The sequence below is a fragment of the Micromonospora sp. NPDC007271 genome (assembly GCF_040634005.1).
GTDB lineage: Bacteria > Actinomycetota > Actinomycetes > Mycobacteriales > Micromonosporaceae > Micromonospora.
This window is the reverse complement of the sequence record NZ_JBEYER010000052.1, coordinates 1-54,135: the sequence shown is the minus strand read 5'-3', so window position 1 is coordinate 54,135 and position 54,135 is coordinate 1. Positions and strand designations below refer to the sequence as shown.

Annotated in this window: 51 protein-coding genes, 1 tRNA gene, 1 pseudogene and 1 riboswitch; of the genes and pseudogenes, 24 read left to right on the top strand and 29 right to left on the bottom strand. The window is 72.5% G+C overall.

What is annotated here, in order from left to right:
- Positions 1-1,766, top strand: a 1,766-nt coding sequence (gene pknB, locus ABZ570_RS19755) for a Stk1 family PASTA domain-containing Ser/Thr kinase (protein WP_358065274.1), incomplete at its 5' end; no start/stop codon positions are given.
- Positions 1,767-1,858: 92 nt separating this feature from the next.
- On the opposite strand, the gene ABZ570_RS19750 is transcribed toward pknB, so the two are convergent.
- Genes ABZ570_RS19750 through ABZ570_RS19735 form a run of 4 tightly spaced genes read right to left on the bottom strand, consistent with a single transcriptional unit; the run spans position 1,859 to position 5,169 of the window.
- The gene (locus ABZ570_RS19750) at positions 1,859-2,509 is read right to left on the bottom strand and encodes an aminodeoxychorismate/anthranilate synthase component II (protein ID WP_358065271.1); all 651 of its coding nucleotides are present in this window, start codon (positions 2,507-2,509) and stop codon (positions 1,859-1,861) included.
- Positions 2,510-2,513: 4 nt separating this feature from the next.
- A complete protein-coding gene (locus tag ABZ570_RS19745) occupies positions 2,514-2,798 on the bottom strand; it encodes a hypothetical protein (protein ID WP_358065268.1) in 285 nt (94 codons plus the stop codon).
- A gap of 2 nt (positions 2,799-2,800) precedes the next feature.
- Entirely contained in the window at positions 2,801-4,363 is a 1,563-nt protein-coding gene (locus tag ABZ570_RS19740; protein WP_358065266.1) for a class E sortase, read from the bottom strand.
- Positions 4,360-5,169, bottom strand: coding sequence for a DUF881 domain-containing protein (locus tag ABZ570_RS19735; protein ID WP_358065263.1), 810 nt, complete (start codon positions 5,167-5,169; stop codon positions 4,360-4,362). The genes ABZ570_RS19740 and ABZ570_RS19735 overlap by 4 nt, the downstream gene beginning before the upstream one ends.
- 230 nt (positions 5,170-5,399) lie before the next feature.
- Between ABZ570_RS19735 and ABZ570_RS19730 the strand changes: the two genes are divergently transcribed.
- The 5 genes from ABZ570_RS19730 to ABZ570_RS19710 all read left to right on the top strand — a co-directional run bounded on the left by ABZ570_RS19730 (position 5,400) and on the right by ABZ570_RS19710 (position 11,894).
- Positions 5,400-5,663: a cell division protein CrgA gene (locus tag ABZ570_RS19730; protein ID WP_358065260.1), complete on the top strand. Its 264-nt coding sequence runs from the start codon at positions 5,400-5,402 to the stop codon at positions 5,661-5,663.
- A gap of 362 nt (positions 5,664-6,025) precedes the next feature.
- A complete protein-coding gene (locus ABZ570_RS19725) occupies positions 6,026-8,227 on the top strand; it encodes a (Fe-S)-binding protein (protein ID WP_358065257.1) in 2,202 nt (733 codons plus the stop codon).
- 184 nt (positions 8,228-8,411) lie between these two features.
- Positions 8,412-9,716 (top strand): hemolysin family protein, encoded by a 1,305-nt coding sequence (locus ABZ570_RS19720; protein ID WP_358065283.1) that lies wholly within the window; start codon positions 8,412-8,414, stop codon positions 9,714-9,716.
- On the top strand, positions 9,709-10,713 hold the full coding sequence (locus tag ABZ570_RS19715) for a hemolysin family protein (protein WP_358065253.1): 1,005 nt from the start codon (positions 9,709-9,711) through the stop codon (positions 10,711-10,713). The genes ABZ570_RS19720 and ABZ570_RS19715 overlap by 8 nt, the downstream gene beginning before the upstream one ends.
- A gap of 170 nt (positions 10,714-10,883) precedes the next feature.
- Positions 10,884-11,894 (top strand): C40 family peptidase, encoded by a 1,011-nt coding sequence (locus tag ABZ570_RS19710; RefSeq protein WP_358065250.1) that lies wholly within the window; start codon positions 10,884-10,886, stop codon positions 11,892-11,894.
- Positions 11,895-11,956: 62 nt separating this feature from the next.
- Here the strand turns inward: ABZ570_RS19710 and ABZ570_RS19705 are convergent, their stop codons facing one another.
- Positions 11,957-14,005 (bottom strand): N-acetylmuramoyl-L-alanine amidase, encoded by a 2,049-nt coding sequence (locus tag ABZ570_RS19705; RefSeq protein ID WP_358065247.1) that lies wholly within the window; start codon positions 14,003-14,005, stop codon positions 11,957-11,959.
- Between the two features lie 206 nt (positions 14,006-14,211).
- Positions 14,212-14,347: riboswitch (cyclic di-AMP (ydaO/yuaA leader) on the top strand.
- A 114-nt stretch (positions 14,348-14,461) separates the two neighbouring features.
- On the opposite strand from ABZ570_RS19705, the gene ABZ570_RS19700 reads away from it, so the two are divergent.
- Positions 14,462-15,394, top strand: coding sequence for an NlpC/P60 family protein (locus ABZ570_RS19700; protein WP_358065244.1), 933 nt, complete (start codon positions 14,462-14,464; stop codon positions 15,392-15,394).
- A gap of 71 nt (positions 15,395-15,465) precedes the next feature.
- Here ABZ570_RS19700 and dcd read toward each other — a convergent pair whose 3' ends face one another.
- On the bottom strand, positions 15,466-16,044 hold the full coding sequence (gene dcd, locus ABZ570_RS19695) for a dCTP deaminase (RefSeq protein ID WP_358065241.1): 579 nt from the start codon (positions 16,042-16,044) through the stop codon (positions 15,466-15,468).
- A 78-nt stretch (positions 16,045-16,122) separates the two neighbouring features.
- Between dcd and ABZ570_RS19690 the strand changes: the two genes are divergently transcribed.
- Complete coding sequence (locus ABZ570_RS19690) at positions 16,123-16,668, top strand: pyridoxamine 5'-phosphate oxidase family protein (RefSeq protein WP_358065238.1); 546 nt, start codon at positions 16,123-16,125, stop codon at positions 16,666-16,668.
- 66 nt (positions 16,669-16,734) lie between these two features.
- Here the strand turns inward: ABZ570_RS19690 and ABZ570_RS19685 are convergent, their stop codons facing one another.
- A complete protein-coding gene (locus tag ABZ570_RS19685) occupies positions 16,735-17,718 on the bottom strand; it encodes a zinc metalloprotease (protein WP_358065235.1) in 984 nt (327 codons plus the stop codon).
- A 244-nt stretch (positions 17,719-17,962) separates the two neighbouring features.
- Here ABZ570_RS19685 and ABZ570_RS19680 point away from each other — a divergent pair.
- Positions 17,963-18,036: transfer RNA gene (locus ABZ570_RS19680), tRNA-Gly, on the top strand.
- A 176-nt stretch (positions 18,037-18,212) separates the two neighbouring features.
- On the opposite strand, the gene ABZ570_RS19675 is transcribed toward ABZ570_RS19680, so the two are convergent.
- The 5 genes from ABZ570_RS19675 to ABZ570_RS19655 form a co-directional block, all read right to left on the bottom strand.
- Positions 18,213-18,638: a hypothetical protein gene (locus ABZ570_RS19675; RefSeq protein ID WP_358065232.1), complete on the bottom strand. Its 426-nt coding sequence runs from the start codon at positions 18,636-18,638 to the stop codon at positions 18,213-18,215.
- A gap of 128 nt (positions 18,639-18,766) precedes the next feature.
- On the bottom strand, positions 18,767-19,099 hold the full coding sequence (locus ABZ570_RS19670; RefSeq protein ID WP_358065229.1) for a hypothetical protein: 333 nt from the start codon (positions 19,097-19,099) through the stop codon (positions 18,767-18,769).
- Between the two features lie 68 nt (positions 19,100-19,167).
- A complete protein-coding gene (locus ABZ570_RS19665) occupies positions 19,168-19,659 on the bottom strand; it encodes a GNAT family N-acetyltransferase (protein WP_358065226.1) in 492 nt (163 codons plus the stop codon).
- Positions 19,660-19,688: 29 nt separating this feature from the next.
- Positions 19,689-20,072: a VOC family protein gene (locus ABZ570_RS19660; RefSeq protein ID WP_358065223.1), complete on the bottom strand. Its 384-nt coding sequence runs from the start codon at positions 20,070-20,072 to the stop codon at positions 19,689-19,691.
- On the bottom strand, positions 20,069-20,425 hold the full coding sequence (locus ABZ570_RS19655) for a DUF1801 domain-containing protein (protein WP_358065221.1): 357 nt from the start codon (positions 20,423-20,425) through the stop codon (positions 20,069-20,071). Before ABZ570_RS19655 ends, ABZ570_RS19660 begins: the two co-directional genes overlap by 4 nt.
- Before the next feature lie 168 nt (positions 20,426-20,593).
- Between ABZ570_RS19655 and ABZ570_RS19650 the strand changes: the two genes are divergently transcribed.
- Entirely contained in the window at positions 20,594-20,839 is a 246-nt protein-coding gene (locus tag ABZ570_RS19650) for a hypothetical protein (protein WP_358065218.1), read from the top strand.
- Between the two features lie 33 nt (positions 20,840-20,872).
- A complete protein-coding gene (locus tag ABZ570_RS19645) occupies positions 20,873-21,433 on the top strand; it encodes an NUDIX domain-containing protein (protein WP_358065215.1) in 561 nt (186 codons plus the stop codon).
- On the opposite strand, the gene ABZ570_RS19640 is transcribed toward ABZ570_RS19645, so the two are convergent.
- Entirely contained in the window at positions 21,420-21,740 is a 321-nt protein-coding gene (locus tag ABZ570_RS19640) for a hypothetical protein (protein WP_358065212.1), read from the bottom strand. The genes ABZ570_RS19645 and ABZ570_RS19640 overlap by 14 nt on opposite strands.
- Positions 21,741-21,833: 93 nt before the next feature.
- On the opposite strand from ABZ570_RS19640, the gene ABZ570_RS19635 reads away from it, so the two are divergent.
- Both ABZ570_RS19635 and ABZ570_RS19630 read left to right on the top strand, forming a co-directional pair.
- Positions 21,834-22,889 carry a MerR family transcriptional regulator gene (locus ABZ570_RS19635; protein ID WP_358065209.1) on the top strand — a complete coding sequence of 352 codons (1,056 nt, stop codon included), beginning with the start codon at positions 21,834-21,836 and terminating at the stop codon, positions 22,887-22,889.
- A 56-nt stretch (positions 22,890-22,945) separates the two neighbouring features.
- Positions 22,946-23,824 (top strand): LLM class flavin-dependent oxidoreductase, encoded by an 879-nt coding sequence (locus ABZ570_RS19630; protein ID WP_358065206.1) that lies wholly within the window; start codon positions 22,946-22,948, stop codon positions 23,822-23,824.
- Positions 23,825-23,896: 72 nt separating this feature from the next.
- On the opposite strand, the gene ABZ570_RS19625 is transcribed toward ABZ570_RS19630, so the two are convergent.
- Positions 23,897-24,331 carry an ASCH domain-containing protein gene (locus ABZ570_RS19625; RefSeq protein WP_358065203.1) on the bottom strand — a complete coding sequence of 145 codons (435 nt, stop codon included), beginning with the start codon at positions 24,329-24,331 and terminating at the stop codon, positions 23,897-23,899.
- 110 nt (positions 24,332-24,441) lie between these two features.
- On the opposite strand from ABZ570_RS19625, the gene ABZ570_RS19620 reads away from it, so the two are divergent.
- Entirely contained in the window at positions 24,442-24,957 is a 516-nt protein-coding gene (locus ABZ570_RS19620) for an alpha/beta hydrolase (protein ID WP_358065200.1), read from the top strand.
- On the opposite strand, the gene ABZ570_RS19615 is transcribed toward ABZ570_RS19620, so the two are convergent.
- Positions 24,950-25,969, bottom strand: coding sequence for a questin oxidase family protein (locus tag ABZ570_RS19615; protein WP_358065197.1), 1,020 nt, complete (start codon positions 25,967-25,969; stop codon positions 24,950-24,952). The two genes, ABZ570_RS19620 and ABZ570_RS19615, sit on opposite strands and share 8 nt — an antisense overlap.
- Positions 25,970-26,018: 49 nt before the next feature.
- Entirely contained in the window at positions 26,019-26,570 is a 552-nt protein-coding gene (locus ABZ570_RS19610) for a phosphoribosyltransferase (RefSeq protein ID WP_358065194.1), read from the bottom strand.
- Positions 26,571-26,768: 198 nt separating this feature from the next.
- Here ABZ570_RS19610 and ABZ570_RS19605 point away from each other — a divergent pair, with 198 nt between their 5' ends.
- From ABZ570_RS19605 to ABZ570_RS19590, 4 genes are all read left to right on the top strand, one after another.
- Positions 26,769-27,419, top strand: a complete 651-nt coding sequence (locus ABZ570_RS19605; protein WP_358065191.1) for a septal ring lytic transglycosylase RlpA family protein — start codon at positions 26,769-26,771, stop codon at positions 27,417-27,419.
- A 100-nt stretch (positions 27,420-27,519) separates the two neighbouring features.
- Positions 27,520-28,647 (top strand): PP2C family protein-serine/threonine phosphatase, encoded by a 1,128-nt coding sequence (locus tag ABZ570_RS19600; RefSeq protein WP_358065188.1) that lies wholly within the window; start codon positions 27,520-27,522, stop codon positions 28,645-28,647.
- 139 nt (positions 28,648-28,786) lie between these two features.
- A complete protein-coding gene (locus tag ABZ570_RS19595; protein WP_358065185.1) occupies positions 28,787-30,643 on the top strand; it encodes an acyl-CoA dehydrogenase in 1,857 nt (618 codons plus the stop codon).
- A 172-nt stretch (positions 30,644-30,815) separates the two neighbouring features.
- Positions 30,816-31,085, top strand: coding sequence for a DUF6458 family protein (locus ABZ570_RS19590; RefSeq protein ID WP_089004627.1), 270 nt, complete (start codon positions 30,816-30,818; stop codon positions 31,083-31,085).
- Positions 31,086-31,142: 57 nt separating this feature from the next.
- On the opposite strand, the gene ABZ570_RS19585 is transcribed toward ABZ570_RS19590, so the two are convergent.
- A complete protein-coding gene (locus tag ABZ570_RS19585) occupies positions 31,143-31,679 on the bottom strand; it encodes a histidine phosphatase family protein (protein WP_358065181.1) in 537 nt (178 codons plus the stop codon).
- A 116-nt stretch (positions 31,680-31,795) separates the two neighbouring features.
- Here ABZ570_RS19585 and ABZ570_RS19580 point away from each other — a divergent pair, with 116 nt between their 5' ends.
- Entirely contained in the window at positions 31,796-32,083 is a 288-nt protein-coding gene (locus ABZ570_RS19580) for a DUF6458 family protein (protein ID WP_358065178.1), read from the top strand.
- Here the strand turns inward: ABZ570_RS19580 and sigJ are convergent.
- Entirely contained in the window at positions 32,071-33,003 is a 933-nt protein-coding gene (gene sigJ, locus ABZ570_RS19575; RefSeq protein WP_358065175.1) for an RNA polymerase sigma factor SigJ, read from the bottom strand. The two genes, ABZ570_RS19580 and sigJ, sit on opposite strands and share 13 nt — an antisense overlap.
- 206 nt (positions 33,004-33,209) lie before the next feature.
- Between sigJ and ABZ570_RS19570 the strand changes: the two genes are divergently transcribed.
- The gene (locus ABZ570_RS19570; protein ID WP_358065172.1) at positions 33,210-34,013 is read left to right on the top strand and encodes an NAD(P)H-binding protein; all 804 of its coding nucleotides are present in this window, start codon (positions 33,210-33,212) and stop codon (positions 34,011-34,013) included.
- 48 nt (positions 34,014-34,061) lie between these two features.
- On the opposite strand, the gene ABZ570_RS19565 is transcribed toward ABZ570_RS19570, so the two are convergent.
- Positions 34,062-34,739: a hemolysin III family protein gene (locus ABZ570_RS19565; protein WP_358065169.1), complete on the bottom strand. Its 678-nt coding sequence runs from the start codon at positions 34,737-34,739 to the stop codon at positions 34,062-34,064.
- Positions 34,740-34,887: 148 nt separating this feature from the next.
- Here ABZ570_RS19565 and ABZ570_RS19560 point away from each other — a divergent pair.
- Both ABZ570_RS19560 and ABZ570_RS19555 read left to right on the top strand, forming a co-directional pair.
- Positions 34,888-34,992: pseudogene (locus ABZ570_RS19560) on the top strand (allophanate hydrolase subunit 2 family protein); the annotation flags it as partial.
- Entirely contained in the window at positions 34,976-35,725 is a 750-nt protein-coding gene (locus ABZ570_RS19555) for a 5-oxoprolinase subunit PxpA (protein WP_358065166.1), read from the top strand. The pseudogene ABZ570_RS19560 and the gene ABZ570_RS19555, both read left to right, overlap by 17 nt.
- 24 nt (positions 35,726-35,749) lie before the next feature.
- On the opposite strand, the gene ABZ570_RS19550 is transcribed toward ABZ570_RS19555, so the two are convergent.
- The 10 genes from ABZ570_RS19550 to ABZ570_RS19505 form a co-directional block, all read right to left on the bottom strand.
- Entirely contained in the window at positions 35,750-37,624 is a 1,875-nt protein-coding gene (locus ABZ570_RS19550; RefSeq protein WP_358065163.1) for an NHL domain-containing thioredoxin family protein, read from the bottom strand.
- 119 nt (positions 37,625-37,743) lie between these two features.
- Positions 37,744-40,377, bottom strand: coding sequence for a hypothetical protein (locus ABZ570_RS19545; RefSeq protein WP_358065160.1), 2,634 nt, complete (start codon positions 40,375-40,377; stop codon positions 37,744-37,746).
- 346 nt (positions 40,378-40,723) lie between these two features.
- On the bottom strand, positions 40,724-40,861 hold the full coding sequence (locus ABZ570_RS19540; protein WP_262283549.1) for a hypothetical protein: 138 nt from the start codon (positions 40,859-40,861) through the stop codon (positions 40,724-40,726).
- A gap of 223 nt (positions 40,862-41,084) precedes the next feature.
- Positions 41,085-42,566, bottom strand: a complete 1,482-nt coding sequence (locus ABZ570_RS19535; protein ID WP_358065280.1) for a dihydrolipoamide acetyltransferase family protein — start codon at positions 42,564-42,566, stop codon at positions 41,085-41,087.
- Between the two features lie 5 nt (positions 42,567-42,571).
- Entirely contained in the window at positions 42,572-43,561 is a 990-nt protein-coding gene (locus ABZ570_RS19530) for an alpha-ketoacid dehydrogenase subunit beta (protein ID WP_358065157.1), read from the bottom strand.
- Positions 43,561-44,739 (bottom strand): pyruvate dehydrogenase (acetyl-transferring) E1 component subunit alpha, encoded by a 1,179-nt coding sequence (gene pdhA, locus ABZ570_RS19525; protein WP_358065154.1) that lies wholly within the window; start codon positions 44,737-44,739, stop codon positions 43,561-43,563. The genes ABZ570_RS19530 and pdhA overlap by 1 nt, the downstream gene beginning before the upstream one ends.
- A 616-nt stretch (positions 44,740-45,355) precedes the next feature.
- Positions 45,356-45,832 carry a hypothetical protein gene (locus ABZ570_RS19520; RefSeq protein ID WP_358065151.1) on the bottom strand — a complete coding sequence of 159 codons (477 nt, stop codon included), beginning with the start codon at positions 45,830-45,832 and terminating at the stop codon, positions 45,356-45,358.
- A 415-nt stretch (positions 45,833-46,247) separates the two neighbouring features.
- On the bottom strand, positions 46,248-47,468 hold the full coding sequence (locus ABZ570_RS19515; protein WP_358065148.1) for a hypothetical protein: 1,221 nt from the start codon (positions 47,466-47,468) through the stop codon (positions 46,248-46,250).
- A gap of 54 nt (positions 47,469-47,522) precedes the next feature.
- Positions 47,523-49,181, bottom strand: coding sequence for a GTPase (locus ABZ570_RS19510; RefSeq protein WP_358065277.1), 1,659 nt, complete (start codon positions 49,179-49,181; stop codon positions 47,523-47,525).
- A 142-nt stretch (positions 49,182-49,323) separates the two neighbouring features.
- A complete protein-coding gene (locus ABZ570_RS19505; RefSeq protein ID WP_358065145.1) occupies positions 49,324-51,204 on the bottom strand; it encodes an ABC transporter in 1,881 nt (626 codons plus the stop codon).
- 210 nt (positions 51,205-51,414) lie between these two features.
- Here ABZ570_RS19505 and dnaK point away from each other — a divergent pair, with 210 nt between their 5' ends.
- Together dnaK and grpE are read left to right on the top strand one after the other, a co-directional pair.
- Entirely contained in the window at positions 51,415-53,268 is a 1,854-nt protein-coding gene (gene dnaK / locus ABZ570_RS19500; RefSeq protein ID WP_358065142.1) for a molecular chaperone DnaK, read from the top strand.
- 47 nt (positions 53,269-53,315) lie between these two features.
- Positions 53,316-54,068, top strand: coding sequence for a nucleotide exchange factor GrpE (grpE, locus tag ABZ570_RS19495; protein WP_358065139.1), 753 nt, complete (start codon positions 53,316-53,318; stop codon positions 54,066-54,068).
- Positions 54,069-54,135: the final 67 nt, after the last annotated feature.

Sequence of the window (54,135 nt, the reverse complement as noted above, 5' to 3'; positions counted from 1 at the left end):
GCGAGCTGCTCGGCTACGGCGGCATGGCGGAGGTGCACCGCGGTCGCGATCTCCGGCTCGGTCGGGATGTCGCGATCAAGATGCTCCGGGCGGATCTGGCCCGGGACGCCACCTTCCAGATGCGGTTCCGCCGGGAGGCCCAGAACGCCGCCTCGCTGAACCACCCGGCCATCGTCGCCGTGTACGACACCGGCGAGGAGACCGCGCCGACCGGCGAGACGCTGCCGTTCATCGTGATGGAGTTCGTGAACGGGCGGACCCTCAAGGAGGTGCTGGGCGCCGAGGGCCGGCTCCAGCCGCGCCGGGCGCTGGAGATCTGCGCCGACATGTGCGCGGCGCTGGAGTTCAGCCACCGGCACGGCATCATCCACCGGGACATCAAGCCCGGCAACGTGATGCTCACCCAGACCGGCCAGGTCAAGGTGATGGACTTCGGCATCGCCCGGGCACTGGCCAGCGGGGCCACCACGATGACCCAGACCAGCGCGGTCATCGGCACCGCCCAGTACCTCTCCCCGGAGCAGGCGCGTGGCGAGGCGGTCGACGCCCGCTCCGACGTCTACGCGGCCGGCTGCGTGCTGTTCGAACTGCTCTGCGGGCACCCACCGTTCGTCGGGGACAGCCCGGTCAGCGTCGCGTACCAGCACGTGCGGGAGGCCCCGCCGACGCCGAGCAGCATCAACCCGGACGTCAACCCGGCCGTCGACGCCATCGTCCTGAAGGCGCTGTCGAAGAACCCGCTGAACCGCTACCAGAGCGCCGGCGAGATGCGGGCGGACCTGCTCCGGGCCGCCGCCGGTCGCCCGGTGCTGGCCACCCCGGTCATGCCGGTCGAGGAGACCATGCCGATGGCGCCGGCCGCCGCGGCGGCCGGCTACCAGACCCAGGTCATGGGGCCGCAGACCCGGCAGCAGATCCCGGCCCGGGTCGGTGACCCGCGCAAGCGCAAGAGTTCCTCCTGGGTGATCGCCACCTTCGCCGGGCTCGGCGTCCTCGCGGTGATCGCCCTGGTCACCGCGCTGCTGCTGAACGAGCACGCCGCGGAGAAGGTCAACGTCCCGCCGGTGCAGGGCAAGAGCCAGGCGGACGCCACCTCCATGATCCAGCAGGCCGGGCTCATCCCGATCATCGGCGAGTCGGTGCAGAACTCCACCTGCACGCCGAACACGGTGGTCAATCAGGATCCGCAGGCCAACGCGCCCCTGGCGAAGGGCCAGAACGTCACCATCCAGGTCTGCGGCGGCCCGAAGATGGTCAAGATTCCGCCCGTGGAAGGCAGCCGGTACGGCAACGTCAAGGCTCAGTTGGAGGGCCTGGGATTCACGGTCGACCCGGACTTCGTCGACAACACCGCGACCAAGGACACCGTCCTCGACACCGATCCCAAGCAGGGCACCCCGGTCCCGGAGGGCACCAAAATCAAGGTGAAGGTCTCCCGCGGCAACCTCAATGAGGTTCCGAATGTCGTCGACTTCCCCAAGGACCAGGCCATCAGGGTGCTGAAGCAGGCCGGGTACAACAACGTGGAGGTCAAAGACGGCGACGAGGTGCCGGCGGACCAGGCCGGCAAGGTGAGCTCCCAGACCCCGAAGGCCGGGACCAAGGCGCCCAAGGACAAGAAGATCACCATCTTCGTCGACTACGCCGCTGCACCCGACCCGACCGAGAGCCCGGACCCGAGCGGGACGCCCACCCCCACGACATCGGGGACCGCCGGTGGATTCCCCTTCCCGACCATGTCGCCGCCGCGCCAGTTCATCCGGTAAAGCGCGATCGCCACATACGCGACATCGCGGTGTCCGGGTGACCGGGACACCGCGATGTCGCGTAACTGGGGTGCCGGCCCGGGTGTCCCGGGTCAGGCGGCGGCGAAGGCGGCCCGGCGGCGGGCGTCCACCTCGGCGGCCAGCTCCGGCGCCCGCTCCAGCGCCTCCGGGTAGCCGCAGGCGGCCAGCCAGTTGGCCAGCATGAGGTGCCCGCCCTCGGTCAGCACCGACTCCGGGTGGAACTGGACGCCCTCGATCAGCAGGGTCCGGTGCCGCATGGCCATGACCACGCCCGAGCCCGTCCAGCCGGTCACCTCCAGCTCCTCGGGCAGGGTCTCGGGCAGCACGGCGAGCGAGTGGTAACGGGTGGCGGTGAACGGGTCGGGCAGGCCGGCGAGCACGCCGACCCCGTGGTGGCTCACCTCGGAGGTCTTGCCGTGCAGCAGCTCCGGCGCCCGGGTCACCGTCGCGCCGAACGCCTCACCGATCGCCTGGTGGCCGAGGCAGACCCCGAAGAGGGGAAGCTTGCCGGCGTACTCCCGGATCACGTCGAGACAGATGCCGGCCCGATCCGGGCTGCCCGGCCCGGGGGACAGGAGCACGCCGTCCGCGCCCAACCGGCCCACCTCGGCGACGCCGATCTCGTCGTTGCGCCGGACCTCGCAGTCCACGCCGAGCTGGCCGAGATACTGCACGAGGTTGAAGACGAACGAGTCGTAGTTGTCGATCACTAGGACGCGCATCGGGTCACCTGCTCGGGGTGGTGGGCGAGGGGTTGTTGGTCTCCGTGTCGTACGGGATCTCCTCCTCGCTGGGCGCCACGCTGGGCACGGTGAGCTGCCCACCGGGGTCGCCACCACCCGGCACCCCCGAGTCGTCGGTGACCTGGCTGTCGAAGAAGGGGAGGAGGGGCTCCGCCCACGGGAAGACCACGAACCAGAGCAGGGCCACCGTCGCCGCGGTGAGCAGCAGCGAACCGATGAGCTTCCCGACCAGCCCGAACGGCAGCTTGCGCCAGATCCACGCGTACATCGTCAGCCCTCCAGCTCGGCCGGGCGGCCCGCCGACTTCGCCTGGACGCGGTCGAGCCGGGCGTGGATGATCAGCCGCTGGTAGTTGTCGAACTTGGGGTTGCAGGTGGTCAGGGTGAGCACCCGCTCGGTCGGCTTGGCGCCCGGCTTGCCGGGCACCGGCGCCACCACCTCGACCTGGGACGGCTTGACGATGCGCTGCTGGTAGACCTTGTAGATGAACCACTCGGTCTGGGACTCGACCACGATGGCGTCACCGGAGCGCAGCTCGTCGAGCCGCCAGAAGGTGGCGCGGATGCGGTGCCCGGCGACCGAGAAGTTGCCCAGCTCGCCCGGCATGGCGCTCTTCGGGTAGTGGCCCGGGGCGTACCGGATGTCGGCCGGGGCGACCCCCTCGACCACGACCCAGTGCTTGTCGAACTTCGGGATGTAGAGCCCGGCCACCGGCTTGCCCTCCGCCGGTGGCTTCGGCTTCTTGCTGGGGCCAGCGGTCGGTCCGACCGTCGGGTCGCCTGCCCACTCCTGGGCGAGCTGGCTATTGAGGTCGTTCTGGTGGGCGTCGACGATCACCGTCTTGCCCCAGATCTCGTACCCGGCGAAGAGCAGCACCACCAGGCCGAAGGTGATCAGCACCTCGCCGGTGCCCCGCACGACCGAGCGCAGCCGCGAGGCGGTGCTGGGTCGGGTCAGCTCCGAATAGACGCTCTTGTAGCCCTCGCCGGTCTGCTCGGGCCGGAGCTGCACCACGCGTTCGCCGCGTCGGGGGCGTGGCGGCTCGGCCGGGGCGTCGGACGCGTCGCCGCCGCCGTCGCCGGTGTGGCGGACCGGGGGCACGGCACCCATCAGCGCGGTCGAGTCCAGGGCCGGCCGGCCGCCGACGGCCGGGATCACGGCGGTCACCGACGGGTCGCCGGCCGGCTCCGGCCGGGCCGGGCCACCGTCGTCCGGGCCGGTCGCCCGGGGCGCTCCGGCAGCCGGGCCAGCCCCTCGGGGTCCGCCGGCCGCCGGCGCACCGGCTCGCCGAGCGTCGGGAGTACGACCGTCGGCCGGGTGGGCACCACGGCCCTCGGTGGGGTGCCCGGCGGCGCGGCGCTCAGGACGGCCGCCCATGGTGGGGTGCCCAGCGGCGCGGCGCTCCGGCCGGTCGCCCACGGAGGGGATGAAGGCGGTCGGCGCGTCGCCCGGGGCGGCGGGCCGTACGCCGGGGGTCGGACCCTCGGGCGGGCGGACGGTGCGCCCCCCGGCACGTGCGCCCGGCGCCTCCTCCGGCCACCGGTGCTGCTGCCCGGCTGGGGCGGCGGCGGGCCGCTGCGGACCCGAGGGCGCCGGCGGCCGGGTCGGGGTGCCGGGCCAGGGCGGCGGTGGGGCCTGGGACGAAGCCGCCGGACCGGTGGCGGGTGGCCGGGCGTCGGACGAGCGCGGCGGTGCCTGGTCCGGCCAGGGCAGGTCGAGCCCCGGGCGGGGCGCGGCCTGCGGGGTGCGGTTGATCGGCCGGATGAAGGCCGTGGACTCCTCGGCGTGGTCGTGGTGGCGACCGTCCCGCTCGAGGGGATCGTCCCGGCTCACCGACGCACCTTCGCGGCCTGCAGAGCCGTCGAGTCTTCGAACGCCGGCACCCTGACCGTCGAGACGGTCTCCTTGTACCCGAGCTGGTAGTGGTCGACCGCTTCCTTGAACACCCGAACTCCCTGAGAGGCGGCGAGCGCCTGCTGAAGGGCGGCGGGGTCGCCGATTGCCACGATCTTGAAAGGAGGGGAGTACACCCGGCCATGCAGCAGCAGGGTGTTTCCGACGCAGCGTACCGCGCTGGTGCTCAGCACGCGGACGTTCATGATTGACATCGCCTCGGCACCACCCGCCCAGAGCGCGTTCACGACCGCCTGGACGTCGCCCTGGTGGACGACCAGGTCGTCGTTGCTGGCACCTTTGGGCAGGGGCTGGTCGGCCCGTCGGGGCGGCGCGTCGTTCAATTCGATGGTGACTCCGATGCCGGTGAGCGCGGTGAAGCCGGCGGCCTCCCGGCTGGCGGCGGCCCGGTCCCGCTGCGCCTTGATCGGGCCGTCGGTGTCGGCCAGGGCGGCGGTCTGCTCCTCCACCTCGGCGCGCAGCCGGGCGGCCCGCTCCTCGCTCGCGGCGACCTGCTCGCGCCGGTCCTCGATCAACTGGGTGAGCTGGGGCCGGCGGTCCTCCCGCAGCGAGGTGCCCCCGGCGGTGGTCGCGGTCGTGGTGAAGAGCAGCCCCGCCGCGGCGGCGATCAGGGGTACGCCGACGGACCAGCCGGGGCGGCGCTGCCGTGGCCGCCGGGGCAGCAGGACGCCGACCGCCCGCCGGAGGACCTTCCGCCAGGAGGCGGCACCGGACGTGTACTCCACCGGGCGTTCCCTTCCCGTTGTCTCGTACCGGTCCGCGAGGGTGCGAACCGGTGTGCTCGACCCGAAAAGTCCCCCCTTTTCGGTCACTCCGCGCATCGGCCCGACCCCATTTGTGGTTTGGGCGGCCAGTCCGGACTACGCTAGCTGTCGAACATTATTGGCCATGGACCGTCGCCCCCGCGCCCGGTTGTCAGGCCGGACGAGGTCGTACCCCCCCTCTGGAGAGCGTCGTGCCCAAGTCTCAGGTCCGCAAGAAGAAGGTGTACACCCCGCCGACGGACGTGCGTCCGACGGCCACGGCGGCGACGCGCAAGCCCAGCCCGGTCTGGCTGCCGATCACGGCCGTCGCGCTGATCGTCGCCGGCATCAGCTGGCTGGTTCTGTACTACCTCTCCGAGCAGGCGTACCCGGTCATGTCGTGGGGTTACTGGAACCTCGCGGTGGGCTTCGGTGCGATGGTCGCCTCCCTGATTCTGCTCTCCCGCTGGCGCTGACCCGGTCGACGTCCGGCCCGGTTCCCTCGGGGAGCGGGCCGCCGGCCTGTCTCGCCCCGGTCGGTCGCCGCTGACCGGTTTCACCAGGGCCTCCGCATGGACGTACGTCACGCCGGGGCGCCCCTGCCCGGCGCGCGGTGCCAGATCCCCCTAAGGTGTCGTCAGGGCGGCGTGGCCTGCTGCGAGATGACTCACGTTACTGCTGGGTAACCTTGCGCGTAGGCTGCACTGCATGACCGAGCGGAGCGAGGTCATCGGCCGGTCGGGTCGGGGTGGCGGTAGCGGCGGAACGCCGGCCGCTTTCTCGACCGGTCCCGGTCGCCGAGCCGCTCGACCAGGCAGCAGACCGGGAGGCCAACTCGATGGGCAGCGTCCAGATCGTCACCACGATCCTCGCGGCCGCCATCACCGCGGTGGCGGTGGGGCTTGCGGTACGCGCGGTCATGAAGATGGTGGCCGTCATCCGGCTCGGGCAACCCGCCCCGGAGCGGTTCACCGGCAAGGGCGCCCGTACCAGGCAGATGCTGGTGGAGACCGCCGGTCACACCCGCATGCTCAAGTGGGGCGTGGTGGGCGCCGCGCACTGGTTCGTGATGGTCGCGTTCATCGTGCTGTCGCTGCTGGTGCTCGAGGCGTACTTCGAGGTGGTCACGCCGGGTGGCGGGCTGCCGGTCATCGGGCACTGGACGGTCTTCGGCCTGGCCACCGAGATCATCGGCGTCTTCGGCCTGCTCGGCATCCTGGTGCTGATGGCGATCCGGCTCGGTAACCGGCCCACCCGGCCCGGCGGTCGCTCCCGGTTCACCGGCTCCACCATGTGGCAGGGCTACTTCGTCGAGTGGGTCGTGCTGCTGGTCCTGATCTTCGGCTTCCTGATCCGCGGCTTCAAGGTCGCCACCGACCACTTCGAGTACCCGGTCTGGGCCGCTCCGGTCAGCCACGCGCTGGGCAACGCGCTCCCGGCCTGGGAGGCCGGGGTCAGTGTCGCCGCCCTTATCAAGATCATCATCTCGATGACCTGGCTCATCGTGATCTCGCTGAACGTCACCATGGGCGTCGCCTGGCACCGCTTCCTGGCCTTTCCCAACATCTTCTTCAAGCGCGAGCCGGAGAAGCCGGCCGGCTCCGGCCTGGGCGCCCTGCGCCCGATGATGAGCGAGGGCAAGCCGCTCGACTTCGAGGAGGCCGACCCGGAGAAGGACCAGTTCGGCGTCGCCCAGGTCGAGCAGTTCACCTGGAAGGGCCTGCTGGACTTCAGCACCTGTACCGAGTGCGGTCGCTGCCAGTCGCAGTGCCCGGCCTGGAACACCGGCAAGCCGCTGTCGCCGAAGCTGCTGGTGCTGAGCCTGCGCGACCACGCGTACGCCAAGGCGCCCTACCTGCTGGCCGGTGGCGGCAAGGACCTGACCGGCGAGGAGAAGGCCACCGAGGAGCAACTCGCGGGCGTCGACGTGCTGGCCCTGGCCGAGGCCGACCGGCCGCTGATCGGCACCGCCGCCGAGGGCGGGGTCATCGACCCGGACGTGCTCTGGTCCTGCACCACCTGCGGCGCCTGCGTCGAGCAGTGCCCGGTGGACATCGAACACGTCGACCACATCGTCGACATGCGTCGTTACCAGGTGCTGATCGAGTCGAGCTTCCCGTCCGAGGCCGGCGTCATGCTGCGCAACCTGGAGAACAAGGGCAACCCGTGGGGCGCCCCGCAGAACACCCGCGAGGACTGGACCAAGGGCCTCGGCTTCGAGGTGCCCCGGGTCGGCGAGGTCGAGGACTTCGAGTACCTGTTCTGGGTCGGCTGCGCCGGCGCGTTCGAGGACCGGGCCAAGAAGACCACCCGGGCGGTCGCCACGCTGCTCAACGAGGCGGGCGTCAGGTTCGCCATCCTCGGCGAAGGTGAGACCTGTACCGGTGACCCGGCCCGCCGGATCGGCAACGAGTTCGTCTTCCAGATGCTCGCCCAGCAGAACGTCGAGACGCTGAACGAGGCGTTCGAGGGCCGGGAGAAGAGCAAGCGCAAGATCGTCGCCACCTGCCCGCACTGCTTCAACACCCTTGGCAACGAGTACGGGCAGCTCGGCGGCGAGTTCGAGGTGGTGCACCACACCCAGCTCCTGGCCCACCTGGTCGCCACCGGCAAGCTCACCCCGGTGCAGCCGGTCGACGGCGGTCTGACCTACCACGACCCCTGCTACCTGGGCCGGCACAACCGGATCTTCACCCCGCCGCGCGAGGTCCTCGGCAGCGCGCTGGGTGGCGCCGAGATCACCGAGATGCCGCGTAACAGCGAGCGCTCCTTCTGCTGCGGCGCCGGCGGTGCCCGGATGTGGATGGAGGAGAAGATCGGCAAGCGGATCAACGTGGACCGGGTCGAGGAGGCCATGTCCACCGGGGCGAAGACCATCGCGGTCGGCTGCCCGTTCTGCTCGACGATGCTCAACGACGGGGTCAACGGCAAGGGCGCCGGCGAGCAGGTCGAGGTCGTCGACGTGGCCAGCGTGCTGCTCCGCTCGGTCAAGCCGGAGGCCCCGGCCGGGGACAAGGAGGCCGAGCCGGTCGCCGGCTGAGGCGTACGCCGAAACGGCTGAACCACGACGGCGGTGGCACCTGTGCGGGTGCCACCGCCGTCGCGGTCGGGCAGCGGGGTTCCGCGACCGGCCCGTCGGTGGCGAGCTCGTGCCCCGGGCGTACGCGTGGAAGAATCGCGCGCGAGGTGAGGCGAGCATCGATGGGCTGTTGATCACCACGCTGTTGCCCCTGGTCGGCTTCGTCCTGCTGACCGCCGGCAACGCGTTCTTCGTCGCGGCCGAGTTCGCCCTGGTGACGGTCGACCGCGCCGAGATCGACCGGCGGGCCGGCGAGGGAGATGCCCGGGCCGCCACCGTACGCCGGGCGCTGCGCGAACTCTCCTTCCAGCTCTCCGGCGCCCAGCTCGGCATCACCATCACCGCGCTGCTCACCGGCTACCTCGCCGAGCCGGCCCTGGCCCGGCTCTTCGCCCCGCTGCTGGGCCCGATCGGCGCCGACCGGTTCGGCGGGCTGCTCGCGCTGGCCCTGGCCACGCTGATCTCGATGCTCTTCGGCGAGCTGGTGCCGAAGAACCTGGCGCTGGCCCGACCGATGCCGGCCGCGCTCGGCACCGCCGGCCCGATGCGGCGCTTCTCCCGGGCGTTCGGCTGGCTGATCCGGCTGCTGAACGGCTCGGCCAACCGGCTGGTCCGCCGGCTCGGCGTGGAGCCGCAGGAGGAGCTGGCCAGCGCCCGGTCGCCCGAGGAACTGGGGCTGCTCGCCGCCATCTCGGCCCGCGCCGGCGCGCTGCCACCCGACACCGCGATGCTGCTGCGCCGCACCATCCGCTTCGGCGACAAGCGGGCCGCCGAGGCGATGACGCCCCGGGTGGACGTGATCGCGCTGCGGTCCACCGCCACGGTCGCCGAGCTGCTGGACCTGTCCCGGGAGACCGGCCGCACCCGGTTCCCCGTCTACGAGGAGACGCTGGACCTGGTCACCGGGGTCGCCGGGGTGCCGGACGCGCTCGGCGTGCCGCTGGCGCAGCGGACGCGGACGACGGTCGGCGCGGTGGCCCGCGAGCCGGTGTACGTGCCGGAGAGCCTCGACCTCGACGGCGTGCTCGCGGCCCTGAAGGCGGCCGGCGCGGACCTGGCCGTCGTGGTGGACGAGTACGGCGGCACCGACGGCGTGGTGACCGTCGAGGACCTGGTCGAGGAGCTGGTCGGCGAGATCGCCGACGAGTTCGACCCGGACGCGGTGGACGGCCTCGGCCCGGTCGAGCTGACCGTGCCCGGCGGCGAGCGCACTGTGCTGGTGGACGGCGTGCTGCGCGCGGACGAACTGGTCGAGCAGACCGGCTTTCGGCTGCCCGAGGGACCGTACGAAACGCTCGCCGGCTTCCTGATGGCCCGGCTCGGGCACATCCCCGCCCCCGGCGAGACGGTCGAGGAGGCCGGGTACGAGTTCACCGTCGTGGAGGTCGAGCGGCACCGGATCGAGCAGGTCCGGGTGGTCCGCCCCGAGGAGCCCGACGACGATGGCTGATCTGCTGGTCGCGATGCTGCTGTTGTTCGGCAACGCCTTCTTCGTGGGCAGCGAGTTCGCGCTCATCGCCTCCCGTCGTACGGTGATCGAACCGCTCGCCGCGGGCTCGAAGCGGGCCCGGTGGGCCCTCGCCGCGATGAACCAGATCCCGCTGATGATCGCCGGGGCGCAGCTCGGGATCACCGTCTGCTCGCTCGGCCTCGGTGCGATCGCCGAGCCGGCGCTGGCCCACCTGCTGGAGGCGCCGTTCGAGGCGCTCGGCCTGCCGGCCTCCGCGGTGCACCCGGTGGCGTTCGTGATCGCCCTGGGCGTGGTGATCTTCCTGCACACCGTGGTCGGCGAGATGGTGCCGAAGAACATCACCCTGGCCGGGCCGGAGCCGTCGGCGCTCTGGCTCGGCCCGGCGATGCTGGCGTTCTGTCTGGCCACCAAGCCGCTGCTGCTCGCCATGAAGTGGTCGGCCCGGCAGGTGCTGCGGCTGTGGCGGGTCGAGGCGACGGACACGGTGAAGACCGTGTTCACGGCCGAGGAACTGGCCGGCCTGGTCTCGCAGGCGCGTACCGAAGGGCTGCTGGACGCGGAGGAGCACGCCCGGATCACCGGCGCGCTGGCCCTGCACAGCCGCACCGCGGCGGACGCCCTGCAACCCTGGTCGACGGTCACCACCGTGGCTGAGGACGTCTCGCCGGCCTCATTGGAGGTGCTGGCGACCCGAACCGGCCGGTCGCGCTTTCCGGTGGTGCAGCGGTCCACCCGGCGGGTCCTCGGCTTCGTGCACGTCAAGGACGTGCTCGGGTACGCGGGCGCGAGTCGCCGGACACCGGTACCACCGGAGGTCTACCGGCCGCTGGCGGTCGTGCCGCCCGACCGTACGCTGGCCGACCTGCTCCTCGCGATGCGCCGCGAGCGGCGGCACATGGTCCTGGTGAGCGACGGCCGCCGGCCCCTGGGGGTGGTGACCCTCGACGACGTATTGACGGCAATAGTTGGTTTGTGAATGAATACCCTTGGTGTGCGGCCGGTCGCGCAAACGTGATTGAGTGGAACCTCGCCTTGATTCCACCCGCCTGCCTTCCCTAATGTGGGGCACCGACCGCTGTGGGTCGTCTGCCTCGACCATCCCTCTCGCGAGGCGCCCAGCGGCCGGTTGCAAAGGAGTCCGTGCCGGTGGCAACCATGCCTCCTGATCGTCACGCCCCGAGCCACCCCCCGCTCCGACCGATCGGAGCGCGCCGGGTCGTACGCCGTCTCCTCACCCTGGTCGCGGCCGTCGCGGTCGGCGCCGGGCTGCTGGCGGCTCCGGCCCATGCGGCGCCGTCGGTGGACGAGATCGATCGACAGATCGACAAGCAGTGGGAACAGCTCGAACCCACCATCGAGAACTACAACAAGGTCCGCGCCCAGCTCAAGGTCAACAAGAAGAAGTCGGCGGATCTCGAGAAGAAGATGGTGCCGCTGGAGCTGGAGTCGGCCCTGGCGATGAGCCGCGTCGGCGACATCGCCGCCCGCTACTACATGACGGGCCCCTCCCAGGAGATCGGCGCCCTGCTGGTGAACACCAAGCCGGGCACCCTCGGTGAGCAGCTCGTCATCCTCGACCGGCTGGCCGAGCAGCAGCGCAAGCAGGTCGCTGGCGTGCTCGCCATCCGCGACAAGTACAACGCGCAGAAGCAGAAGCTGGACAAGTTGATCGAGACTCAGGCCAAGCAGGCGGACGAGCTGGCGGCGAAGAAGAAGCACATCGACGCCGAGATCAAGCGACTGACCGCGTTGCTGCCGGTGTCCTCGGTGCGGCCGGCGAACTGCCCGAAGATCGACGGGGTGCTGAGCAAGGCGGCCCGGACCGCGATCACGACGGCGTGCGCCCAGGTCGGCGACCCGTACGTGTGGGGTGCCACCGGCCCGAACTCGTTCGACTGCTCCGGCCTCACCCAGTACGCCTACAAGGCGGCGGGCATCTACCTCACCCACTTCACCGGCGCGCAGTGGAGGGAGGGCAAGGCGGTGTCCCGCAGCGAGGCGCGCCCCGGCGACCTGGTCTTCTTCTACGGCGACCTGCACCACGTCGGCCTCTATCTCGGCAACGGGCTGATGGTGCACGCACCCCGGACCGGCAAACCGGTGCAGGTGAGCTCGATCAGCTACCAGCCGGTCGCGGGCTTCCGCCGGCCCTACTGAGCCTTCCGAACAGCACGAAGGCCCCCGGTCCACGCGGACCGGGGGCCTTCGTTCATGGCCGGTTACTGGGGCGCGCCGACCGCCGCCGGCTGGATCTGCACGTCGTCGAGGTTGACGTACATCACCCGGTGGCCGAACTGGATCTGCACGTACTGGAGCTCGCCGCGGACGACCGTCCGGTCACCCGGGGCTGAGCCGTCGAACGAGACCGCCCGGTAGTACTCGCCCGGCAGGACGCCGCCGACCGCGTACCGCTGACCGGCCGGGAAGGTGTACTGCAGGGGCGAGATGGCCTGGTACGGGATGGTGGACGGGTACGCCTCCCGCTCGGGGTAGGCCCGCCCGTACACCGGGATCCTGGTCTTGCCCGGCTTGGGGGTCACCACGAAGCCGTTCGCCCATTTCGCGGTGGGCGCGGAGGCCGGGTTGTAGAACCACGCCTTCTGGCCGAGGTACCAGATCGCGGTCCAGTCGCCCTGCACGTCGGCGAGGGCGTACGTCTGGCCGGCCGAGGCGCGGGCACCGTGATCCTTGATGTACATGGTGTTCGGCGTACCGTTCGGCCGCAGCCCCAGGTCGTTGACCAGCGGCGCGGTCGGGCTCGGGCCGGTGCGCAGGATGACCGACGACGAGCCGCGCAGGGGGCAGGGCTCAGCCGTCGGCGGCGCCTTCTCTCCCGGTGGGAACGGGGGCTGCTGGTTGCAGCCGTTGAAGGCGGGCTTGTTCGACGCGAAGTCCGGGTCGATCGTGACGAGGCCCGTGTGCGGGGTGCCGGTCGAGTGGAACGGCGCCTTCATCAGGTCGAAGTAGTGCGACCAGTCCCAGTACGGGCCCGGGTCCCAGTGCATCCCGGCGACGTTTCCGGCGGTGATGCCGGGGACGTTGTCGTGGCCGAGGATGTGCTGCCGGTCCAGCGGGATCTGGAACCGTAGCGCCAGGTGCCGGACCAGCTTCGCCGAGGTCCGGTACATCGCCTCGGTGTACCAGGTGCCGTGGCCGGCGAAGCCCTCGTGCTCGATGCCGATGGACTTGGCGTTGACGTACCAGTTGCCGGCCTGCCAGCCGACGTCCTTGGCCTTGATGTGCTGGGCGACGTAGCCGTCCACCGAGCGCAGCGTGTAGTGCCAGCCCAGGTAGGTCACGTCCTGCACCAGCCGCACGCTCGGGCCGAAGTAGCCCTCGGTGTCGTGGATGATGATGTACTCGATCTTCTGCTGCGCCGGCCGGTTGCCGATGTCGTAGTTGCCGTAGTTGAGGTTGCCGCTCTTGTCGATGTACTCGCCGTACGGCGCCGGCACCCACTCGCATGCGAGGCGGACGGGGCACTCGATCCCGTCCGGCCGCTCGGCGCGGCGCAGGCCGAGCTTGTGCAGCCCGGACTCGTCCGGCGTCACCGCCGTGGCGACGAGGGTCACCCGCTGGCCGTCGTCGGTGGTCCGGCTGGCGCCCTGGCCGAGCTGGTCGTACACCTCGTCGGCGAAGGCCGCCGCGGCGTCCTCGGTGTCCGCGCCGGAATACCGGGCCACCGCGCCGTACCAGGCCGCCGGGTCACTGCCGGCCCCGACCGGCCCACCCAGTTCCCTCTGGTACGACGCGAGCAGTGCCGCCCCGCCCCGGATGTTGGCGAGGGCGTCGGTGCGCAGCGTCTCCTTCGACTCGCCGGTGAGATCGGCGGCGGCATCGAGGGTCTGCAGCGACGCCTGGGGCAGGACGTCTCCGGATGGCACGGCGGCGGCGGTCAGGTCGAGGGAGAGCGGCCGGGACTCGTCGCCGCGGGGGTCCTCGTCCTCGTCCACATGGGCGCTGGCCGGGGTCGAGGCGACCTGCGCGGCGTCGGTCAGGTGCATCGGACCGTAGCCGCCGCTGGTGCTGGGCTGGCCCGCGTGGGTGTCCCAGCGGGATTCCAGGTACGAGATGCCGAGCAGCACGCTCTGCGGCACGCCGTACTCCGCCGCCGCGGCGGCGTACTGCTGCTGGCGGTCCTGGGGGTCGGTGGTCCCGGCGGTGAGGGGCGCCGCCGCGGTGGGACCGCTGATCGCGAAAGCGGTGGCCGCCGCGACGGCGGCGGCCAGCAGCATCCGTCTGCGCGATGGCAGGGCTGTGAGGTGCATCGAACCTCCAGATAGGGATGGGGGTCACTGCGTCCTCACCCTCACTCGCGCATGGCCTTTGGTCAATACCTTTCCGGGTAACGATGTAACCCGAAAGAAATCTTCATCAGCGGCGGCCCGGCGTCGCGGGTTGCGAATTGATAACGGCGCTCTCTAGTCTGGTCAATCGTCGACCGGTAGGTTCACCGCCCAGCCCGGGTGGTGACGGTCGGACACCGCCGAGTCGCCTGCGGGCGAGCCGGGGACCCAGGTACCTGGGGTGAATCCGCACCACGTGCGGTAGGGCGGCTCCCTTCCCGCCCGAACCCGTCAGCTAACCCGGTAGGCGGTCAGGAAGAAGGAGTACGGAGCCTGGTGGCACACCATGCCCCGCGGCCACCGTCCGTCCGGTCGCTCCACCGGTCGACGGCTGCGCCGCGTTCACGCTGGTCCCGCTTCACCACCACCCTCGCCGCAGTGGTCGGCACCACGGTCATCCTGACCGGTGGCGCCACGGCGGCTCACGCCGAACCATCGGTCGCCGAGATCGAGCGCCAGATCGACCAGGACTGGAACAAGCTCGAACCGATCATCGAGCAGGTCAACGCCACCCGCGAGGACCTCGCCGCCAAGCGCAAGCAGGCCGCCGCGCTGGCCAAGCGGATCGCCCCGCTGCAGGCCCAGGTCGACCAGGCCCTCGGGCAGGTCGGCGGGCTCGCCGCCGACGCGTACAAGGGCGACAACATCTCCACCGTCAACGCGCTGCTGGGCAGCCGGTCGCCCGGCGAGCTGGTCGACAGCCTGGAACTGCTCGACCGCTTCGCGTACCGCCAGCAGCAGCAGGTGCAGGCCGTGGCCGAGCTGCGCGACCAGCTGGCCGCGAAGAAGAAGCCGCTGGACGACATGATCGCCCAGCTGGCCCGGACCGAGGCCCAGCTGGCGGCCCGGAAGAAGCAGATCGACGCCGAGATCGCGCGGCTGCAGAAGCTGCGGCTCAAGGTGTACGGCAACGGCGGCGGCGGCCCACTGCGCCCGGCGCCCTGCCCCGCCGGCTACCCGGGTGGTCCCGCCGGCGTCGCGGTCAAGTTCGCCTGCGCCCAGATCGGCAAGATCTACGTCTGGGGCGCCGCCGGTCCGGACCACTACGACTGCTCCGGCCTGACGATGGCGGCCTGGGCCAAGGCGGGCGTCTCGCTGCCGCACAACGCCCGGCAGCAGCACGACGTCACCCGGCGGGTGAGCCGCGATCAGCTGCGCCCCGGCGACCTGGTCTTCTACTACAGCGACCTGCACCACGTCGCGATGTACGTCGGCGGTGGCTGGGTGGTGCACGCCTCCCAGTCCGGCAAGCCGATCACGATGAAACGCGTCGACGACGGCCAGATCAACAGCTACGGCCGCCCCGGCTGAGGTGAAAGCAGGGGCCCCCTGTTAACGCCTGCCGTAGCGGAGGGGGCCCCTGTTAACACCGGGCTGGCCGGTCAGCGGGTCGGCCAGGTCCGCCAGTTCTGCCAGGAGCGGCTCGGGGTCGGGCCGCGCTGCCCCTGGTAGCGCGAGCCGTAGACCGCCGAGCCGTACGGGTGCTCGGCCGGCGAGGAGAGCCGGAAGATGCAGAGCTGGCCGATCTTCATGCCCGGCCAGAGGGTGATCGGCAGGTTCGCCACGTTGGAGAGCTCCAGCGTGACGTGCCCGGAGAAGCCCGGGTCGATGAAGCCGGCGGTCGAGTGGGTGAGCAGCCCGAGGCGGCCGAGGCTGGACTTGCCCTCCAGCCGGCCGGCGAGCTGGTCGCCGAGCGAGATCACCTCGAGCGTGGAGGCGAGCACGAACTCGCCGGGGTGCAGCACGAACGGCTCACCCTCGGGCACCTCCACCATCGAGGTCAGGTCGTCCTGCTGCATCGCCGGGTCGATGTGGGTGTAGAGGTGGTTGTTGAAGACCCGGAAGAGCCGGTCCAGGCGTACATCGATGCTGGACGGCTGCACCAGCGCGGGCTCGAAGGGCTCCAGCGCGAGCGTGCCCGCCTCGATCTCGGAGAGCAGGTCGCGGTCGGAGAGCAGCATCGGAACACCATAGCGACCGGTACGGGCGGCCTGCGTGTCGGACTGCGCGATCGTACACTTGTTCGATAGAATGTCCGCATGGCTTCCTGGTCCGAATTCGCCGCCGACGAGCCCGGCCTCGCCGCCGAGATCCGCCTTCTGCTGCAGCAGTACGGGCCGGGTTTCGGCTATCTCGCCACGGTCCGTGCCGACGGGGGCCCCCGGGTCCACCCGGTCTCCCCGGTCATCACCGACGAGGGGCTCTACTGCTTCGTCATCGACTCGCCCAAGCGCCGCGACCTCGAACGCGACGGCCGCTACGCACTGCACTCGTTCCCGCCGGAGGAGAGCGACGACGAGGCGTACGTCACCGGCCGCGCCCGCCCGGTGACCGACCCGGCCACCGTGGCGCGGGTGGCCGAGCTCGGCCGGGCCGCGCCGCAGGTCGACTGGCGGCTGTTCGAGTTCACCGTCGACGTGGCGATGGTGACCCGACGCGACCAGGCGACCCATCTCGGCGCGGGTCGGCCCCAGGTGCGGGTCTGGCTCGACCCTCGGTCGTCGGGGGCGACGCGGCGGGCCGCGGTCGCACCCGAGGGGCGGCGTGGCCGCCACGGCTTCGACACGCGCCGCCCGGCCGCCTGAAGCGCGAAAAGCCGGTGCCGGCCCCGTCGCAGGACGGGACCGGCACCGGCTTGCCGCGTCGGGCTGCTACGCCGCGCGGTAGGCGTTCCACGCGGTCAGCATCCGGCTCGCCTGACCAGGGGTGAACTCGCTCATGCACGAGTCGTAGGTGTAGTCCATGAAGTTGTGGATCGGGTCCAGGCCGGGCGCGGTGCAGGTGTCCCGCCCGGTCGGGCACTGGTATGCCGGCGACGCCTCGGCCGGGGTGTCGCCGACGCTGTCACCCGAGCCGGTGCAACCACCCTGGAAGGTGTGGTAGAGGTTCAGCCAGTGGCCGATCTCGTGGGTGCCCGTGTCGCCCAGGTTGTAGTTGGTCGCGGTGCCGCCCGGCAGCGACTCGCTCAGCACGACCACGCCGTCCATCTTGTCCAGCGTCTTCTTCGGGAAGGTCGCCCAGCCGAGCAGGTTGTCGCTCAGCTCGCCCAGGTACATGTTGAGGGTGTTCTTGCCGCCCTCGCGCAGCGTGGTCTTCATCGACCGCTCCGCCTGTGAGCCGGAGACGATCGGGTACCAGGACGGGTTGGTGACCCGGTTGATCTTCTGGAGCTGGAAGCTGAAGGCGGTCGGGGCGCCGCCGGTCCCACCGCTGTAGGCCTGGTTCAGCACGCTGATCTGCTGGGTGATCATCGAGTCCGGGATGTTGCCACCGGCCCGGGTGCTGTCCCGCTGGATGACGTGCACGACGACCGGGACGGTCACGGCCGCCAGGGGCGTGACCCCGGCACCCGCGCGGAACCGGGTCCGCTCGGCCAGGGCCGCGGCCAGGTCCGCCTCGCGCTCGCGCACCTGCGCGGCGGTCAGTTCGTTCGGGTCATGCCGGACGTGCCCGCCGGCCTTCACCCGGGCGTCCGCGTGGCTGTCGGCCGGCTCGACGCAGCCTGCCGCCGGGGCTGCGGAGAAGGCCGAAGCGGCCGGGGCGACGCCTACCGTGGCCGTGCTGAGCAGCAGCGCGAGGGTCGTCGACGCGACGCCGGCGGCACGCCGGGTCAGCAGGTTGGGACGAAGTCCCATGGGCCCACCTCTTTCTGGCGGCGCGACAGGGGGTATGTCACGCCGTGGCTGAGAACGTGGGGGTGACGTTACAACCGATCGATGAATTTGAAAACGGCCATGGGTTGCCGTTGTGAAACTTCTTCCCGCTCCTGGCCGGCCGGGGTCTCAAGATCGGGTTGGGCTGGTTCGGCGAGGGCGGGGAGGCCCGCTGAGGGTACCTGGGTGCACGGCGGCGGTGACCTCAGGTACAGTGGTGCCGCCTGCGGGTGTAGTTCAATGGCAGAACATCAGCTTCCCAAGCTGACAGTGCGGGTTCGATTCCCGTCACCCGCTCCAACGAGAGGCCCCAGCTCAGGACAGATTCCCTGGCTGGGGCCTTGATCGTTGCTACCGCTTCTTGCGCTGGCCGTGCCCGCTACGTGCCCGATCTCTGCTCCGCTTGATCTGCGCCGGGGCCGTCAGCGATGTGCTCGTCGCGCTCGCGGCGAGTCCTCGGGCACGGCTCGGGGCGGTCACCGTGCCCGATCGGGTGGTGAGCTGTTCTTCGCCGCTTCAGGCAGGTACCACAACCCGGCCTGCTGACCGCTGTGCAGCCAGCGCATTCGAGGTGCCTCATCGGGTCGGGGCGCCCAGTCCCGGTAGGGCAGTGAGGCCAGCCGCCAGGCGATCACCGCGAAAATGAAGAGTCCTACCGGACCGACGAACCACCAGAGCGCGTCTCGGCGGCGGTAGGAGGCATGCGGCGCAAGCCAGGCCGTAACCATCATGGGAACCGCGATCCAGCCGAGATCCGCGAGCGGGCCGTGCCCCGTCCCGGCCTCGATCAGCTCACGGATGATGACGGACGGCACCGCCACCCCCACCAGCAGCAGCGCGGCGATCAATGCACGTGGCACGCGCGTGAGCGGCGGGCGCGAGCTGGGTCCGTCATCGATCATGATCAGGAGCATACGAAGCGCGGAGGACAGGCGGAGACACCGGAGCAACCCGATCTTGTTTAATCCTCGCGACGAGGTCCGGGCGGTCCCGCCGCGCGGCCGCGAAGGAGTCGTTACTGAGCGGGCGGTCAGGCCCGCCTTGGCCGGATGCGGTGCCCGGCACGCTGACGAGCCTCGGCGAGCAGCAGATCCACGGCCGCGAGTACGGCCTGCCAGGCATTCTCGGCACCGGGGTCGCGGCGGTGGGCGAGTCGCTCGAAGGTGGCGAGACTGCGCCGGATCGAGTCCAAGTGCGGATCGAACACCGAGGGTCGGCTCCAGTGGAGCTCCCGGGGAGTCACCTGGAGCCACAGCTGTCCGGTGGCCCGGTAGCGCGTGCTGCCCAGCGAGCGCTGTCGCAGGTAGGCCAGCTGCTGGAGCGCCAGCACATCGGCGAGGGGCAGCTTCTCGTCGGTGGTCACGTCGGCATGGTGGCTCAGGTGCCGAGGCGAACGCCATCGATATGCGCCGCGAGATCGCGCGGCACGACTCAGGGCTTCGGGGTCAGGTCGCGGACGTGCCGGAGACCGGGCTGCCCGCTGAGCAGCACCTCGCCGACCGGAACGAATCCGCTGCGCCGTAGCACCGCGAGCGAGGCCGGGTTCGCCAGCGCGGCCGACGCGACCAGCTGGCGCAGCCCGTACTCGTCCCGGGCCAGCTCGCAGACGCGGCGGACGCCCTCCTGCGCCACGCCGCGCCCGGTCGCCCGCTCGGCCACCCGGTAGCCCAGGTCGGCGCTGCCGTCGGCGACGTCGACCAGGTTGAACCGCCCCAGCACCGCCCCGTCATCGTCGATCAAGACATGGAAGTGGCACCCGCCAGCGGCCTGCTCCGCGAGCAGGCCCGCGTGGCGGGAGGCGAATCCGGTGAAGTAGTCGTCGCCCCGATCCGGCACGAATCGCGCGAAGTACGCCCGGTTCTCCTGCTCGAAACGGAGCAGCGCAGGGGCATGGCGGACATCGAGCCGCTGGAGTTCGGGCATCGCGCCACGTTAGCAACGGACAGCACGACCTACTGGGGGTACCAGCGCAGCTCGACGGTGTTGCCGTCCGGGTCGCGTACGTAGATCGAGGTGCCGGTGCCCCGCGCTCCGAACCGCGGCACCGGCCCGGTCAGCACGGTGAACACCCCCGAGTCGATCACCGCTGCCCAGTCCAGCGGTTCCACCACCAGACAGATGTGGTCAACGTTCGGCCCGCTCGGCGTGCCGTGTACCAGGTCGATGATGGTCTCCGGGTCGACGCGTACCGACGGGAACGGCACCTCTCCGGCCCGCCAACGGTCGACCCGTACCGGCGTCAGGCCCAGGGTGCCGCAGTAGAAGTCGAGGGACCTTTCCACGTCGGCGACGGTGAGGACCAGGTGGTCGAAGGCCGTCACCCGCACCGCGCTCATCGCGTCTCAAGGGCGTACGCCTGGCGGAGCCAGCCGGTGAACAGGTCCGGGTCGATCTCGTCGACGGTACGCAGCTTGACCGAAGCCATCCGCCGCGCGCCCGGAACGAGCCGGCCGGAGACGTCGCCGACCTCCTGCCCCCGCCACAATCCGAAGGTGACGTACGACGAGTACGCCTTGACCAGGCAGACCGGCGTCTTGCCGGGCCGATCGCCGAGCCCCCAGACCGGGTGGCCCTGCCACATCGCGCCGGGGGCTTCCGGCAGCGCGGCCTCGATGACGGTGCGGAGTTTCTCGCCGGTCTCGCGCAGCGGAGCGTCGAGGCCAGCCAGGTAGTCGTTGACGGCGTCCATCGGGTTCCTCTCCTCGAAGGGGTCGCCTTCCACCCTCGTCGCGCCCGCGCCGCCGACCAAGCCGTGATCGGACTACGATCGTTGACCCGGATTCAACGATGGGGGTCGGCGTGCTGGAACGGTACGAGGTCGAGACGTTCCTGACCGCGGACCCCGTCGGGCCGGCCTGTGCCGAAGGGTCCGGTCGGCAACACCTTCTCGGAGATGCTGTCGCTGGTGGCGATGGGCCGGGGTGTGCTGCCGGTGGGTGAGCAGACGCGGCTCTACCATCCCCGGCCCGACCTGGCGTACGTGCCGATCCGCGACGCGCCGCCGATCTGCCGTGGGCCGGTGTGGCTGGCCAGCAACACCACCACCCGGGTACGCGAGTTCGTCCGCGCCGCGACCGACGCCAACCGCGCGTCCGGTGAGTGACGGCTGTCGGACCCGGGTGGCAGCATTCGGGGCGTGCGGGACGAGATCCGGGCCCTGGTCGAGGAGCTGACGCCGGGCGACGAACTGGAGGCACGGCATCGGGCGGAGACCCTGGCCTGGCTGGCCGGGACGGACGACATCTTCCGCCGGCGGAAGCCGCGTACCCCCTCACCCCACCTGGTGGCCTACTTCCTGCTCCGGGACGAGTCGGACGGCGCGGTGCTGCTGGTCGACCACCGCAACGCGGGGATGTGGCTGCCCAGCGGCGGCCACGTCGAGCCGGGCGAGCACCCGACGCAGACCGTACGCCGGGAGGTGCGGGAAGAGCTGGGTGTGCCCGCGGTCTTCGCCCCAGGGTTCGGCGAGCGCCCGGCCTTCCTCACCGTGACGGAGACGGTCGGGCCCCCGGAGCACCGGCACACCGACGTCAGCCTCTGGTACGTGCTGAGCGGCAGCCGCGACCAGCGGCTGGTGCCCGATCCCGGCGAGTTCCGGGGCGTCCGCTGGTGGACGCTCCGGGAGTTGGCCGGCGCTCCGCCGGGGGTGGTCGAGCCGCACCTGCGCCGGATGCTGGCCAAGCTCAGTTCGCCTTGACGATCAGCGGCCGGGGGTTTTTCCCGGGCAGGAGCGCGACGGCCAGCACAGCCGCGGGCAGGACCGCCGGCGGCGCCGCCCGCTGCACCTCGAGGTTGAGGTACGAGCCGTAGCTCGGGCCGTGGAAGGTCGCCCGGAGCACGGTGTCGCCTTGGCGGGCCGCCAGGACGATGTCGGCTGGCTCGCTCGCCGACCTGCAGGGCGGGCTGCAGACAGCAAGGACCCGCTTGGCGCTCGGTTCGTACACCCGCCAGCCGGCGGCCCACAGTCGCTGCCGGGCGGTGGCCAGGGCCTCCGTCTCCGGCACGGGCGCGGGAGGGATCGCCTTGACCCTGCCCCTCGGGCAGAGCCGAGCGTGGTCCGTGCCGGCCGCCGTGACCGGCCCGAGGAGGATGCGTTCGTGGAGCTGCTGACCATCGGTGCGTTCGCCCGCGCGGCGCGACTGACGCCCAAGGCGTTACGGCTCTACGGCGAGCTGGGGCTGCTGCCGCCCGCGGCCGTCGACCCGCACTCCGGCTACCGGTACTACGAGCCGGCGCAGCTCGACCGGGCCCGGCTGATCTCCGCCCTGCGCCGGGCCGGGATGCCGCTCGCGGACATCCGGGCCGTCTGCGGCCTGCCGCCGCAGGCGGCAGCCGAGGCGGTCGACGCCTGGTGGCGCCGGGTCAGCGCGGACACGGCGGCTCGCGGTCGCGTCGTCGCGCTCCTCGTCGACCAGCTCGCCGAGAGGACGCCCACCAGGTCCGAAACCACCTTCCGGTACGCGGTCCGCTGCGAGACCGGCACCGTCCGGGACTCCAACGAGGACACCGCGTACGCCAGCCCGACCCTGATCGCGGTGGCCGACGGCATGCGCGGCCCAGGCGGCGCCGAGGCCAGCGCCGCCGCCGTCGACGCGCTCCGACCACTGGAACTCGCCGACGCGCCGACCGCCGAGCTGCTCACCGCGCTGGCCGGGGCGGTGACGGCGGTCGACCGCACGGTACGCGCCACCGCCACCGACGGGCACCAGCCGGTCACCACCCTCACCGCGATCCTGCGCCGCGGGTCGCAGCTGGCCCTGGTGCACGTCGGGGACACCCGGGCGTACCTGCTGCGCGGAGGCGAGCTGTCCCGGCTGACCCAGGACCACACCTACGTGCAGTCGCTGGTCGACCAGGGCCGGCTCAGCCCGACCGAGGCGACCCGGCATCCCCGGCGTGCCCTGCTGGTGCGGGCGCTCGGGGGCGGCGTCCACGTCGAGGCCGACCTGGCGCTGCGTACCGCCCTCGTCGGCGACCGCTACCTGCTCTGCTCCGACGGGCTCTCCGCCGTGGTCGGGCAGGAGGCCCTGCACGACGCGCTCGCCGGCACCGATGACCCGGAGACCGCCGTCGAGCGCCTGGTCGACCTCGCGTACGCCGAGGGCGCGCCGGACAACGTCGCCTGCGTGGTCGCCGACGTCGTGTCGGCGTAGCCGCGCACCCGACCGGCCGAACCGGCAAGGCCGCTGCGGGCCGTACGCTGGCGATCATGCGGATTGGCATTGTGATCCTGCCCGACCAACGCTGGTCGGACTCGCGGCGGCGCTGGCGGCAGGCGGAGGAGTGGGGCTTCGACCACGCCTGGACGTACGACCATCTGGGCTGGCGGGACCTGGTGGACGGTCCCTGGTTCGATTCGATGACCACGTTGACCGCCGCCGCGACGGTCACCTCGCGGATCCGCCTCGGCACGCTGGTCGCCTCGCCCAACTTCCGGCACCCGGCGGCGTTCGCCCGGCAGGTGACCGCGCTGGACGACGTCTCCGGCGGCCGGCTGCTGCTCGGCCTCGGCGCGGGCGGCATCGGCTTCGACGCCACCGTGCTCGGCGGGGAGACCCTGCCGCCGCGGCAGCGGGTCGACCGGTTCGCCGAGTTCACCGAGCTGCTGGATCTGATTCTGCGTGAGGACGGCACCACCTGGCGTGGCGAATGGTTCGCCGCCGTGGACGCCCGGAACAACCCCGGCTGCGTGCAGCGGCCCCGGGTCCCGTTCGTGATGGCCGCGAACGGGTCCCGTTCGATGCGGCTGGCGGCCCGGTTCGGTCAGGGCTGGGTGACCACCGGTCTGGGCGGCGACGACCTGGAGAGCTGGTGGATGTCCGTGGAGGATCTCGCCGCCCGGATGGAGGTGATCCTGGACCGGGCGGGCCGCGACCCGGCGACCCTGGACCGCTACCTCTCGCTCGACTCGGCACCGGTCTTCTCGCTGACCGGCGTGGACTTCTTCGCCGAGCAGGTCGCCCGGGCCGCCCGGCTGGGCTTCACCGACGTGGTGACCCACTGGCCCCGGGCGAGCAGTTGGTACGCCGGCGACGAGGCGGTGCTGGCGGCGGCAACGGCCCTGCTGCCCGAGCTGCGCCGCCTCTGATCCGGGCCAGCGGTTGTGAAGAAGGGGCCCCTGCTCTACCGGAAACGTTGAGAAGGGGCTCCTCCTTACCCCTCAGGTGCCGAGGTCGCCGGTGCTGATGCCGCCGTCCCCGGCGGAGGTCAGCCGGAACCGGATGCAGACCAGCGGGGAGTCGTCGTCGACCGGGAAGCCCTCCCGGGCCCAGTAGCGGCGGTGTCCCTCCCGCCACTCCTCGATGGACCGGTCACCCTCCCCTTCGGAACGGGCGAAGTCCCAGGAGACGTCGGCGAAGCGGACCACCTCGACGCCGGTGACCTCGACGACGCCGACCAGCGCGTCGTGATCGTCGACCAGGACCAGCCGTTCGCCGACGTGTTCCAGCTCCTCGTTCTCGTCGGCGTACTCGTGGGTCAGCAGGCCGGCCGTGGCGGTCTTCACCCCGGCCAGCACGAGGGCGTTGAGGTTGGCGCGCATCTCGCCGGGCGTGCCGAGGGCGAGGGTGCGAAGTCCACCGATGCGGGGCCACATCCTGCCGAGGCTATCCGTCGGCCGGCGCCCCGTCGCGAAATTTTGGCGTCCCCCACGGAGGGCTGCGGGGACGTTAGCGTGAGGGCCGGCCACACGACGAGGAGGCGACCATGGCGGACCGGCGGGCGGTGCTCGTCCCGGGCCGGGGCTACGACACGCGTGCCCCGCTCTTCGCGTACGCCGGGGAGGCGCTGCGCCGCCTCGGCTTCGACGTCCATGAGGTGACCTGGCAGGTGCCCGGGGACCTGCGCCTCGACCGGGCCGCCGGCTGGGTGGCCGAGCAGGTGACGCCCGTCCTTGCCGACGGCGGCGACCTGCTCGTCGGCAAGTCGCTGGGCAGCTTCGCCGCCCCGCTCGCCGCCGACCGGGGGTTGCGCGCGGTCTGGCTGACCCCGCTGCTCGACAATCCCGACGTGGCCGCCGCGCTCGGCCGGGCGACCGCGCCGTTCCTGCTGGTCGGCGGCACGGCCGACCCGTCCTGGGACGGCGCGGTGGCACGCCGGCTCACCCCGTACGTCCTCGAGGTGCCGGAGGCCGACCACTCGATGCTGGTGCCCGGCCCGCTGGCCCGGTCGGCCGAGGCCCTGGGCCGGGTCTGCACCGCCGTGGAGGATTTCCTCAGATGAGCTGGCCGGCGTAACCGGCCGCCGCCAGGACCTCGGCGTCGCCGGTTGCCGCGTGCGCGTCCAGCACCGCGTCGGCCAGTTTCACCACGTGCGCGTCGCCGTGCCGGGCCGCCCGGGCGAACACCTCCGCCGGCCCTCCTGGCGTGACAGCTGGTGGGGCGGCCGGCGCGGGTGGGGCGTACACCGAGGTCACGGCGGCCGTGGCCGACCAGGCCGCGGCGACGCTCGGCGCCCACAGTGCGTGGTCCAAAGCCGGCAGGGTACGCAGCACCGCGGTCGGGGCGGTCACCGCGTGCACCAGCATCACCGGGTTGCCGTGCCCGAACCGGAGGTAGTCCAGGCCGGCTCGGTGCACCAGCTCGGTGAGGGTCCGCTCGGCCTCCGCCGGGGTTGCCGGCGGGCGCAGCGCCACCGCCGCGTCGGACCACTCCGGTACGTCCGGCAGCCGGCCCAGCCGTTCCCGGATGCCGCCGGTCTGCTCGGGGATCCGGGGCAGGCCGGCCAGTGCCTCCGTCACGCCGGACCGGCCGGTGAGCGGGCCGGCCCCGGGTACCGGCTGCCAGCGGGCGGCCCAGTAGCCGAGCGCCTGGCCCAGCTCGGCGAGCCGCTCCGGGCTCACCCCGTCGGTACGCAGCACCCGGACGGCGTGCCCGACCCGGATCACCCCGTGGGTGGCTCCGGCCGCGATGCCCGGCAGCAGCCGCGGCCACCAGGTGCCCAGCACCTCCCGCCAGGGGCGTTCGCGCACCTCGCGGTCGAAGTGGGCGAGCCAGTCGCCGGCCCGCTTCGGGTCCCCGAGCGCGGCCCGCCAGTCGTCGATCGGCCGCAGCCCGCGCGGCCGATCGTCCAGCCGGCGCAGGTAGTCGTCGAGCCAGCGGTGCACCCGAGCGCCGTGGCCGTGCCGGGCCAGCGCCTCGACCGCCATCGGCCCGTGGTTCGACAGCCAGCCCTCGTATTCCGGTCCGGTGCGGTGCAACCGTTGGTACGCGTCGTCCAGGATGTCGTCGCCCATGCGGTGATCCTCGAAGTTCAACCGCCCTTCAGGTCAACCCCGAGTCCGCTCAGCCGGGCAGTTGATCCCCGGTGAGCAGCGCGCGCAACCGGAGCCGTGCGGCCACGTGCGGCGGACACGTCGCCACGACCGCGGCTGTCCCGAGCAGTTCCGCCCCGCTGTCCCGGACCACCCGGTCGAGGGCGTCCAGTTGGGCACCGGTGGCCACCCAGTCGTCGACGAGCAGCACCCGGTCGGCGGGGCCGAGCCGGCGGGCGTCCACGCCGATGCGTAGCTGCCGGCCCCGGTAGTCCGGCGGTGTCTCGGCCCAGCGCATCGGGCCGACCCGCCGCCGCTGGCCGGCCTCCTTGTACGCCGGCAGGAAACCGGCGCCGGTGGCCACCGCGACCAGGGGGCCGAGCAGCAGCCCGGTCACCTCGGGAGCGATCACCACGGTCGGTCGGGTGGCCGGGAACAGGCCGGCCAGGGCCGGCCCGACCCCGGCCAGCACCTCCGGATCCCGCCACCAGCCGGAGGTGTCGCTGACCAGATGACTGCTGCCCGGACCGGGGTCGACCCAGTGGAACAACTCGACCAGGCGTCGGCTCAGCACGTCACCCATCCTCGGGCACCAACGCCAGGCGATCGCGCACCACCCCTCGACCGGCGAGCCTTCCTCCTTTCATCCGAGTCATGCTCGGGCGATCGGCTACACGTATCGGGGAAAATGCGGGCATAGCACCGTGATCACGTTGACTTCGGAAGTGCTTCTCTCGTTACGGTCCGACCCGGTTTGTTCAGCTGACGAAAGGACCGGGCGGTGGCTGGTAGGCATCTCCGTACCCGCAAGTTCTCCTCGCCCGCCGGCATCGCCGCCACCGCAGCCGTCGGCGTCCTGCTCGCCGTCGGTGGCACCGTCGGCGTGGTCCAGCTCACCTCGGGCGAGCCCGCCGCCGAGTCCGCCCTCGCGGAGCCCGCCGTCGCGGAGTCTCTGCCCGTCGCTCCCGCCCCCACCTCGGCCTCCCCCTCCGCCACGCCCAGCGCGTCCGCCTCGCCGAGCACCAGCCCCTCGCCGAAGGCCACCGCCAGCCCGAAGGCGACCCGTACCCAGGCGGCGTCGCGCAGCAAGACCCGCACCGCCAGCCCGAAGCCGACGGCGACGAAGGCCGCCCCCGCGCCGAAGGTCGTCGACAGTGGCTCCTGCGGCGCGTCCTTCTACGACGAGGGTCAGATGACCGCGAACGGGGAGACCTTCAATCCGAACGCCATGACCGCCGCGCACAAGACGCTGCCGTTCGACACGAAGGTCCGGGTGACCAACCCCGCCAACGGCAAGTCCGTCATCGTCCGGATCAACGACCGCGGCCCGTACATCGACGGCCGGTGCCTGGACCTGTCCCGCGCCGCCTTCGCGGCGATCGCCTCCACCGATCTCGGCGAGGTGACCGTCCGTTACGAGGTGCTCGGCTGACCGCGTGACCGGCGGCGATCGGGCCGATGGAGCGATCCGGCCGGGCAGAACATCCTCAGCTGACGGGTCAGGTTCATTCACCCGTTCATTTCCATCAGGCATGCTGTCCCGTGTACGTACTACACCCTTCCAGTCGGGCCGTGGCCCGCTGAGCCCCGGATCCCGCGCCGGCCTCGGCGCGGCCGTCGCGCTGCTCGCTCTCGTCTCCGCCATGGAGTTGGCGGACGGCGAGGCCGCGCACTACATCGCGCTGATGGTGGCCGCTCCGCTCCTCGCCGCCGGGTTGGCCTCCTGGTGGGTGGTGCTCGGGGTGGGCGTCCTCGCCACGGGCCTCGGGGCGGGCTTCGCCCTCGCCGAGCCGAAAGCGTCTCTGGTCTCCGCCGTCAACGTGGCCGGCGTCGCGCTGGCCACCGGGATCGCCGGCGCCGTGGCGGCGGTACGGCAGCGACAGGCCGAGAAGATCGCCGAGCTGTCCCGGCTCGCCGCGGTCGCCCAGCAGGCGGTGCTCCGGCCGCTCGGACCGCAGGTGGGCACCCTCGCGGTGGCCGCCCGCTACATCTCCTCCACGGCACGGGCCGAGATCGGCGGCGACCTGTACGAGGCGATGGACACCCCGTACGGCGTCCGCATGATCATCGGCGATGTACGGGGCAAGGGGCTGGACGCGGTCCGGCTGGCCAGCATCGTGCTCGGCTCGTACCGGCACGTCGCGTACGAGCGGGCGGACCTGCGGGCGGTGGTGACCGATCTCGACCGGGCGGTGGCCCGGAACGTGGGCGACGAGGACTTCGTCACCGCCGCGCTGGTCGAGGAGCGGGGCGGCACCCTCACCATCGTCAACTGCGGGCACCCAGCGCCGCTGCTGCTGCGCCGGGGCGCGGTGATCCCGCTGGAACCGCCCGCACCCGCGCCTCCGCTGGGCTTCATGCCGGTGGTCCGGCCCCGGGTGGAACGGCTCGAACCGGGCGACCGGCTGCTGCTCTTCACCGACGGGCTCGGGGAGGCGCGGCGCGAGGGCCAGTTCTTCCCGACGGCCGACCGGGCGTGGCGGCTGCTCGGCCACGGCACGGTCGCCGACGGCCTCGCCTCGCTGGAGACCGCCCTCGTGGAGTGGGTGCACGGGCGGCTCGACGACGACATCGCGCTGGTCCTGATGGAGTACACGGGTCCCAGTACCGGCGTGACGGCCGCCGTGCCGAGCTGGGAGGTCGGCGCAGCGGAGAGCTGATCCGCTCCGCGTGCCCGCCGGTGAAGCGCAGGCGTGTAACCGCTGTCACTTCCGGGTTCGGCTTGTGATTGCCTACCGGCGAGTAATACAGTCTGAGTTACTGATCGGTAACACCTGTCCGGAAGCGGGGCCAGCGAGCATGACCCACTACAAGAGCAACCTTCGGGACCTCGAGTTCAACCTGTTCGAGGTCTTCGGGGCGGACCGGATGTTCGGCCAGGCGCCGTACACGGACCTGGACGTCGACACCGCCCGCAGCTTCCTTTCCGAGGTCGACCGCCTGGCCCGCGAGGACCTGGCCGCCAGCTACGCGGACAGTGACCGCAATCCGCCGATCTTCGACCCGGTGACGCACACCGCGCCGCTGCCCGAGTCGTTCAAGAAGTCCTACCAGGCCTTCATGGAGTCGGAGTTCTGGCGCCTGGACCTCCCCGAGGAACTGGGCGGCACCAACGCCCCGCGCGCCCTCTGGTGGTCGCTCGCCGAGCTGGTGCTCGGCGCCAACGCCCCGATCTGGATGTACGCCTCCGGCCCGTCCTTCGCGCACGTGCTGCACGTCGAGGGCACCGAGCGGCAGCGGAAGTGGGCCAAGCTCTTCATCGAGAAGCAGTGGGGCTCGACGATGGTGCTCACCGAGCCGGATGCCGGCTCGGACGTCGGCGCTGGCCGTACCCGGGCGATCCCGCAGCCGGACGGCTCCTGGCACATCGAGGGCGTCAAGCGCTTCATCACCTCGGGCGAGCACGACCTCTCCGACAACCTCGTCCACTACGTGCTGGCCCGTCCCGTCGGCGTGGCGGGCGCCGGCGGCCCGGGCACCAAGGGCCTGTCCCTCTTCGTCGTGCCGAAGTACCACTTCGACGAGGAGACCGGTGAGCTGGGCGAACGCAACGGCGTCTTCGCCACCAACGTCGAGCACAAGATGGGCCTGAAGGTCTCCAACACCTGCGAGCTGACCTTCGGTGAGCACGGCGTGCCGGCCCGGGGCTGGCTGCTCGGCGACAAGCACGACGGTATCCGGCAGATGTTCATGATCATCGAGTACGCCCGGATGATGGTCGGCACGAAGGCGATCGCCACCCTCTCCACCGGCTACCTCAACGCGCTGGAGTACGCCAAGAACCGGGTGCAGGGCGCCGACCTGACCCAGCAGGCCGACAAGAGCGCTCCGCGGGTCACCATCACCCACCACCCGGACGTGCGCCGCTCGCTGCTCATGCAGAAGTCGTACGCCGAGGGCCTGCGCGCGCTGGTCTGCTACACGGCCACCTGGCAGGACAAGGTCGCCATCGCCGAGGCGTCCGGCGACGAGCAGGCCACCAAGCTGGCCAAGCGGGTCAACGACCTGCTCCTCCCGCTGGTCAAGGGTGTCGGCTCGGAGCGGGCGTACGAGCTGCTCGGCCACGAGTCGCTGCAGACCTTCGGCGGCTCCGGCTTCCTCCAGGACTACCCACTGGAGCAGTACGTCCGGGACGCCAAGATCGACACTCTCTACGAGGGTACGACCGCGATCCAGAGTCTCGACCTGATCTTCCGGAAGATCGTTCGGGACAACGGCAAGGCCCTGCTGGCGGTCGCCGGTGAGATTCAGGAGTTCATCACCTCCGAGGCCGGCAACGGCCAGCTCAAGGAGGAGCGGCAGGCGCTCGGCAAGGCGCTCGCCGAGATCCAGAACATCCTCGGCGTGCTGACCGGCTGGCTCGGCGAGGCGCAGGCCGGCGACGCGCGGGCCCTCTACAAGGTCGGCCTGAGCAGCCGCCGGTTCCTGCTGGCGATCGGCGACCTGGTGGTCGGCTGGCTGCTGCAGAAGCAGGCGGACGTGGCGTTGAACGCCCTGGCCGGCGAGGTCTCCGCCGCCGACCAGGCGTTCTACACCGGCAAGGTGGCCGCCGCCCGGTTCTTCGCCCGGGAGGTGCTGCCCCGCATCGGCGCCGACCGGCGGATCATCGGGGGCGCCGACCTGGAGATCATGGATCTTCCGGAGGAGGCGTTCTGACCCCGATGGGGTGATCGCACCGGTTCGACGACGGCGGCCGACGAGCGGACAGCTCGCCAGCCGCCGTCGCGGTTTTCCCGCCTCGGCTGGTAGGCCGGTCGCGAGACGGGTAACCGTCGCGGACCACGAGAGGACACGCCCAAGAGCCACCGCACGGGGGAGTGCAGCGCACATGGGCATTGGAAGCGGAATTTTTCTGATCGCCGTCGGTGCGATCCTGACCTTCGCCATCCGGGCCAACGTCTGGTGGATCGACCTGCGCGCGGTCGGCTGGGTGTTCATCCTGGCCGGGCTGGCCGTCCTACTCACCACGCTCTGGTTCTGGCAGGACCGGCGCAAGCGGGCCCGCACCCTGATCGTGGAGGAGAACCGTCTCTCCCACCCCACGGCGATGATGCCGCCGCCCCCCGACCCGCCACCGCCCACGGCCCCACCGTCCTGATCGCACCCTTTGTCCAAGGGGCCCCTTAGGCGTTAAGAAGGGGCCCTTCCTGGTACCTCAGCCGCGGGCGGTGTGGCGGGCGGTGATGGGGGCGGCGGTGGGCGCGAGGGCCGCCCAGCGGCTGGTCGGGCGGTGTACCACCAGATCGCTGGTGCGCAGCCCGTCCGGATCCGCCCGCTGCGGATCGAGCAGCCCCGAAAGCAGCGAGATGCCCGGGTTGTGGGCGATCAGCAGCACGGTACCGGTGCCCGGAGCGACCCCCCGGAGCAGTTCCAGCAGGTCGTGTGGCTGCGCCTGGTACACGGCCGCCTCGTAGCGCACCGCCGGGGCGGATCCCGCCGGTCCCCCCTCCGGCGGGGATCCCGTCATGCCCAGCGCCACACTGTGCCAGGTCTGCCGGGTGCGTCGGGTGGTTGAGCAGAGCACCAGGTCGGGGAGGAAGGCGTGCCGGGCCAGCCAGGCACCGGCCGCCGCCGCGTCGGCGTGCCCGCGCGCGGTCAGCGGGCGTTCGGCGTCCGGTGCGTCCCGGGGCTGCTCGGCCTTGGCATGTCGGAGCAGCACCAGTGTCCGCTGCTGGTTCCTGCCGTCCGTCATGGCCACAGCTTGCCTGATTGGCGACCAGAGCGCCTGGGTAAGTCGATGGCTGCCGCTACCTCATCCATGGCCGCGGCGGGCAGGAAACGCCAGCAGAACGCCAAGGAGGCGACGTCATGGGCATCGGTGCCAGCATCTTCCTCATCGCGCTGGGCGCGATCTTCGCGTTCGCCGTCGACGCCAACCTGGGATGGCTGAACCTGAACGTCGTCGGCTGGGTGCTCATGCTCGCCGGCGTCGTCGGCCTGATCACCACGCTCTACTTCTGGAACAGCCGTCGGCGTACGGTGGTCGCCGCGCCGGTGCGCGAGCGGGTCGTCGCCGAGCCGGTGGTGCCGGCCCAGGACGACCGGGTCGTGCGCGAGGAGCACCGCGAGGTGCGCCGCCCGGGCTACCCGACCTGATCCCCCACGGACGGGCTGGTGGTCCGGCCGGGCTTGACCGCATCGTCCGCGAGGAGGTCGAGTCGGCGGAGGCGGTCGGGGTCGGCGATGACGTCGATGGCGACGATCTTTCCTTCGGCGATGGTGAAGGCCATGACGGACAACGGCCGTCCGGCGGCGGAGACGACGACTCCGGCGGCGCCGTTGACCAGGACGGGGCGCGCGAACGGGGAGAGCCGCCCGAACGTGGTCGCCTGCGCGGCCACGGCGTGGGCACCGCTGATCACGGTGGTGTGGCGGTGGCGCGCGGTGCCGCCGTCGGAGCGGAGCACGACGTCGGGGTGGAGCACGGTGACGAGCGCGTCGAAGTCACCGTCGCGGGCGGCGGCAAGGAATGCGGTGACCACCTGACGCTGACGAGTGAGGTCGGGGTCGGGCACCGGGGCCCGGCCCTGTACCCGGCGGCGGGCACGGCTGGCCAGCTGCCGGGTCGCCTCCGGAGTGCGGTTGATCATCGTACCGATCTCGTCGAACGGCACGGCGAACATGTCGTGGAGTACGAAGGCCAGCCGCTCGGTGGGCGTCAGGGTGTCGAGCACCACCAGCAGCGCCAGCCCGACCGAGTCGGCCATCACCGCCGCGTGTTCGGGGTCGTCCGGGCCGGCCGGGGTGATGATCGGGTCGGGTACCCGCACGTCGAGGGCTTCCTCGCGGCGGTGTTGGCGGGTGCGCAGCGTGTTCAGGCACACCCGGGCGACGACGGTGGTGAGCCAGGCGGCCAGGTTGTCCACGTCGCTGGTGTCGGTGCGAGCCAGTCGCAGCCACGCCTCCTGCACGGCGTCATCGGCCTCACTGAGTGAACCGAGCATCCGGTACGCCACCGCCCGAAGATGCGGCCGGTGCTGCTCGAACCGGTCGACCAGCCAGGTGTCCTCGCCCATGTCCGTCCTTCCTCGCGGGTTCTCATCACCTCGACCCGCGAGGTCCTGCTGACGTAACGGGGTACGCCGCGAGCACCCCGGCGCTGTGGGCTACGTCACTACTGTCACGTTCCCGGTCGCCGTGGGTTCGAGTCGGTGAAGCCACGAAAACCTAGCGGATGCGACCGCGAGCCCTGCTTGCGGTGCGAATGACTGTGGAGGACACCATGAGTTCACCGATCCTGGTCACCGGCGGCACCGGCACCCTCGGCCGCCTGGTCACCCCGCTGCTGCGCGAGGCCGGTCACCCGGTGCGCGTCCTCAGCCGCCGCGGTGGCCCCGCCGGCGATGGCATCGAGCATGTCACCGCGGACCTGCTCGCCGGTGAGGGCATCGAAGCCGCCCTGGACGGCGTCGAGACCGTCGTGCACCTGGCCGGCGGGCCGAAGGGCGACGATCAGGCCACCGGCAACCTGGTACGGGCCGCGCAGCGGGCCCGGGTGCGGCACCTGGTGTACATCTCGGTCATCGGCGCTGACCGGGTTCCCCTGGGGTACTTCCGGGCCAAGCTGGGTGCCGAGCGGGCGATCATCGAGTCTGGCCTGCCGTGGACCATCCTGCGCGCCGCACAGTTCCACGATCTGGTCCTGGCCCTGGCGCAGAAGATGGCGAAAATGCCGGTGATTCCGATTCCGGGCGGATTGCGGTTCCAGCCGGTGGACTCCCGCGAGGTGGCGGCCCGGCTGGTCAACCTGGCGCTCGACGCGCCGGGCGGCGTGGTGCCCGACCTGGCCGGGCCGGCGGTGCACCCGATGGCAGACCTGATGCGCGGATACCTGCAGGTGTGCGGCAAACGGCGGCTGTTCCTGCCAGTGCGGATGCCCGGCAAGGCGGGCCGGGCCTACCGGGCCGGGGACAACCTCGCCCTCAACGGCGCCGCCACCGGTACTCGAACCTGGGAAGCCTTCCTGGCCGAACGGATTCCCCAGGCAGAGCCGATGGTCAACACGCGACCGGCCACCCTCCAGTAACACCCCAGCTTCATCGCGGCCGGTTTGAACCGAGCGGTGTGGCGGTGGTCAGGCGAAGAGCGCGAAGTAGATCGCGATGTGGTGGCAGATCGCCGCGACCAGCGTGCAGGCGTGGAAGAACTCGTGGTGGCCGAAGACGGTCGGCCACGGGTTCGGCCGGCGCAGCGCGTAGAAGACCGCGCCGACGCTGTAGATCGCGCCGCCGACGATCAGCAGCACCAGGGCGGCGACCCCGCCGGAGTGCAGGATCTGCGGCAGCATCACCACCGCGACCCAGCCGAGCGCCAGGTAGAGCGGGGCGGAGACCAACCTCGGCGCGTGCGGCCAGATGAGCTTGATCGCCACTCCGGCCAGCGCCCCGCCCCAGACCAGGCCGAGCATGATCTCGGCCGGCCGAGCGTCGAGCAGCAGCGCACAGAACGGGGTGTACGTGCCGGCGATGAACACGAAGATCATCGAGTGGTCGAGCCGGCGCATGGTCTGGTAGCCGCGCTCCGACCACACCCGGCGGTGGTAGAGAGCGCTGGTGCCGAAGAGACCGCACACGGACAGGCTGTAGATCAGGCAGCTGACCAGGGGTGCCCAGCCGGGCCGGGCGGCCGCGATCGAACACAGCACGATGCCGCAGACGAGCGCGACGAAGAACGCGTAGGTGTGCAGCCAGCCGCGCATCCGGGGTTTACCGATGTCGACCGGCTTGAGCCGAAGCGGTGCGGAGGTGGTCACACAATTAGGTTACGGCACCGTAGGTTACCTGCAAGTAGTGTCTACTGTCACGCCTTCCGAACGGCCGGAGGACCCTGGGCGACGGCTCCGATCCGCGAGTATGGCGGATGCGGATCCGAGCCGTCGGTGCCCGGGCCCCGCTGCTCGACCCACCGCCGACGGATACCCGGTCAGCGGGGTGGTGGACGACGTGAGCCGGCTCCCGCAGGCCCGCCCGGGGACTACGGTGTCGTTCCATGGACCTCAACGCTGACCTGGGCGAGGGATTCGGCATCTGGCGGCTCGGGGACGACGAGGCGCTGCTCGGCCTGGTCACCTCCGCCAACGTCGCCTGTGGCTTCCACGGCGGCGACCCGGCCACCATGCACCGGGTCTGCGCCGGCGCCGCCGCCCGGGGGGTCGCCGTCGGTGCCCAGGTCGGCTACCGGGACCTCGCCGGCTTCGGCCGGCGACACATCGCGTACGACTTCGCCGAGCTACGCGACGAGACGATCTACCAGCTCGGCGCGCTCGACGCGTTCTGCCGGCTGTTCCGCACCCGGGTCCGCTACCTGAAGCCGCACGGCGCGCTCTACCACGCCGCAGCCTGTGACGAGGCCCAAGCCGCCGCACTGGTCGCCGCCGTCAGCGCGTACGACCACGAGCTGCCCCTGCTCTGCCCGCCCGGCTCGGTGCTCGCCCAGCTCGCGGCCGGCGCCGGGCTACGGGTGGTCGCCGAGGGCTTCGCCGACCGGAACTACCTGCCCAACGGCTCCCTGGTGCCCCGGAACGCCACGAACGCGCTGGTCACCGACCCGGAGGAGGTGGCCACCCGGGCCGTCCGGATGGCCACCGAGCGAACCGTGGTCGCGGTCGACGGCAGCGTCGTCCCGTGTGCCGTCGAATCGATCTGCCTGCACGGGGACACCCCGAGCGCGGTGCGCTGCGCCGAGCTGGTGCGGGCCGCCCTCATCGACGCCGGCGTCACGCTCACTCCGTTCGCGTGAAAGGAAGGGCACCTTCTTAACGCCTCAGGTAGAGGAAGGTGCCCTTCTTGACACCCGGGGGCGTGAGCCCTCGTCGAGGCCGCGGAGGACCAGCGGGAGGCGGGTGGTGCCGCCGTCGACCACGCGGATCGGTACGCCCCAGTCCTGTCGGGTCAGGTGGCAGGCCGCGTGCTCGACGTCGGCGTCGCAGGTGGCCGCCTGGGCGGTCACCTGGAGCACACCCTGCGCCACGTCGCCGTTGACGACCAGGCGGCGGGACAGGTCCGTGGTCGTCCCGGCCCCCTCGACCAGCAGCTCCGGCGGGGACGCCGACACCACCAGTCGGGTCGACGGCCCGTACGTCTCGTCCAGCTTCTGCCCTGGCGCGGGCGTGAAGATCACGTCGAGGGTCAGCTCGCCCGCCGCCACGTCGGTCGGCTTGCGCTCCAGCTTGTGCCGGGGGCCGTCCACCGTGCTGGCACCCGCTGCGGTGAGCGCGCCCGGGGCCAGCCGGGTCAGCCGGTGGGCGGCCGACTCGACCACGATCACCTCGCCCTCGGGGGTGAGCACCAGGTCGCTCGGCTCGGCCAGCCCGCCCGCCACGGTGGCGACCTGGTCGGTCGTTGGATCGAAGCGGCGCACCGCCCCGTTGTACGTGTCGGCGATCAGCACCGAGCCGTCGGGCAGCGCGCACACCCCCAGCGGGTGCTGGAGCAGCGCCCGGTGGGCCGGGCCGTCGACGTGGCCGAAGTCGAAGAGGCCCTGCCCGACGACGGTGTGCATCACCCCGCCCTCGACGTACCGGACGGCGCTGGTCTCGCTGTCGGCGACCCAGAGCCGGGCGCCGTCGGGCGAGACGGAGAGGCCGGAGGGCTGGGCCATCCAGACGTCCGGCAGCGGGCCGTCACGCAACGCCTCGACGGTGGTGCCGGCGTACACGCCGGCGGTCCGCTTGATCGGGTCGAACCACCAGAGCTGGTGGATGCCGGCCATCGCGACGACGACCCGGTCGTCGTACCAGGCGACGTCCCAGGGCGAGGAGAGGTCGACCGCACGGGCGTCGTGCGCGTGGTCGTCGACCGTCGAGCGCCACTGCCGCCCGGTGCCGGCCACCGTGACCACCTCGCCGGTGGCCAGCTTCACGCCGCGCAGCAGGTGGTTGACGGTGTCCGCGACCACCAGGTCGTACCCGGCCACCTCGGCGACGTGCGCGGGCAGCAGGCAGAGGCCCTGCGGCTCAGAGAAGGTGGCGGTCTCCGCCGGGCCGTCGGCGTGGCCGCGGGTGCCCGCTCCGATCCGGCGGAGCACCTTCTCACCGTCGGGAGCCAGCTCGACCAGGGAGTGCCGGGCCGAGTCGGAGACGAGCAGGTTGCCGCTGTCGAGCACCACGGCCTTGCCGGGAAAGCGCAGCGCGGTCTCCGGCTCGGCCGGCGGGACGTACGGGCCGTCGCCGCGGTGCAGGGTGCCCTTCGCCTCGTGCGTGGCGATCAGCTCGTCGATCAGTCGGGCCAGCCCCTCGGCGTGCCCCTCGCCGGCCATGGTGGCGACCACGTAGCCCTCGGGGTCGATCACCGACAGGGTCGGCCAGGCCTTTGCCGCGTACTGCTGCCACATGTCCAGCTCGGGGTCGTCGAGCACCGGGTGGTGCACCCCGTACCGCTCGACGGCGGCGGCCAGCGCGTCCGGGTCCTTCTCGTGCTCGAACTTGGGCGAGTGCACGCCGATGACCACGAGCACGTCGCCGTACCTGTCTTCCAGCGGGCGCAGCTCGTCGAGCACGTGCAGGCAGTTGATGCAGCAGAAGGTCCAGAAATCCAGCAGGACGATCTTTCCCCGCAGGTCGGCCAGGGTGACGGCCTTCCCGCCGGTGTTCAACCAGCCCCGGCCTCGCAGCTCCGGTGCCCGTACTCGTGCGCTCATGCCCTCAGTCTGCCGGACCGGCCGGCCCGATTCGGCAGGCACCCGGCGCGGGGAGGATCACACCCGGAACGCGTGGCGGCGGGGCCACGGCGCTCCGTGACCCCGCCGCTGCGGAGCTGCTACTTGCCGGCCGGCTTGAGGCAGAGCACCCGGTTGGTCCCGCCGCCCTGGAGCACCACGTGCGGCTGCGCCGGGTCGCCGCACTTCTCCTGGGCGTCGACCTTCGAGACGACCGTGAACGCGCCCTGCTCGCCGCAGTCGGCGGCCGCCACGCCGTCGCCGCCGGACTGCTTGACGCAGGAGCCCACCGCCGGGTCGAACCCGGCCGGCTTGGTGTTGTCGTCGTTGCCACCGATCTTGCCGAGCAGCACGAGCAGGCCGAGCGGGATGGCCAGGATCAGCACCGCGGCGATCAGTACGACGGCCAGCACCCGACCGTTGCGGACCTTCGGCGTGGGCGCCTCGGTCTGCTGCGGCGCGGGTTCCGGCTTGAACGCGTCGAACCGGCCCTGGTCCGGGTCGCCCGCCTGGCCCTGGGACCACGCCGGCGGCGCCGGTTGGGGCGGCGGTGGGAAGGCGGGCGGGAACCCGCCCGGGCCGGGCCCGGCGCCCGGCGCCCGGCCAGCACCCGGCCCACCGAACGCGTCCTGGTGTCCGCCGGGCCCACCGAACGGGTCTGGGTGTCCGCCGGGGCCGCCGAACGGGTCTGGCTGGGCGCCGGGCCCACCGAACGCGTCCTGGCGTCCGCCGGGGCCGCCGAATGGGTCTGGGTGTCCGCCGGGCCCACCGAATGGGTCTGGGTGTCCGCCGGGGCCGCCGAACGGATCCGGGTGCCCGTCGGGGCCGCCGAACGGGTTCGGCTGGCCGCCGGGGGCGGCGAACGGATCCGGGCGCCCGTCGGGGCCGGCGAACGGGTCGCCGGGGCGCTCGTCGCTTGCCGGGTGCACCCCGTTGACCGGCCGGTTGCTGCTGGCCGGGTCCACGAAGGACGGCACGCCGGGCGGGAACGGCGGCGGGCCGGCGGGCGAGGACGGTGCCGGCGGTCCGTCGGCGAAGGCGTTCGAAGCCGCGGAACGGTCCGGCTCGTCGAACCGGGGCTGCGGGGCCGGCCCGTCGAAGCGCGGGCCCGGCTCCGCGAAGCCGTTCGGGCCGTCCTGGCCGGGCGTGTCCTCCGGTTCGGGACGGGCGGGCCGGCCGTACACCCGGGGCTGCGGGGCCGATACGCCGGACGAGTGCAGGGGTTGGTCGGTCGGCGGCGTCACCCGGCTGGCCATCGGCACCGAGGCGCTGGCGGAGACGGCACCGGCCGCGCCGGACTCCGGGGAGGTACGCGGGCCGGGCACGACGGGCCCGTCGGGCTCCGCATCGGGCGTGCCCCAGCCGGGCTGCGCCGGTTCGTCGGCCGGGGCGAACTGCGCCGGCGGCGCGTAGTCGGCGGGCGGCGAGGCGGCCAGGGCGGCCCCCGGCACCCGCTGCTCCTGCTGCGGCAGCGGTACCGCGTTGGCGGGCGAGATGCCCGGGCCCGGGGCGGGCTGGTAAGTCGGTGGCTCTTCGGCCCGGGCCGGCTGCCAGCCGTTCGACGGCGACTCGTCCGGCGCGGCCTCGGCGGGCCGCCCCCACGCCTCACCCGGCGCCCACGGCTCGGCCTCCGGGATGGCGGCCCGCTCGGGCGTCCATTGTGCCTGGCTGTCCTGCGTGTCGCCCCACGACGGGGAGTCGGGGGCCGGGGCCGAGACGCTGGCGCGGGCCGCCCAGCCACCGGACTCCGGCCGGTCGCCGGGCATCGGGACGGCGGCCGAGCCCCGGCCTCCCTGCGCCGGGTCATCCGCCGGCCGGTCCTGGTCCCGGTGGTGGGGGGAGTCGCTCCACGCGGGGCGCTGCTCGTCCGGGGCGCCCCAGACGGGCGGCTGCGAGGCTTCGGCCTGCCCAGCAGCCCGGCCTGCGGCCCAGCCGCCGGAGCGGTCCGGGTCATCCTGGCCGGGCCAGCCGCTGTCGGGCGGTGCCCCCGGTACGGACACCTTGGCCGCCGCGCGGGCCGCCGGCTCGGCCGGGGTCCAGGCCGGCGCCGGCGTCTCGCCCTGCTGGCCCCAGGAGGGCTGGCCGTCCTGCTGCGGCCCACCCCAGCCAGCGGACCGGTTCGGGTCGTCGGGCTGCTGACCCGCGGGAACGGCCCACGACTCGTGCGGCGTGGTGGCGGGCGCGGGGACCTGGGCGGCACCGCGGGTAGCCGACTCACCAGGCTGCGCCCAGGCGGGCTGCTCGCCGTGCCCGGCGACGGTCCCCCACGCGGGCGGGGCCGACTCGCCGGCGGCGTTCGACGGGGCGGCGGCCCACCCGGGAGGGCCCTGCTCACCGGACGGAGGCGGTGCGGCGGCCCAGGCGGGTGTGCCCTGCTCCGGCGCGCCCCAGGCCGGACCGGCCTGTTCTGGTGCGGCGGCCCAGCCGGGCTGGGGGGCAGCGCCCCACGCGTCCGGCTGGCCGGGCGGCGGCACCTGCGCGGAGGCTCGCCCGGCGGCGGGCTGGCCGCCCTGCTGCGCCCAGCCGGGGCGCTGGTCGTCGGGGTTGGCCCAGGCGGGGGCCGGCTGGGCGGGTGAACCGGCCGGCGGTGGCGGGGCCCAGCCGAGGTCGGCAGCCCCGGGGTACCCGTTGTTGTCCTGCTGGGCCGGGCGGTCGCCGTACGGCGCCGGTCCGCCGGCACCCGGCGACACCTCGCCCGGCTCCTGGCCAGGGCGGTGCGGGGCCTCGGACGTCATGGGTGCGCCTCCTCCATCACATGTCGGCCACCGATGCCGATCGGGACCGTCGGCCTGGTGCCGGCGTCGCCGGCGGGTACCGGCCGTGCGGGCTCCCCGCACCGTATCGGGTGGCCGCCGGGAGGCGCCCGGGGGAGCACCGGCCGTCACTCGCCGTCACCGGACGCCGTCGATCGGTTTTGCCGGCGCGATCGATCCCGGCGGGCGGGTGGCAACCGAAGCCCCACGGTACCGGGCGGCGCGGCGAGGTGGAATCCCGGTACCAATCGACGCGGAACGCCGAAGACCCGCCCGGTGCGACCGGGCGGGTCTTCGATCTGGAGGAGGTGAGGAAGGTCGGAGGGCGTCAGCTGAGGTGACGCTGGGCGATGGCGAGGAGCTCCTCGCGGACCGCGGGGGAGTTGGCGGAACGCAGCGCGTGCTCGATGGCGCGGGCCCGGCGGTTGGCGTCGCGGCGGTTGCGGATTCGCTCGATCATGCTCATCTGGGTCTCTCCTCCTGGCTATTCGGTTGTCAGCCCCTGGATGTCTCTATTGAACCTCATAACGCGGCTAACTTCCATCGATTATTAGGTGAGCTGAGCCACGTGCCTAAGGATCGTAGGTACGCGCCCTTCGCTGGCCGAAGATTTCGTCTCCCAACGGCAACGGCCGGTGTGCCGGGCGTTCACCCGTCGCACACCGGCCGTCGCCGGGAGTCGTGAACCGTCAGGTCCAGGCGAGCAGCGCCGCCTCCGGATCGGCCAGGAAGTCCCCGACATCGCGGAGGAACTTCGAGCCGAGCTCACCGTCGATGATCCGGTGGTCGAAGGAGAGGCCCAGGGTGGTCACCAGACGCGGCTTGACCTTGCCCTTGTGCACCCACGGCAGCTCCCGCACCGCGCCGAAGGCGAGGATCGCCGACTCGCCCGGGGGCAGGATCGGCGTACCGGTGTCGACGCCGAAGACGCCGACGTTGGTGATGGTCAGCGTGCCGCCGGACATGTCGGCCGGGGAGGTGCGGCCGGACTTGGCCGTCTGCACCAGTTCGGTCAGCGCGTCCGCCAGCTCGCGCAGCGAGAGCCGACCGGCGTCCTTGATGTTCGGCACGATCAGACCGCGCTCGGTGGCCGCCGCGATGCCCAGGTTGACGTAGTCCTTGACCACGATCTCGTCGCCGGCCCACGTCGAGTTGACCATCGGGTGGCGCTTGACCGCCAGCAGCACCGCCTTGGCGACGAGCAGCAACGGCGAGACCCGCACGTCGCGCCACTCACGCCGCCCACGGAGCCGGTCCAGGGCCTTCATCGCCCGGGTCACGTCGACGGTCAGGAACTCCGTCACGTGCGGGGCGGTGAACGCCGAGCGGGACATGTTCTCGGCGGTGAGCTTGCGTACCCCCTTGACGGGGATGCGCTGCTCGCGGTCCGCCCCGAAGCTCGCGGGCGCCGCGCCCGGTGCCGCGACCGTCAGCGGCTCGGCCGCCGGGGCCGAGGCCGCACGCTGTACGTCCTCCCGGGTGATCGAGCCCAGCGGGCCCGAGCCGGTCAGCGCGGTCAGGTCGACGCCGAGATCCTTGGCGAGCTTGCGGACCGGCGGCTTGGCCAGCACGAGCCCATCGGACCGGCCGGTGCCGTTCACCGCCGGCGCGGCCTGGGCCGGCACGGCCGGAGCCGCCGGAGCCGCCGACGCGGCCGGCCTCGGCACGCCCTGAGTCGGCACGGCCGGTGCGGCCTGGGCCGGGGTGGCCGACGCCTGCGCCGGGATGGCGCCCTTGCGCGGGCGACGCTTGGCCGCCGCGGTCCGCGGGCCGTAACCGACCAGCACGGCGGTACGCCCGCCCGGGGCGGGACCACCGATCAGGCCCGGCTCGACCATGCCCTCCTCGGGCGCGATCTCGACGGCGGCCAGTGCGGCCGCCGACGGGGTGGGCAGGCTCGTCGACTCCTCGATCGGGCCGGCGCCCGGGTCGGTGTCGATCGCGATGATCGGCGTGCCGACCTCGACGGTGGTGCCCTCCGGGTGGAAGATCGCCTGCACCTGGCCGGCCCACTTCGCCGGGATCTCGACCGCCGCCTTGGCGGTCTCCACCTCGACGATCGGCTGGTTCAGCTCGATGACGTCACCGACTTTGACCAGCCAGGCGAGGATCTCGCCCTCGGTCAGGCCCTCGCCCAGGTCGGGGAGGTTGAACTCCTTGATCCGCGACATGCGACTCACCAGCCGAAGGTGCGGTCGACGGCGTCGAGCACCCGGTCGAGGTCGGGCAGGTACTCCTCCTCCACCCGGGCGGCCGGGTAGGGGGTGTCGTAGCCGGTGACGCGCAGCACCGGGGACTCCAGGGAGTAGAAGCACTCCTCGGTGATCCGGGCCGCGATCTCCGACCCGAGGCCCAGGTTGCCCGGGGCCTCGTGGACGACCACGCAGCGGCCGGTGCGCCGCACCGACTCGTACGCGGCGGTCAGATCCAGCGGGGAGAGCGAGCGGAGGTCGATGACCTCCAGCTCCCGGCCGTCCTCGGCGGCGGCGGTGGCCGCGTCCAGGGCGGTCCGCACCATCGGGCCGTACGCCAGCACGGTGGCGTCGGTGCCCGGCCGGGCGACCCGGGCGGCGTGCAGCGGGTACGCCTCGGCGAGCGGAGCGTCCAGCTCGACCGGGCCCTTCTCCCAGTAGCGCCGCTTGGGCTCCAGGAACACGATCGGGTCGTCCGAGGCGATGGCCTGCTGGATCATCGAGTACGCGTCCTGCGGGTTCGCGCAGGTCACCACCTTCAGGCCGGCGGTGTGCGCGAAGTACGCCTCCGGCGACTCGGAGTGGTGCTCGACCGCGCCGATGCCGCCGCCGTACGGGATCCGGATGACCATCGGGATCCGGACCTTGCCCTGCGAGCGGTAGTGCATCTTCGCCACCTGCGACACGATCTGGTCGTACGCGGGGTAGACGAAGCCGTCGAACTGGATCTCGCAGACCGGCCGGAAGCCCCGGATGGCCAGGCCGACCGCGGTGCCGATGATGCCGGACTCGGCCAGCGGGGTGTCGATCACCCGCTGGTCGCCGAAGTCCTTCTGGAGGCCGTCGGTGATCCGGAACACGCCGCCGAGCTTGCCGACGTCCTCGCCCATGATGACGACCTTCGGGTCGTTCTCCAGGGCCTTGCGCAGACCGGTGTTGAGGGCCTTGCCGAGGGTGAGCGTCTCCGTGGCCATCAGTGCGCGCTCCCCTCGAACGAAGCCAGGTACGTGCTGAACTGCTCCCGCTGCTCGTCGAGCTCGGGCGACCCGTTCGGGTAGACGTGGTCGAACATGGTCACCGGCTCGGGGTCGGGCATGGCGAGCACCCGCTCGCGCAGGTGCACCGACTCGGCGCGGGCCTGCTCGTCGACCGCCGCGAAGAAGTCCGCGTCGGCGATCTGCTGCTTCTCCAGGAACGCCTTCATCCGGGCGATCGGGTCCTTGGCCTGCCAGGCCTCGACCTCGCTGGCGATCCGGTAACGGGTGGGGTCGTCGGAGGTGGTGTGCGCCCCCATCCGGTAGGTGTACGCCTCGATCAGGCTCGGGCCCTGGCCGTGCCGCGCGTTGTCCAGCGCGTGCCGGGTCACCGCGTACGACGCGAGCACGTCGTTGCCGTCCACCCGGACGCCCGGGAAGCCGAAGCCCCCCGCCCGCTTGTACAGCGGAACCCGGGTCTGCCGCTCCAGCGGCTCCGAGATCGCGTACTGGTTGTTCTGGCAGAAGAAGACCAGGGGAGCGTTGAAGACGCTGGCCCAGACGAACGACTCGTTGACGTCGCCCTGGCTGGTGGCGCCGTCACCGAAGAAGGCGATCACCGCCTCGCCGTCGTCGCCGCCGGTCTTGCCGTCCATCGTGACGCCCATGGCGTACCCGGCTGCGTGCAGGGTCTGCGCCCCGATGACGATCGTGTACATGTTGAACTTGAACTCGTTCGGGTCCCAGCCGCCCTGGTCGACGCCGCGGAACAGGCCGAGCGGCATGATCGGGTCGATGCCCCGGCAGTAGAGCACGCCGTGCTCGCGGTAGGTCGGGAAGGCCATGTCCTGCGGGCGCAGCGCCCGGCCGGCGCCGACCTGCGCCGCCTCCTGGCCCAGCAGGCTGGCCCAGAGGCCCAGCTCGCCCTGGCGCTGCAGCGCCGTGGCCTCGGCGTCGAGCTTCCGAACCAGCACGAGGTCGCGGTAGAGCCCGCGGTACTCCTCGTCGGTGAAGTCGACGCGGTACTCGGTCCCGTCCGGGCCGAGCGCGCTCTCGATCCGCTCGCCCTCGGGCGTGAGCAGCTGTACGAGTTCCGGCTCGCCTGTCACGGCGGCACGCCTGGAACGGGGTGCGGCCCGCCGGCCGCGGCTGGTGACCCCGGGGTCGCCCTTTGCCATCCGTCTCTCCCTGTCTGGTCTGCGCCGGCGCCGGGGGTGACCCGTGCCGCGCACATCATGCGCCGCCCGGCTCGAGCCGGGCTGGTCCTGGCGGCCGCGCCTAGCCCCGGTGAGGGTTGCCGCGCGGCGTGAGCCGGGTTCGTGGAGCAACCCGGCCCGGGAGCGCCGGCGCCGTTCCGCACCAGCCGCAGGATGCGCGGAGGTGGCGGCTGCGTTGCCGTCGTTGCCTGAATGATTGCAGAGGAGGTGAGAGGGCCCACAGTATGGCCTCCTCCCCCCGCCATGTTCCGTCTGGTTCGCGACGAATCACGGTTGTTGTCGCTTTGGTCGGCCCGGTGCGGCGGACAACTGGTGTGTCGACACGCTGTGGCGCCTGGTGAACTGAGAGTCACTGAGCCAAGCTGACTAGTGTCCGAAGATGTCGTTCATGCCCTGTTTGGGGCAGATATTCCGGTCGACCTTTTGTCTCGACATACGAGGAGTGTGTGCCGGTGTCCGAGCCAGCAGGAGGTCCGGGTGTGCCCTTCCTCGGCCGCCACCGGTCGGCAGCCCAGGGCGGCTACCGCCGGGTGATCGGGGCGCACCGGGCATCCGGCCTGGGCGGCCCGAGCCGCGGTTATCTCTTCACCGTCGCGCTGCTCGCCGGCACCGCGTCCATGCCGATCCTGGCCGCGATCAGCACCGGATCGGCCACCGTCGGCAGCAGCGCCCTTCCGGACACCAGCACCCCGTTCATCCCGACCCCGTCGGTCGGCCCGGTGGTGCTTCCCCTGCCCGAGGGGACCCAGCCCCCGGCCCTGCCCAGCCGGACACCCGTCGCCACCGGCCCGCCGTGGGCCGCGCCGGCGCTGGCGCCGGCCGTCCCGGTGCTGCCCGACGACCGGGACCTGAGCTCACACCGGCGGTCCCGGCCGGCCGCGCCGGCGCCCACCCCCGGCCGCACCAGCCCGACCGTCCGGCCGCGCCCGACCCGGGTCCCCACGCCCACGCCCTCACCGTCGGCTCCCGAATCGGCCACGCCGGACCCGTCACCGATCAGCACCGGCGAGCCGACCAGCACCTTCTCGGGTCCGGCGAGCGATCTGCCGGCCACCACCGGCCCGGTACCAGTCCCGAGCGGATCGACCGGCTCAACGCCGCCGACCGCCGGGCCGGGGGAGTCACCCGCAGCCACCCTCGGCCCCAGTGAGACCCCGGGCCCGAGCGGTTCGGCCCTCAGCGGCGCGGACCACCGACCGGGTACGCCGCGCCAGCGCCCGCGCGTCGGGCGGCCGGCTCCCGCGCCATCGCCGCACGTCCGGCCGCCGGCCGCGCCCGCAGTGCTGCCGTGCCCGTCGCCCCAGCCCGCGCCCATCGTCCCGGCCGGTGCCGAAGGTTCCCCGGCCCCGACAGCCCGGGCTGGCGCACCCGTAGGGTGAGGCGCGCTCAGCCCGGGATCGTCGGTGGGGTGCCCTCAGTCGGGTCACCCGATACGGCGGACTCAGCCCGGATCGCCCGGTGCGGCGGGTTCAGGCCGGGTCGTCGGTGAGGCGGTGCCGGTTGGCCTCGATCCAGGCGTCCAGCGCGGCCGGGTCGTCCGGGTCGACGCCGTCGGCCATGAGCTGGGCGACCGCCGCGGTGGCCGGGCTGCGCCGCTCGCCGGTGCTGTAGAGCCGGGCGAACTCGGGGACCATCTCCTCGATCGCCTCGTCCGTCCGGCGGGCCGCCGCGGCCGGCAGCCCTCGCTGGCGGGCCGCGTACGCCGTCCAGCCGCGGAGCACCCGCGGTAGCAGCGCGGCGTCGTCCATGTCCAGCACGGCCCGGCGGTGCACCCAGTCGAGCAGGAACAGCTCGGCCACCGTCGGGCTCCAGCGCATCGGGTCGGCGTCCGGGAAGCTCGCCGCGTGGTCGAGCAGCAGGCCCAGGCAGAAGTGCAGCGAAGCCAGGTCATCGTCGGCCACCGCGTGCAGGCCGAACCGGGCTGCCTCCGGCGAGCCGAGGAAGACCCGGACCAGCCGGGTCCGCTCCTCGTCGGTGGGTGGCGGAACGTACCGCGCCCCGGCGGCGGCCCGGCCGGGCAGGACGGCCAGTCGCGCGCCGACCAGCGCCCGGTCGGTGGCCAGCGAACCCTGGGCGGGCAGCTCACCGAGGTCGTCGGTGACCTCCAGGTGACGGCTCACCTCCGCGTACATCCGGGCCGGGTCCTCCGTCCGGAACCAGGTGAACTCGTCCTCCGTGCAGACCTCCCGGGCCTGCTCGACGATCCGTTCGGCCGGCCCGCCGACGAAGACGTCCTTGGCGATGCCGATGTTGTGGTCGACCAGGGCCACCACGGCGTGCTCCGGCCCGCCCTCGACGTCGTCGTAGGCGAAGGTGGCCAGGTAGGACGTCTGGTCGCCGTAGACGTCCCCGTACGCCCAGGTGCCGGTGAGGCGCACCCGCCCGAGCTGACCGGCCCAGGTGGGGGCGTACGCGCCGGGGCGTACCCGGGCAGCGCCCTCGGCCTCCGGAACCAGCGCGGCGAAGACGGCGCGGATGGTGGTCGCGGCGGCGCTGCGCCGGCGGGAGGTGGCGGCGAGGAAACCCGCCACGAACTCGCGGACGGCGGCCTCCCGGTCGGTCTCCGCGATGGCGTAGACACTGCCCAGCAGCGCGGCGCCGAGCATCTCCGCGTCCAGGGCGGTGTCGAGCCTCGTCACGTCGCGAGCGGCGTGCAGCACCGCCTCGTATGGGGTCTGTGGCGTGGCCATGCCCCGACCCTACGCCGCTCGGCCGGCCCGGGCACCGGTCAGCGCGCGCCGACCTCAGCGTGGGGCGGCCTCCCCCAGCGCCTCCCGGGCCTCGCCGTAGCGGGCCAGCACCGCCCAGACCGGATTCAACACGTAATTCTCGCCGACGCTGCCCACCGAGATCAGCAGCCGGCGTTCGGCCCGCTGCCGGGCACGGCGTGCCGCCCAGCGGATCACCGGCCGGGTCAGCGCCGCGACCAGCAGCCCGGCGAGCAGGCCGCCGAGGAGCAGCACGGTCGGCCAGGGCACCTCGCCCAGCCGCGGGTTGTCCAGCGCCGGCAGTCCCAGCGCGCGCAGCACGTAGCCGAGCACCAGCCAGCCCAGCCCGGCCGCCGCGGCGAGGGTGACCAGCCACTGGAGTCCGCCCGCCACCCGCCACCAGGCCGGTCGCCGCGCCAGGCCCAGGTCGGTGGCGGCCACCGCATGGTCCAGCGCGTCCGGCAGGTCGGTCAGGCGGGACCGGGCCGCCGCGGTCACCGCGGTCGGCCAGGGAGCCGGCAGGCCGGCCGCGGCACGGTCGGCCTGCGCCCGGATGGCCAGGTTGAGCGCCGAGCGCTGAGCGGCCGTGGGATCGGGTACGGAGGTCGCCGCGACCAGGCTCTCGGCCGGCGCCTCGGCGCCCCCGCCGGGCAGGTGCAACCGACGCAGCGGGTCCGGCCGGAGCCGGCGCAAGCCGCGGACCAGCGGCCAGCCGGTCGTGCCGCGGGCCCGGTGCCGGTACGCGGCCTCCACCGCCTCGGCCACCGCCGGCACCCCGGCCGCCCCGGCCAACGCCGTGGTGAGCTCCCCCGCCGACGCGTCGCCCGGTCCGGCGCGTACCGGCTCCGGCCCGACCAGCGGTGCCAGCCCGGCCACCACGGCGTCCACGTCGCCGGCCAGCCGGCGCAGGGCGGCCTGCCGTTCGGCGACCGTACGCTCCAACTCGGCGCGGAGCCCGTCCAGCCCGGCCGGGTCCACCGCCACGGTGGGCAGCAGCGGCACCCCGGCCAGGCCGTCGGCGTCGAGCAGCCGGCGCAGGTCGCCGAGGACCTTCGGCAGCTCCGCCGGGGGCAGCCGGTCGGCCTGGTTGAGCACCACCACCGTCACGTCCCGGTGCCGGTGGAACTCGCGCAGGTAGCTGGTGTGGATCACGCGGTCGGCGTACTTCTGCGGATCGACCACCCAGACGACCAGGTCGACCAGGCCGAGCAGCCGGTCCACCTCCAGCCGGTGGCTGTGCTGTACCGAGTCGAAGTCCGGCAGGTCCAGCAGGACCAGACCGTGCAGGGCCGACTCGTCGTCGGCGTCGAGCGCGCTCTCCCGGACGAACCGGTGCCGGGGCAGCACCCCGATCCAGTCGAGCAGCCCGGATGCGCCGTCCAGCGGCCCCCACACGCAGGCGTACGCCATCCCGGTGGTCGGCCGGCGGACGCCGACCGGCGAGAGGTCCAGCCGGGCCAGGGCGTTGAACAGGCTGGACTTGCCGCTGCCGGTCGCCCCGGCCAGGGCGACGACGGTGTGGTGACCGGAGAGGGCGAGCCGGGTGCCGGCCCGCTCGACCACGGTGTGCGCGGTGACCAGCTCGGCGTCGGGCACCTGCCCGTCCACCGCGGCGAGGAAGCGCTGGACCGCCCGCAGACGCGCGATCAGGGCGTCCGGGTCGACCCGCTGCTCGCCCCGGAACGCCTCCCGCATCCGATCGACGATGTTGCTCACCTCGGCCCGCCTCCGCTTGAAAGGAAGGGCCCCTTCTTAACGCCCGCGGTCGAGAAGGGAACCCTGCTCACCCCGCCCGGCGCGCGGCGGGCGGGGCATCGCCGGTCGGCAACCGGCGCGGTCACCGCGGGCCGCCCTGGTCGACGGCCGGCAGCACGGGGCCGTCCGTACGGGTCAGGCCGCTGCGGTGCCGGGCCTTCTCCACCTCGTTGGCGGCCCGGCGCAGCTCGCCCGTGGTCTCGGCGGCCGGGCGGGCCGACTCGGTGCGGGCGAGGAAGCGCGCCGCCTCCTCCGCCAGCAGTGTGCCGATCCGGTCGAGCAGGTCCTTCCGGGCCTTGTTCGCCAGGTTCCGGACCGCCTGGTCTCCGAAGATCGCCTGCAGGACCGCCTGCCCGGCGACCGCGGTGCCGGCGCCGGTGGCGACCTCCAGCCCGGTCGGGATGAACGCGGTGGAGGCGAAGACCGCGATCATCACCGCCAGCCCGGTGGCGTTGACCGCGTATGCGGCCGTGCGGGCCACGAACCGGCGGTCACCGCCCTCGACCCGGACCAGTTCCAGGACGCCGCGCTGCCAGTCACGGACCAGCCGTTCGGCGCGTTCGGGCAGGTCGTCCGAGGGATGAGCGAGCTCCGGCGCGAGCAGCTCCACCCCGGCCGGGTGTGCCTTCCACCCGGTGTACGCGTTCTCCGCCGCCTCGGCGGCCACCCCGCGCAACAGCGTCACGAGCTGCGACTCGATCGCCGTACGCAGCTCGGCGGCGGGAGCCGGACGCCCGGTGACCGCGGCGACCACCCGGTCGCGCAGCCGGCCGATCCGCGCCTCCAAGGTGCGGAAGAACTCGCCGGTGCCGACGAACTCCTGCCACCGGGCCAGCACCTCGCCGCGGAGCAGCCGGCCGTCCCTGAGCCCCTGGTCGACGGTCCGCTCCGCCCCCCGGTACGCCGCCCGTACCCGCTCGTCCAGCGCGTCGGCGGCGGCGACCTGCTCGTCGGCCGCGTCGGCCAGCCCGGTGACGGCGGGGTGCAGGGCGGCCAGTGCGCCGTCGAGGGTCTGCCGGACCACGGCGGAGCGGGCCTCGGCGTCCGCGGCGAGCCGGGCGAACCAGGCGCTGAGCGGGGCGGTGACCCGTTCGGGCAACAGCCCCTGCCCGTCGACCCAGGTCTCGGGCAGCACGAAGAGCGGGGCGGCGCCCAGATCCTGGGCGGCGAGCATCTCGGACAGGTGGGCGCTGATCTCGTCGGCCGCCTCCGGGGGCACCCGGTCCAGCACCATGGCGATCACCGTGCCCCGCGCCCGGGCGCCGCGCAGCAGCTCCCACGGAACGGCGTCGGCGTACCGGGCGGCGGTGGTGACGAAGAGCCAGAGATCGGCGGCGGCCAGCAGCTGCCCGGCGAGCGCCCGGTTGGCGTCGACCACCGAGTCGATGTCGGGTGCGTCGAGGAAGGCCAGCCCGGCCGGCAACGCCGGGGCGGTGACCAGGTGCAGGGTGCCAGGGTCGTCGCTCGGCTCGTTGGTCCGGGTGAGGCCGGGCAGCAGGTCGCCCTGGCGGAACCAGGCGGCGTCGGCCGGGTTGCAGACCAGCACCGGCGAGCGGGTGGTCGGGCGCAGCACGCCGGCGGCGCTCACTCGCGCCTGGACCAGGCTGTTGACCAGGGTCGACTTGCCCGCGCCCGTCGAGCCGCCGACCACGACCAGCAACGGGGCGTCGAGGCGGGTGAGCCGGGGCAGCAGGTAGTCGTCGAGCTGGTGGGAGAGGCCGGCGGCGGCGCGCCGGGCGGGCTCCGCCGAGGGCAGGGTCAGCGGGAACCGGGCCGCCCCGATCGCGGCCCGCAGGCCGGCGAGCGCAGCGGGCAGGCCCTGCGTGGGCAGGCCCTCGGCGGTGCCGGCGGGCAGGTCGGCCTCGGTGGTGCCGGCGGGCAGGTCGCCCTCGGCGGCGGGTCCGGTGCGGGCTGCGACGGCGGGCGCGCCGGGATGGGTGGCGGAATCGCCGTGCGTCGTCACGGCTAAAGCCTGCCCGACCGACGCAAGGGAAGACAACCAGACGGTAATAACGCCTCGGGTTGCGTCAGGTCGGCTCAACCTCGACTTGCGGTTTGCTCGGGGCGTGGCACTATTGAGTCAAGTTCACTCAACTTGTGGTGCGGTCGCTGCGGGCGACCCGCCGGGCAGGCCCGTTGACCTGCTCATCCGTTACGAAGCGAGGAAGCGAACATGGCACGTGCGGTCGGCATCGACCTCGGCACGACGAACTCCTGCGTCAGCGTTCTCGAGGGCGGTGAGCCCACCGTCATCGCCAACGCTGAGGGCTCGCGGACGACCCCCTCGATCGTCGCGTTCGCCCGCAACGGCGAGGTGCTCGTCGGTGAGGTCGCGAAGCGCCAGGCGGTGACCAACCCGGACCGGACCATCCGCTCGGTCAAGCGGGAGATCGGCACCAACTGGACCGTCGACATCGACGGCAAGAAGTACACCCCGCAGGAGATCTCGGCCCGCACGCTGATGAAGCTCAAGCGGGACGCCGAGGCGTACCTGGGTGAGCAGATCACCGACGCGGTGATCACCGTTCCCGCCTACTTCAACGACGGCCAGCGCCAGGCCACCAAGGAGGCCGGTGAGATCGCCGGCTTCAACGTGCTGCGGATCGTCAACGAGCCGACCGCGGCCGCCCTGGCGTACGGCCTCGACAAGGGCTCCAAGGAGCAGACCGTCCTGGTCTTCGACCTGGGTGGCGGCACCTTCGACGTCTCGCTGCTGGAGCTGGCCGAGGGCGTCATCGAGGTCAAGTCCACCAGCGGTGACAACCACCTCGGTGGTGACGACTGGGACCAGCGGATCATCGACCACCTGGTGAAGACCTTCCGCGGCGAGCACGGCATCGACCTGGCGCAGGACAAGATGGCCATGCAGCGGCTCAAGGAGGCGGCCGAGAAGGCCAAGATCGAGCTGTCCGCCGCCACCACCACCAACATCAACCTGCCGTACATCACCGCCGGCTCGGCGGGCCCGCTGCACCTCGACGTGACCCTGAGCCGCGCCGAGTTCCAGCGCATGACGCAGGACCTGCTGGACCGCTGCAAGGTCCCGTTCGAGCAGGCCGTGAAGGACGCCGGGATCAAGATCTCCGACGTCGACCACGTCATCCTGGTCGGTGGCTCGACCCGGATGCCGGCCGTGACCGACCTGGTCAAGCAGCTCACCGGCAAGGAGCCCAACAAGGGCGTGAACCCGGACGAGGTCGTGGCCGTCGGCGCCGCCCTGCAGGCCGGCGTGCTCAAGGGCGAGGTCAAGGACGTCCTGCTGCTCGACGTGACCCCGCTGAGCCTGGGCATCGAGACCAAGGGCGGCATCTTCACCAAGCTCATCGAGCGCAACACCACCATCCCGACCAAGCGCTCCGAGGTCTTCACCACGGCGGACGACAACCAGCCGTCGGTGCTGATCCAGGTGTTCCAGGGCGAGCGGGAGATCGCGGCCTACAACAAGAAGCTCGGCACCTTCGAGCTGACCGGCCTCCCGCCGGCGCCGCGCGGCGTGCCGCAGATCGAGGTCACCTTCGACATCGACGCCAACGGCATCGTCAACGTGCACGCCAAGGACCTGGGCACCGGCAAGGAACAGAAGATGACGATCACCGGCGGCTCGTCGCTGCCGAAGGACGACATCGAGCGGATGCGCCGGGACGCCGAGGAGCACGCCGAGGAGGACAAGCGCCGCCGCGACGAGGCGGAGACCCGCAACCTGGCCGAGGCGCTCCAGTGGCAGACCGAGAAGTTCCTCGCCGAGAGCGGCGACAAGCTGCCCAGCGAGAACCGCGACCAGCTCAACGAGGCCCTCGGCGAGCTGCGCAGCGCGCTCGGCGGCCAGGACATCGACAAGATCAAGGCCGCGCACGAGAAGCTGGCCCAGGTCTCCCAGCAGGCCGGTTCGCTGCTCTACTCGCAGCAGCAGGGCGAGCAGGCCGCGCCGGGCGCGGCCGGGCCGGGGGCGGAGGCGACCGGTGGCAAGCCGGCCGGCGGCGCCGACGACGTGGTCGACGCGGAGATCGTGGACGAGGACAAGAAGTGACGCGCTGTCCCGGACACGTACGCACGGCGGAAGGATGAGGTAACCGCATGACGGAGAAGCCAGGAGCAGCCGACCCGGATGCCACCGAGTCGGCGCCGGGTGGCTCCGCGAACGCCGGGCAGGGTGCCGGCGAGGAGCCGCGGGTCGTCATCCGTGACAAGCGCAAGATCGGCAAGACCGGGGATCGCACCGCGGCCACCGCCGCGGCCGCCGATGCCGCAGCCGACGCGCCGGCCGAGGGGCTGGTCGAGGAGACCGAGGTCGTGGTCGACGAGATCGAGACCGAGGCCCCCGTCTCCGGCCCGCCGGTGGTCGACGCGCCGGCCGAGCCGACCGAGGAGGCGGCCCAGCCGAGCGCGCCGCTCGGCGCCGAGCTGGAGGCGGTCCGGGCCGAGCTGGACGAGCGGACGCGGGACCTGCAGCGGGTGACGGCGGAGTACGCCAACTACCGCAAGCGGGTCGACCGCGACCGTGCCCTGGTCCAGGAGCAGGCGACCGGCGGCGTGCTGACCGCGCTGCTGCCGATCCTCGACGACCTGGACCGGGCCCGCGAGCACGGCGACCTGGTGGGCGGGTTCGGCTCGGTGGCCGAGCAGCTCGTCGCCACGCTGGGCAAGTTCGGCCTGACCGCGTTCGGCGAGCAGGGCGACCCGTTCGACCCGACCCTGCACGAGGCGGTGGCCCACCAGACCTCCGCCGACGTCACCGAACCGACCTGCGTGCAGGTCATGCGCCGGGGTTACCAGCTCGGCGAACGGCTGCTGCGGCCGGCCATGGTCGCGGTCGCCGACCCGGAGTAGTGCCGACCCGTGGCGAAGGCGTGTACGGCGTAGGCGAGCGAGGAGGCCACGGCCGCCCCGATCACGC

Coding starts and splice junctions, on each gene's coding strand:
- ABZ570_RS19515 (WP_358065148.1), bottom strand. CDS start 47,468: ATGGCCACGCCACAGACCCCATACGAGGCGGTGCTGCACGCCGCTCGC.
- ABZ570_RS19705 (WP_358065247.1), bottom strand. CDS start 14,005: ATGCACCTCACAGCCCTGCCATCGCGCAGACGGATGCTGCTGGCCGCC.
- ABZ570_RS19580 (WP_358065178.1), top strand. CDS start 31,796: ATGGGCATCGGTGCCAGCATCTTCCTCATCGCGCTGGGCGCGATCTTC.
- pdhA (WP_358065154.1), bottom strand. CDS start 44,739: ATGGCAAAGGGCGACCCCGGGGTCACCAGCCGCGGCCGGCGGGCCGCA.
- ABZ570_RS19555 (WP_358065166.1), top strand. CDS start 34,976: ATGGACCTCAACGCTGACCTGGGCGAGGGATTCGGCATCTGGCGGCTC.
- ABZ570_RS19630 (WP_358065206.1), top strand. CDS start 22,946: ATGCGGATTGGCATTGTGATCCTGCCCGACCAACGCTGGTCGGACTCG.
- ABZ570_RS19610 (WP_358065194.1), bottom strand. CDS start 26,570: ATGGGTGACGTGCTGAGCCGACGCCTGGTCGAGTTGTTCCACTGGGTC.
- ABZ570_RS19595 (WP_358065185.1), top strand. CDS start 28,787: ATGACCCACTACAAGAGCAACCTTCGGGACCTCGAGTTCAACCTGTTC.
- ABZ570_RS19745 (WP_358065268.1), bottom strand. CDS start 2,798: ATGTACGCGTGGATCTGGCGCAAGCTGCCGTTCGGGCTGGTCGGGAAG.
- ABZ570_RS19535 (WP_358065280.1), bottom strand. CDS start 42,566: ATGTCGCGGATCAAGGAGTTCAACCTCCCCGACCTGGGCGAGGGCCTG.
- ABZ570_RS19690 (WP_358065238.1), top strand. CDS start 16,123: ATGGCTTCCTGGTCCGAATTCGCCGCCGACGAGCCCGGCCTCGCCGCC.
- ABZ570_RS19675 (WP_358065232.1), bottom strand. CDS start 18,638: ATGATCGATGACGGACCCAGCTCGCGCCCGCCGCTCACGCGCGTGCCA.
- ABZ570_RS19585 (WP_358065181.1), bottom strand. CDS start 31,679: ATGACGGACGGCAGGAACCAGCAGCGGACACTGGTGCTGCTCCGACAT.
- ABZ570_RS19685 (WP_358065235.1), bottom strand. CDS start 17,718: ATGGGACTTCGTCCCAACCTGCTGACCCGGCGTGCCGCCGGCGTCGCG.
- ABZ570_RS19615 (WP_358065197.1), bottom strand. CDS start 25,969: ATGGGCGACGACATCCTGGACGACGCGTACCAACGGTTGCACCGCACC.
- sigJ (WP_358065175.1), bottom strand. CDS start 33,003: ATGGGCGAGGACACCTGGCTGGTCGACCGGTTCGAGCAGCACCGGCCG.
- ABZ570_RS19590 (WP_089004627.1), top strand. CDS start 30,816: ATGGGCATTGGAAGCGGAATTTTTCTGATCGCCGTCGGTGCGATCCTG.
- ABZ570_RS19550 (WP_358065163.1), bottom strand. CDS start 37,624: ATGAGCGCACGAGTACGGGCACCGGAGCTGCGAGGCCGGGGCTGGTTG.
- ABZ570_RS19750 (WP_358065271.1), bottom strand. CDS start 2,509: ATGCGCGTCCTAGTGATCGACAACTACGACTCGTTCGTCTTCAACCTC.
- ABZ570_RS19655 (WP_358065221.1), bottom strand. CDS start 20,425: ATGGACGCCGTCAACGACTACCTGGCTGGCCTCGACGCTCCGCTGCGC.
- ABZ570_RS19725 (WP_358065257.1), top strand. CDS start 6,026: ATGGGCAGCGTCCAGATCGTCACCACGATCCTCGCGGCCGCCATCACC.
- ABZ570_RS19660 (WP_358065223.1), bottom strand. CDS start 20,072: ATGAGCGCGGTGCGGGTGACGGCCTTCGACCACCTGGTCCTCACCGTC.
- ABZ570_RS19715 (WP_358065253.1), top strand. CDS start 9,709: ATGGCTGATCTGCTGGTCGCGATGCTGCTGTTGTTCGGCAACGCCTTC.
- dcd (WP_358065241.1), bottom strand. CDS start 16,044: ATGCTGCTCTCCGACCGCGACCTGCTCTCCGAGATCGAGGCGGGCACG.
- ABZ570_RS19510 (WP_358065277.1), bottom strand. CDS start 49,181: ATGCGGGAGGCGTTCCGGGGCGAGCAGCGGGTCGACCCGGACGCCCTG.
- ABZ570_RS19625 (WP_358065203.1), bottom strand. CDS start 24,331: ATGTGGCCCCGCATCGGTGGACTTCGCACCCTCGCCCTCGGCACGCCC.
- ABZ570_RS19570 (WP_358065172.1), top strand. CDS start 33,210: ATGAGTTCACCGATCCTGGTCACCGGCGGCACCGGCACCCTCGGCCGC.
- ABZ570_RS19540 (WP_262283549.1), bottom strand. CDS start 40,861: ATGAGCATGATCGAGCGAATCCGCAACCGCCGCGACGCCAACCGCCGG.
- ABZ570_RS19600 (WP_358065188.1), top strand. CDS start 27,520: ATGCTGTCCCGTGTACGTACTACACCCTTCCAGTCGGGCCGTGGCCCG.
- dnaK (WP_358065142.1), top strand. CDS start 51,415: ATGGCACGTGCGGTCGGCATCGACCTCGGCACGACGAACTCCTGCGTC.
- ABZ570_RS19665 (WP_358065226.1), bottom strand. CDS start 19,659: ATGCCCGAACTCCAGCGGCTCGATGTCCGCCATGCCCCTGCGCTGCTC.
- ABZ570_RS19530 (WP_358065157.1), bottom strand. CDS start 43,561: ATGGCCACGGAGACGCTCACCCTCGGCAAGGCCCTCAACACCGGTCTG.
- ABZ570_RS19545 (WP_358065160.1), bottom strand. CDS start 40,377: ATGACGTCCGAGGCCCCGCACCGCCCTGGCCAGGAGCCGGGCGAGGTG.
- grpE (WP_358065139.1), top strand. CDS start 53,316: ATGACGGAGAAGCCAGGAGCAGCCGACCCGGATGCCACCGAGTCGGCG.
- ABZ570_RS19620 (WP_358065200.1), top strand. CDS start 24,442: ATGGCGGACCGGCGGGCGGTGCTCGTCCCGGGCCGGGGCTACGACACG.